Here is a 56,613-nt window from a genome sequence, read left to right as displayed (position 1 = left end):
GTGCTGATCGGCATGGACACCCCTCAGGTGGATCCGGCCGTGCTGCAGTCCGTGCTCGACGACGACGCGGCCGACGCCTGGTTCGGCCCCGCGGCGGACGGCGGCTGGTGGGCCCTCGGGCTCGACCCGACGCCGCGGCGCGGCGACCTGATCCGCGGGGTGCCGATGTCGAGCCCGCGGACCGGCACCGCCACGCTGGCGCGCCTGCACACGGCGGGCCTCCGGGTCCGTGCGCTGCCGGAGCTCGTCGACGTGGACCACGCCGCGGAGGCGCGGGCGGTCGCCGCCGCGGCCCCCGCCACGCGCTTCGCGGCGCTGCTCGCCCGGCTCGACCGGGCCGGGACGGCCGCCGCGTGAGCACCCCGGTCGTCGCCCGGTTCGGATCGGGCGGTGCGGAGCCGTGGGCGGACGCGCTGCGCGGGGCCGCGGTGTCGCTCGAGCTCGTGCCCACCGCCTCCGCCCAGCGCGGTGAGCGCCTGGACGTGCAACGCTGGACCACGGGGGCGGACGCCACCGACCGCGCGGTCCTGCACGGGCTGGCGTCGCCGCTGCTCGACATCGGCAGCGGGCCCGGCCGGATGATCCGCGCCGCGATCGCCGCCGGCCTCGACGCCTACGGGGTGGACGCGGACGCGGCGGCGGTCAGGGCCGCGAGGGCCGCAGGGCTGCCCGTGCTCGACGCCGACGTGTTCGACGCCCTGCCGCTGACCGGCGAGTGGTCGTCGCTCCTGCTGCTCGACGGCAACATCGGCATCGGCGGCGACGTGCCCGCGCTGCTCGCCCGCTGCGCCGAGCTGCTGCGCGACGGCGGCGCGCTCGTCGTGGAGACGGATCCGGATCCTGCGCGCGACGAGGTCGCCGAGTACCGGGTGCGCGCCTCCCACGGCGGCGAGAGCGACCCGTTCCCGTGGTCGCGGGTCGGCCGCCGCGCCCTGCTCCGCGCGGCGCGCGAGTTCGTCGTCGAGCGGGTGTGGGAGACGGAGGGCCGGTCGTTCGTCCGGCTCCGCATCACCCGGTCCGGCGGCGCCGCAGCCCGATGAGCACCACGACGAGCGCGGTCACCGCGCCGATCGCGGCCCAGGCGAGCGCGAGCTGCAGACCGTAGGGGAAGACGAGCACCGACGGGTTCCGCGCACCGAGCTGCTGCGACCGGATGCCCGGGAACGCCAGGAGCGTCAGGGCGGCGCCCACGACGAGCGCGACCTGCACCACGGCGACCTGCGCCCACCCGACGTGCGCCCCTGCCCTGCGGAGGAGCCGCGTGCCGACGAGCACGAGCGGGGCGAACACGGCGTCGTGCAGCACGACCGCCCCGGCCAGCCAGAGCAGCACGCCCGACCACTGCCGCGCGGGGACGCCGAGGACGAAGACGACCCCGGCGACCGCGGTCAGCGCTGCGCCCAGCCCGATCAGCGCGGCCCGCGCGATCCTCATCGCACCTCCAGCGACTGCAGCCACTTCGTCTGCAGCACCCCGGGTCGAGCGGGCGAGATGAGCCGCGCCGGGTACCCGTGGTCGATGTGGAGGACCTCCCCGTTCAGCTCGAGCGCGACGAGCGTGAGCGGATCCTCCGCGTACGCGCGCTCGAGGACCGTGCTGCGGTAGGCGCCCACCGCGAAGCTGTGGACGAGCCAGTCCCGGCCGCGCGCGCCTACGAGCTCGGCGAGGTCGACGACCCGCACCCCGCGCCACCGCGCCTGGGTGCTCCATCCCTCCACGCACGCGATGGGCAGCGCCGCGTCGGTCTGGGGCATGCGGCGCAGGTCGTCGAGCGACAGCGCGACCGCCCGCTCCTGGCCGCGCACGGTCAGCCGCCAGGAGGGGTTCAGCGCCGATCGCTGCACCCTCCCCTCCGCCGCGGTGCGGTTGACGGGCAGCCCCTGCGGTCCGTACCCGGGCCGGCGCGGTGCGAGCACGTCGAGGGGCGCGAGCGGCGGGAAGGTCTCGCCCGCGGTCGTGACCACGACCGCCGCGGACGCGAGCCCCGTCGCGGCGAGCACCGTCCGCCTGCTCACGGCGCCAGGCGGTGCCGGCGCCCGGTCGAGACGCCGCTGGAGGAACCCGGTGACGCCCTTCGCGGTCGGCTCCGGGCGCAGGTCCCCCTCGCCGTCGCCCACCGGGAGGAACGCGCCGTCGGCGTCGAGGCTGCGCGACGCGCGCCACCAGCGCACGATCACGGGCAGCTTCACGCCGACGTGGACGGCGAGCGCGCCCACGATCGCCCAGGCGAGCGCGAAGTGCGTCTGCCGGAAGAAGAACGGCCACGGGTACCACTGGAACGTGTTCGCGAGGCCGGTCGCGAGCTCCACCAGGGCGGCGGAGACGAGCAGCGCGATCATCGCGCGCTCGAGCACGCCGGCGACGCTCCTGGCGGGCGGCCAGCGGAACAGCAGCGGGTAGACGGTCCAGAGCTTCGCGAGCAGCAGCGGGATCAACGCCGTGCCGACGGCCACGTGGAGGCCCTGGGTGAGCCGGTAGAGCCACACCGGGCGGCTGAGGAGGACCATGCCCGGCAGCGGGTCCTGCAGCAGGTGGCTGAACAGGCCGGTGCCGAAGCAGACGAGGAACCCGGCGCCGAGCAGCCGGCCGAGCACCACGGCGGTCCGCGGATGGCGGGCGGGCGACGCCAGCGCACGGCGCGCCACGGACAGCGCCCCGCCGATCATCGACGGCACTCCGAACCCATGCAGTGATGTTCGGAGCCGACCGGCAGGATGGAGGGATGCGCGCCGCGATCGTCAGGATCGCGCCCGTCGCGGCGCTGCTCGCCGCGATCGCCGCCGTGACCGTCTGGCTCGTGGCCGGCGTCGGGATCCTGCACGGCCGAGGGCTCCCCCTGTACTTCGCGGTGGAGGGGGTCTGCTGGACGCTGTTCGCGGCCGCGGTGCTGCTCCTGACGCGCGTGCCGGCCCGGGCGGTGCCCGCGCTCGTGCTCGCGGGGACCCTGCTCGTCGGCGCGGCGGGAGCGACCGCGCAGCCGGCCATCAGCACCGACTCGGCCCGCTACAGCTGGGACGGCATCGTGCAGGACGCCGGGATCTCGCCGTACGCGTTCGTGCCGGCGGACGCCGCGCTCGCGCACCTCCGGCCGGAGTGGCTGTTCCCGCAGCCCGGCACGGCCGCGGACGGCACCACGACCTGCCCCGGCCCCCGCGCGCGGCCGACCGCCCACGTGGGTGCTCCCGGGACGATCTGCACCGCGATCAACCGGCCCCAGGTCCCCACGATCTACCCGCCCGTCGCGGAGGCGCTGTTCGCGGCGGCTCGGATCCTGGTGCCGCCAGGGGTGCAGTACCTGCCGATCCAGCTGCTCGGACTGCTCGCGGTGCTGGGGACGACGGGGCTGCTGCTCTGGACCCTCGCGCGCTCCGGTCGCGACCCGCGGCTCGCAGCCGTGTTCGGCTGGTGCCCGCTCGTGACGATCGAGGCTGTGAACAACGCCCACGTCGACGCGTGGTCCACGTTCCTCGCCGTGGCGGCGACCGTGCTCATCGCGCGCGGCAGGAGGGTCGGGGGCGGGGTCGTGCTGGGGCTCGCGATCGCGACGAAGTTCCTGCCCGCGCTCGTCGCGCCGCCGCTCGGCCGTCGGCGACCGTGGGTGATCGGCGCCGCCGCGCTCGGCACGGTGGCGCTCACGTACCTGCCTCACGTGCTCGCCGTCGGCCCCTCCGTGATCGGGTACCTGCCCGGCTACCTGAACGAGGAGGGCTACGACAACGGCACGCGGTCCGCGCTGGTGTCCGCCGTCCTGCCGGACAGCGTCTCCACCCCCGTCGCGGTGCTCGCCGTCGCCGTCCTCGCCGTGGTGCTGCTGATCCGATCGAACCCGGCCGACCCGTGGGCGGCCCAGACGACGATGATCGGTGGCGCCCTCCTGCTCCTCAGCCCGAGCTACGGCTGGTACACCCTGCTGCTCATCCCCTTCATCGTGATGAGCGAGCGGTGGGAGTGGTTCGGGGTCGTGATCGTGCTGTCGCTGATCGGCCTGCACCAGCACGTGTGGTGGTTCCGCAGCGCGCTGCTGGTCGCCGCCGTGCTGCCCGTCCTCGCCGCGATCGTCCGGCGCCGGGCTGCCGCCAACCTGACCATCGGCTGACCGCACCAAACCGGCATCCCCGCGGTCCCGAACCCTCGCCACCTGCACCACAGGAGCAGGGAGCCCACCGGGTGCGGACCGTCCGCACGTCGAGTGCTCCCCGAGAGGAATCCGTCCCATGCGTACCCCGACCAAGTCCCTCACCGCGTTCCTCGGCGCCGGGCTCGTCGTCGCCGCCCTGGCCGGCTGCGCCCAGTCGAACACCGGCAACTCGACCCAGCCGGGCGCGGGCACCTCCGCCTCCGCGACCCCGAAGCCGTCGCCCACGCCGGCCGCGGTGTTCACCACCGTCAACGGCAAGACCACGCAGATCACGCTCGACCCGGGCTTCGTGAGCGCGCTGCAGTCGCTGAAGCTGACGCCCGGCACGATCGGCACCGCGACGCTGTCGAAGGCCGGCGTGCTCACCTTCCCGATCACGGGCGGGAACATCACGTACTACGACCCGTCCACGGGCGTCCGCCCGTATGTGCAGGGCGAGCTCGACCACACCGGCTCCGGCCTGTCGCTCACCGCGGGCGGCACGAAGGTGGAGCTGAAGAACTTCGTGATCGACCCCGGCAACCACAGCCACGTGAACGGCGACGTGTACGTGAACGGCAAGGAGGCGGCGAAGGGCGCCGACCTCTTCCGGCTCGACGGCACCACGCTGAACCCGGTGACGAAGGAGGGTGACGCGTACGTGCTCCAGGGCACGACCGTCTACATCTCGAGCACGGCGGCCTCGCTGCTGAACTCGACCTTCAAGACCACGGCGGTCACGGGCAGCCTCAAGGTCGGCATCGCGAAGCTGACCGTCACCGGCAGCTGACGCAGCCGCACGCTCGACGAGGGGCCGTCCCGCCAAGGGGCGGCCCCTCGTCGCGTGTCGGGCAGCACTCAGCCGACGACCCGGGCGCCGGGCGCAGGGCCCGTCGCCCGCAGCACGGTGTGGCGCGCGGCGGACAGCGCGATCTGCAGGCTCAGCGCGGCGTCGAGATCGGCGGCCAGGAACGCGATCGTCGGACCCGAACCGGAGACCACGCCGGCGAGGGCGCCGTTGCGCTCCCCGAGCTCCAGCAGGTCGCCGAGCTCGGGCCGGAGGTGCAGGGCGGCCACCTGCAGGTCGTTGTGCAGCGCCTCCGCCAGCGCGACGGGGTCGCCGGAGCGCAGCGCCTGCAGCACCGCGGCGTCCACGTGCGGCGCCGCGACCGGCGGCAGGTCCGCCGCGTGCCGCGCACGGTGCTCGTCGAGCGTCGAGTAGACGAGCGGGGTCGACAGCCCCGGCTCGCTCAGCGCGATGACCCAGTGGAACGGGCCCTTGGCGAGCGCCGGGCTGAGCCGGTCGCCGCGGCCCGTGCCGATCGCGGTGCCGCCCGTGAGCGCGAACGGGACGTCGGCGCCGAGCTCGGCCCCCAGCGCGAGCAGCTCCTCCCGCCCGAGCCCGAGCCCCCATAGGGCGTCGAGCGCCACGAGCGCCGCCGCGGCGTCCGCCGAGCCGCCCCCCATCCCGCCGGCGATCGGCACCCGCTTCACGACGTGGATGCGTGCCCCGCCGCGGTACCCGGACCTGGCCTGCAGCAGGTGCGCGGCCCGCAGCACGAGGTTGGTCCGGTCCACCGGCAGCGAGCCGGTGGGCACGGGGCCGGAGAAGTCGAGCGAGAGCTCCTGGTCGCGTTCGGCGTGCAGCTCCTCGAACAGCGACACCGCCTGGTAGGCGGTCGCCACGTCGTGGTAACCGTCGGCCATCGCCGCCCCCACCCGCATGGAGACGTTGACCTTCCCCGGTGCCCGCACGTGCACCGAGCGCACAGCAGTGCCCATGCCTCAAGAACCTACCGACCCGGCGCCGGCCGGGACCGCGCTCAGACGGCGCGGGCGATCGCGACGAAGCGCTCGACGTCGAGCCGTTCGCCGCGCAGCCCGGGGTCGACGCCCGCGCGCTCCAGGATCTCGGCCGCGGCCTGCGCGCCGCCGAGCACCGGCGCGAGCGACTGCCGCAGCGTCTTCCTCCGCTGCACGAACGCCGCGTCGACGAGGCGGAACACCGCGGCCCGCAGCGCCTCGTCGCCGGGCGGCTCCGTGCACGCGAAGCGCACGAGCACCGAGTCCACGTTCGGGACGGGCCAGAAGACGCCGCGCGGCACGGTCCCCGCGAGCGCGAACGCGCCGTACCAGGCCGCCTTGACGCTCGGGGCGCCGTAGACCTTCGATCCGGGACTCGCGGCGAGCCGCTCCCCCACCTCCGCCTGCACCATCACGACGCCGGACACGAGCGAGGGCACGTCGGCGAGCAGCCGGAGGAGGATCGGCACGGCGACGTTGTACGGCAGGTTCGCGACCAGGCCGTGCGGCGACCCGGGGATCGGCACGCGGATCGCGTCGCCGGTCACGACGACGAGGCGGTCGGCCGCACTCGGCAGCCGGTCGGCCGCGGTCGCGGGCAGCGCGGCGGCGAGCCGCGCGTCGATCTCGACGGCGGTCACGGACGCGCCGGCCTCGCGGAGCCCGAGGGTCAGGGATCCGAGCCCCGGCCCGACCTCGAGCACGGGGTCCCCGCCGGCCACGCCGGCCATGCGCACGATCCGGCGCACGGTGTTCGCGTCGTGCACGAAGTTCTGGCCGAGCGACTTCGTCGGCGACACGTCGAGCGCGGCCGCGAGCCGCCGGATGTCGGCGGCGCCGAGCAGCCCCGCGCCGTCCCCGTCCATCCGCGCGAGCGTACCGCCCGCGCGCCCCTCCGTTCCGCGGGACCGCGCGGTCCGCGGAACCGAGGGGCGGCGATCAGACGCGGGCGAGCGAGGCGCCGTTGGGCTTCCGCGACAGCGCGTCGACGGTCGCGGCGAGCACCAGCACGCCACCGGTGATCAGCAGGTTCACGCCGCCGGGCAGCGCGAGCAGGCCGAGGCCGTTCGTGATCGCGGTGATGACGAGCGCACCCATGAGCCCCTGCACGAGCCGGCCGCGACCACCGAACAGGCTCACCCCGCCGACCACCGCGGCGGCGACGCCGTTCAGCACGTCGGTCTGGCCGAAGCTCGACCCGACGACGCCGACCTGGCTGGCCTGGAAGAGGCCGGACACGACGGCGAGCCCTGAGCAGAGCACGAACGCCGACATCCGCACCGCCGCGACGTTGATGCCGGCGCGGCGCGCCGCCTCCGGGTTGCCGCCGACCGCGTAGAGGTGGATGCCCCAGCGGGTGCGGTCGAGCACCTGGGTGCCGATCCAGAGCAGCGCGATCACGATCGGGACGACGATCGGGACACCCGCGATCGGGAAGAGCGCGTTCTGTCCCCGGTTGAGGTTGAGCAGGAACACGCCAGCGCCGCTCAGCACCGCGATGACGGCCACCCGCGCGATCAGCAGGCCGATCGAGCGCACGGGCACGCCGGCCCGGAGTCGCCGTCCGCGGTCGTAGAACGCGGTGGCGAGCGTCACGAGGACGGCGATCGCCCACAGGATCCAGCCGATGACGGGCGGGATGTTGCTGTTCTCGATCGCCGTGACGGCCGGCTCCGTGACCCGGTACGAGTTGCCGTCGCCGAGCAGGACGAGCTGCAGGCCCTGCAGGCCGAGGAACAGGCCCAGGGTGACGACGAACGACGGGATGCCGACCTTCGCCACGAAGTACCCGATGAACAGGCCGATCAGGATGCCGACCGCGAGCGCGATGACGAACGCGAGGATCCAGTTCACGTGCATGGCGTCGTTCAGCTGGATGAACACCGCCATGCCCACACCGGCGGTCACACCGGCCGACAGGTCGATCTCCGCGATCAGGATCACGAACACGAGCGCGACCGCCAGCACGCCGAGGAACGCGGTCTGCGTGAGCAGGTTCGCGATGTTCGGCAGGCTCAGGAAGTCGGAACTCAGGAACTGGAACAGGATGCAGAGCACGATGAAGCCGCCGAGGGCGGGCAGCATGCCCATCTCGCCCGCGCGGACGCGGGCGATGTAGGCGCGGAACTGGTCCGCCGCGGTGCCCTCGTAGCCCGTCGCGATGCCGGGAGGCGTCGCGCCGCTGCCCGGATCGACCTTCTGCTCGAGGCTCGTGTCGACGCCCTGCTGCTCGGTGGTCATCGAGCCGCTCCTTCGAGGTTCGGCGTGAACGACTTCGCGCCGGTGATGTAGCCCACGACGTCGTCGCGGTTCGTGTCACGCGTCTCGACCTCGGCGACCATCGTCCCGAGGTAGAGCACGTTGATGTGGTCGGCGACGGCGAACACGTCGGCGAGGTTGTGGCTGATGATCAGCACGCCCACGCCCTGCTCCGCGAGGCGCCGGACGAGCAGGAGCACCTGCTCGGTCTGCGCGACGCCGAGCGCGGCGGTCGGCTCGTCGAGGATGACGACCTTCGCCTGCTGCAGCACCGCCCGTGCGATCGCGACCGTCTGCCGCTGACCGCCGGAGAGCGACGAGACCTTCTGGCGCACGGACTTCATGGTCCGCACCGACAGGGAGCCGAGCGTCGCGGACGCCTGCTTCTCCATCTCGCCGTTGCTCAGCGTGCCCTGATGGATCTCCTCGCGGCCGAGGAACATGTTCTGGACGATGTCGAGGTTCTCGCACAGCGCGAGGTCCTGGTAGACGACCTCGATGCCGAGGCGCGACGCCTGCGTCGGGCTGGTCAGGTGCGCGGGCTGGCCGCCGATGAGCACCTCACCGGAGTCGTAGGGCTGCACGCCGGCGAGGCCTTTGATGAGGGTGGACTTGCCCGCGCCGTTGTCGCCGACGAGGGCGCTCACCTGGCCCGGGAAGACCTTGAGGTTGACCCCCTTCAGCACCTCGACGGGACCGAAGCCCTTCCGGATGTTCTTCAGTTCGATGTACGGGGCGACCATGCCCCCTCCTTCTTCGAGCGGGGGCCGCCGGGGGCCGGCGGCGGGAGAACAGCGGACGGGCCGACGGACCCGGCGCACGCGCCGGGCCCGTCGGCCTCATCGAGGAGCGATCAGCTGATGCCGGCCGCCGTGCACTTCGGCGCGACGTTGCCGGTGCAGACCGCGGAGGCCTGCGCGTTGCCGTCGTCGAAGACCTGCTTCATGTTGCTCGCCGTCACGAGGATCGGCGTCTCGAGGAAGGAGGGCACACCCGCCTGCGTCGTCGGCGCGGAGGGCTTGGTGCCCTTCAGGAGCGCGATGGCGACGTCGGAAGCCTGCTTCGCCTCGAGCTGGTACGGCTTGTACACGGTGCCGTACTGCTTGCCGAGCAGGATGTTCTGCAGACCGGCGACGGAGGCGTCCTGACCGGACGTCGGGACCGTCTTGTTGTACTTGTTCAGCACCGTGATGATGGCCGCGTTGTTCGCGTCGTTCGCCGTCCACACCGCGTCGATGTTCCCCTTCAGCGTCGTGTACGCCTGCTGGAACTCGGTGCCGGACTTCGTCGCGTCCCACGTGCCCGCGGGCGACAGGGCGCACTTGATGCCCGCAGCGCCCATGACCTTCAGCGCGCCGGCCTTGAAGTAGGCCGCGTTACCGTCCGTCGGGTCACCCGACATGCAGACGACGCTCGCCGTCTTCGGGTCCTTCTTCTCGGCCTTCAGCCCGTCGACGATCATCTGACCCTCGAGCTCGCCCACCTTCTCGTTGTCGAACGAGACGTAGTAGTCGGCGCCCTTGATCGGGCGGTCGTACGCGATGACCGGCACACCGGCGGTGTGGGCCTTCGCGAGGACGGTCGCGCCGACGCCGTTCAGGTCGACGAGGAGCATCACGCCGCAGCCCTTCGTGAGCTGGGCCTGGGCGATGGACGTGTACTTGGTCGTGCTGTTCTGCGCGTTCTGGATGTTCGCGTTGAACCCGGCCGCGGTGAGGGCCTTGTTCAGCGCCGGCCGGTCGCCGCTCTCCCAACGGGGCGACGACTCGGTGTCGGGCAGGATCACGCACGCGGTCTTCTTGGCCGCGGTCGTGGCCCCGCCGGACGAGCCGGAGCCGGAGCCGGAGGAGTTGGAGCAGCCCGTGAGGGCGAGGGTCGCGGCGGCGAGGACCGCGGCGACGCCCAGGATGGAGCTCTTCAAGGCTTCGTTACCTTTCTCAGACACGGGGGCCGGAGCCGCCGATCCCTCGACTGTGAGGAATTCGCAGACCATACCCAGGTCGACCCCAGCCGCATGTGACCAGTCACATAACGATGCGATAACAACAAATCTGGCGCGTCGCTGTGCCAGAGTGACGCCGTCGAGCGAGGGCGCCGTGCCCTGGGAAGCGGGGGGCGATGCGGTTCACCAACGGGTTCTGGCTGGCGCGTCCCGGCGTCCGGGCGCACTTCGCCCAGGAGGCCTACGAGCTCACCGCGGACGACGGCGCGCTCGTCGTCGTCGCCCCCACCAAGCGCATCGCGAGCCGGGGCGACACGTTGAACCTGCCGGTGCTGACCGTGACGGTCGCCCCGCACCTGCCGGGCGTCATCCGGGTCCGGATCGAGCACCACACCGGAGGCGGGGAGGCGACCCGGTTCGAGGTGGCCGAACCGGTTCCGGGCTCGGCCGAGATCGCCGAGGACGGTTCCGGCGTCGTCCGGAGCGGCCGCCTCACCGCCCGCGTCCGCCGGGGAGCGCCGTGGAGCCTCGAGTTCCTGGACGGCGATCGCCCGCTCACCGGCAGCGGGCACCGATCGGCGGCCTGGATCGATCTCGCACCCGATGCGGAGGTCGACGCGCCTCCGATCGGGCTCGCGCTCGGCCGGTCGTACATCCACGAGCAGCTCGAGCTCGGCGTCGGGACGCACGTGTACGGGCTCGGCGAGCGGTTCGGCCCGTTCGTGAAGAACGGCCAGACGGTCGAGATCTGGAACGCCGACGGCGGGACGTCGAGCGAGCAGGCCTACAAGAACGTGCCGTTCTACCTCACCGACGCCGGCTACGGCGTCTTCGTGAACGAACCGGGCCACGTCTCGTTCGAGGTCGGCTCCGAAGCCGTCGAGCGCGTGCAGTTCTCGGTGCAGGGCGAGTCGCTCGAGTACTTCGTGATCGCCGGTGACACGCCGGCGGCGATCCTCGAGCGGTACACCGCGCTCACCGGGAGGCCGTCCGACGTCCCGGTCTGGAGCTACGGCCCGTGGCTGTCCACGAGCTTCACCACCGCGTACGACGAGGCGACGGTCACCTCCTTCCTCGACGGGATGCGCGACCGCGGCCTGCCCGTGTCGGTCATCCACTTCGACTGCTTCTGGATGCACGAGTTCCAGTGGTCGGACTTCACCTGGGATCCGCGGGTGTTCCCGGATCCGGAGGGCATGCTCCGTCGCCTCCACGAGCGCGGGTTGAAGGTCTCGGTCTGGACCAACCCGTACATCGCCCAGCGGTCCCCCCTGTTCGCCGAGGCGATGGCCGCGGGCCACCTCCTGCGCCGTCCCGACGGATCCGTCTGGCAGTGGGACCTCTGGCAGGCGGGGATGGGCATCGTCGACTTCACGAGCGACGCCGCCGTCGCCTGGTTCCAGGACAAGCTCCGCGTGCTGCTGCGGCAGGGCGTCGACGCGCTGAAGACCGACTTCGGCGAGCGCATCCCCGTCGACGTCGTGCACGCGGACGGCACCGATCCGGAGCGCATGCACAACCTGTACACCGAGCGCTACAACGCGGCCGTGCACCGCGTGCTCGAGGAGGAGCGCCCGGGCGAGGCGGTGCTGTTCGCCCGCTCCGCGACCGCGGGCGGCCAGCGCCACCCGGTGCACTGGGGCGGCGACTCGACGTCGACGTTCGCGTCGATGGCGGAGACGCTGCGGGCCGGCCTCTCCCTTGCCCTGTCGGGGTTCGGGTTCTGGAGCCACGACATCGGCGGCTTCGAGGGGACACCGGACGCGGCCGTCTTCAAGCGCTGGGTGCCCTTCGGGCTGCTGTCGAGCCACAGCCGCTTCCACGGCTCGGACTCCTACCGGGTGCCGTGGCTCTTCGACGAGGACGAGTCCGCGCCCGACTCGGCGGTCGCCGTGACGCGTCGGTTCGCCGAGCTGAAGAACCGCCTGTCGCCGTACGTCGTCGCCGCCGGCCGCGAGGCGGCGGCCACCGGGATGCCGGTGCTGCGCCCGATGGTCCTCGGCTTCCCCGACGACCCGACGGCGCGGACGCTCGACCGGCAGTACCTCTTCGGACCGGATCTCCTGGTCGCACCGGTGTTCCGCGAGGACGGCGACGTCGAGTTCTACCTGCCGGCAGGCGGCTGGACGGGGCTGCTGACCGGCGAGCGGGTCGTCGGCCCGACCTGGCGCCGCGAGCGTCACGGCTTCGATTCGCTGCCGCTCTACGTCCGGGACGGCGCCGTGCTGCCGTTCGCCGAGCGGGCGGACCGTCCGGACACGGACCACCTCGACGGGCTCCTCCTCCGGGTGTTCCCGGGCGCGCCCGCCCGGCACGAGGTCCGGGTCGCCGACGCCGTGTTCGTCGTCGAGACGGACGCCGACGCGGTGACCGCGAGCGGACCCGCCGGCCGGTGGTCGCTGCAGGTCGGATCGCGCACCGAGGTCGCGCGCGACGGCCGCGCCGTGCTCGAGATCCCGCGCGCCGATCCATACTGAGCACCCCGACCCGCACGAACGAGGACGCGATGACGATCAAGGAAGGCGCAGCACGCGCCGCCTCGATCCGCGACGTCGCCCGGGTCGCCGGGGTCTCCCACCAGACGGTCTCGCGCGTCCTGAACAACCACATCAGCATCCGCGACGAGACCAGGGACCGGGTCCTGGCGGCGATGGCGGAGCTCCAGTACCGGCCGAACGCCGCGGCGCGCGCGCTCAGCACGAACCGCTCGAACACCATCGGCGTGCTCAACACCGTCCCCGACCAGTACGGAGCCATCCGCAGCATCCGCGCCATCGAGGACGCGGCCCGCGCCCGCGGTCGACGGGTCACCTCCGCCTCCGTCACCGGCCGGGACGAGCGGACCATCCGCGAGGCCGTCGAGCACCTCCTCGATCAAGACATCGAGGCGCTCGTGGTCGTGGCGCCGCAGGTGCGGGCCTTCGAGCTGATCGCCGAGCTCGCGCCCGAGGTGCCCTACGTGACCCTGCGGTCACGGGCGGAGGAGTCGGCGCCGGACGCCCTCGCGGTCGACGAGATCCAGGGCGCGCGGCTCGCCGTCGCGCACCTGGCGGACCTCGGGCACCGCGACATCCGGCACCTCGCCGGCCCGAAGGACTGGACCGAGGCGGACGCGCGGATGCAGGGCTTCCTGCTCGAGCTGCTCGAGCGGGAGCTGTCCGTGCTGCCGCCCGTGCTCGGCGACTGGACCGCGGACTTCGGGCACAGGGCGGGCCTCGAGCTCCTGCGGCGGCGCGACGCGACGGCGTACTTCTGCGCCAACGACCAGATGGCGCTCGGGCTCCTGCACGCGGCGCGCGACCTGGGGCTCGACGTGCCCGGCGACGTGAGCGTGGTCGGCTACGACGACATCCCCGAGGCGGCCCACCTCTCGCCGCCGCTGACCACGGTGCGCACGGACTTCGCGGACCTCGGCAGGCGCTGCCTCATCGCGCTGGTCGGCGACGACGGGTCGACCCTCGCGGAGCCGCCGGTGCCGCCCCGCCTCATCGTCCGGGAGTCCACCGGTGCACCGCGGCGGTAACGATCGCGCAACAGGGGGCCGCTCCCTCCCGGGACCGGGGTTCACCGGGGGTCTATAGTCCTCGAGGCGATGTGACCGGTCACATGATCGGAACCTGACCCTGACGGCCCGGTGCCCCGGCCGTCGCCGACACCGGCGTCATCGACCGCCCCCGGTGCGGCAGCGCTCTGCGCACACCGGCGAGGCGGCCGAAGGGAAGCGACGTGGCAGCAGCGACCACCCCGGCGATCCTCGAGATGCGCGACATCACGAAGGAGTTCCCCGGCGTCAAGGCGCTCTCCGATGTCAACCTGACCGTCCGGGCCGGCGAGATCCACGCGATCTGCGGCGAGAACGGCGCGGGCAAGTCGACCCTGATGAAGGTGCTCTCCGGCGTCTACCCCTTCGGCACGTACGGGGGCGACATCGTCTACCAGGGCGAGGTCGTGCGGTTCGGCGGCATCAAGCAGTCCGAGGCCGCCGGGATCGTGATCATCCATCAGGAGCTCGCGCTCATCCCCGAGCTCTCGATCACCGAGAACATCTTCCTGGGCAACGAGCCGAGCCGGTTCGGGGTCATCGACTGGACGAGCGCGCAGCTCACCGCGAGGGAGCTGCTCGGGCGGGTCGGGCTCACCGAGGACCCCGACACCCAGATCAAGGCGATCGGCGTCGGCAAGCAGCAGCTGGTCGAGATCGCGAAGGCGCTGAACAAGAACGTCAAGCTGCTGATCCTCGACGAGCCCACCGCGGCCCTGAACGAGGCGGAGTCCCAGCACCTGCTCGACCTCATCGTCGGGCTCAAGCAGCGCGGCGTGACCTCGATCATGATCAGCCACAAGCTGAACGAGATCGAGCAGATCGCCGACACCATCACGATCATCCGCGACGGGCGCACGATCGAGACGCTCGACGTGCGCGCGGGCGGGGTCGACGAGGACCGGATCATCCGCGGCATGGTCGGCCGGTCGCTCGAGAGCCGCTTCCCCGACCGGACCCCGCACATCGGCGACGTGTTCTTCGAGGTGAAGGACTGGACGGTCCAGCACCCGCTCGACCCGAACCGGCTCGTCTGCAAGGGCGAGAACTTCTTCGTCCGCCGCGGGGAGATCGTCGGCTTCGCGGGGCTGATGGGCGCGGGCCGCACGGAGCTCGCGATGAGCATCTTCGGCCACTCCTACGGGACCGTCCTCGACGGGCACGTGTACAAGGACGGCAAGGAGATCAGGACCAACACGGTCAAGCGGGCGATCGACGCCGGGCTCGGCTACGTCAGCGAGGACCGCAAGGCGCTCGGCCTGAACCTGCTCGACACCATCAAGCGCTCCACCGTGGCCGCGGACCTGCAGAAGATCTCCACCGCGGGCGTGGTCGATCCGGTGCAGGAGTACGACGTCGCCGAGCGCTTCCGCAAGCAGCTGCGCACGAAGGCCTCGACCGTCGAGGAGGGGGTGGGCAAGCTCTCGGGCGGCAACCAACAGAAGGTCGTCCTCGCGAAGTGGATGTTCACCGACCCGGACCTGCTGATCCTCGACGAGCCCACGCGCGGCATCGACGTCGGCGCCAAGTTCGAGATCTACGGGATCATCCAGCAGCTCGCCGCGCAGGGGAAGGGCATCATCCTCATCTCCTCCGAGCTGCCCGAGCTGCTCGGCATCTCCGACCGCATCTACACGATCTTCGAGGGCTCGATCACCAACGAGCTGCCCGTCGCCGAAGCGGACCCCGAGACCCTCATGCGCAGCATGACCGCCAACACCAGGAAGGCCTGAGCCACCCCATGAAGACAGTGCAGCGGCTGTTCGGCAGCGCCAACAGCTCCGGCGCCGGCCAGTTCGGGATGATCTTCGCGCTCGTCGCGATCCTCGTCATCTTCTCGATCTGGGACGGGGGGACGACGATCCTGCCGACGAACGTCATCAACGTCTTCCTGCAGTACTCCTACATCCTGATCCTCGCGATCGGCATGGTGCAGGTGATCGTCGCCGGCCACATCGACCTCTCGGTCGGCTCGATCGCGGCGTTCACGGGCATCGTCGTGGCCCAGGCGATGGCGGTCTGGCACTGGGCGCCGCCCGCCGCGATCCTGCTCGGCCTCGTCGTCGGCGCGGTCGCCGGCGCGTGGCAGGGCTTCTGGGTCGCGTTCGTCCGGGTCCCGGCCTTCATCGTGACCCTCGCGGGGCAGCTGATCTTCCGCGGGCTCAACCAGCTCGTCGGCAACTCGAACAGCGTGCCCGTGCCGAACAGCTACCAGTTCATCGGCGCGGGCTTCATCCCGGACTTCGGCCCGAACACCGGCTACAGCAACGGCACCCTGCTCATCGGGCTCGTCGTGATCGTGATCATCGTCTGGCGCGAGCTGCGGGCGCGCCGCCGCCGCGCGAAGATGCAGGCCGACGTGATCCCGGTGTGGGGCAGCGTCGTGCGCATCGTCACGTTCTCCGTGGTGACGGCGATCGTGATCTACGAGTTCGCGGCGGGCCCCGCCGGCACCTCGGTGCCGATCGTCGCCCTCATCCTCGGCGTCCTCGTCCTGCTGTACGGCTTCATCACCCAGAACACGATCCTCGGCCGCCAGATCTACGCGGTCGGCGGCAACTCGGCCGCGGCCGTCCTGTCCGGCGTCTCGGCCCGGCGCGTGAACTTCTTCGTGATGTTCAACATGGCGGTCCTCGCCGCCGTCGCCGGCATGACGTTCATCGCCTACGCGAACGCCTCCGGCCCGCAGGACGGCACGGGCTGGGAGCTCGACGCGATCGCCGCGGTGTTCGTCGGCGGTGCCGCCGTCTCGGGCGGCATCGGCACGGTCAACGCGTCGATCATCGGCGGCCTGGTGATGGCGTTCCTGCAGAACGGCCTGCTCCTGGTCGGCGCCGGCTCGAGCCAGCAGCAGATCATCCGCGGCCTCGTCCTGCTCGCGGCCGTCGGCTTCGACGTCTACTCGAAGACGCAGGGCCGACCCTCCCTGACCGGGCGCCTGCTCGGCGGCCTGCGCATCCCGAAGGAGCCGTCGAAGGCCGGCATGCCCGCCGAGGAGCCCCCGGCGTCGTACCAGGACCAGCCGAAGGTCACCCTCCCCTGAACGTCTGCACGCGTCATGTCCGCCGCGCGCAGCACCGGGACTCACGTCCCATCGATCACACAATCAAGTAAGGCAACTCAATGAAGAAGAAGCTCATCGTCGGCGCCACCGCCGTCGCGCTGACGGCGTTCGCCCTGACGGGCTGCTCGGCTCGCAACTCGTCGCCGGCCGCCTCGGGCTCCGCGGCCTCGATCCCGAAGGGCGCGTCCATCGGCGTCGCTCTGCCGGCCAAGACGAGCCAGAACTGGGTGCTCGCGGGTCAGGACTTCACCGACGCGATCACGAAGGCCGGCTACAAGGCCGACGTGCAGTACGCGCCGGCGTCGAACACGGTGCCCGGCCAGCAGCAGCAGGTCTCGGCCATGGTCACGAAGGGCGACAAGGTCATCGTCATCGGGGCGGCGGACGGCAGCCAGCTCGGCTCGCAGGTCGCGGCGGCCAAGAAGGCCGGCATCACGGTCATCGCCTGGGACCGCCTCATCACCAACACGCCGAACGTCGACTACTACGTCGCGTTCAACAACTACCACGTGGGTGAGCTGCAGGGTCAGGCGCTGCTCGACGGCCTGAAGGCCAAGGGCAAGGCCCCCTACAACGTGGAGCTCTTCGCCGGTTCGCCGGACGACTCCAACGCCAAGATCTTCTTCGACGGCGCGATGAGCGTCCTGCAGCCGAAGATCGACGACGGCACCCTGAAGGTCGTCTCCGGTCAGACCACGTTCGACAAGGTCGACACGCAGGGCTGGCTGCCGCAGAACGCGCAGGCCCGCGCGACCAACCTGCTGACGAAGTACTACTCGAAGACGAGCCTCGACGGCGTCCTCTCCCCGAACGACACCCTGGCGCGCGGCATCCTGACCGCCGTCAAGGCGGCGGGCAAGCCCAACCCGGTCATCACCGGTCAGGACTCGGAGACCGCGTCGATCCCGCTCATCATGAACGGCACGCAGTACTCGACCATCTACAAGGACACCAACGAGGAGGCCCAGGCGGCCGTCGACCTCGTCAAGGACCTCGCCGCGGGCAAGAAGCCGAACACGGTGAACGACCCGAAGCAGAACAACAACGGCCAGAAGGTCGTGCCCGCGATCGAGCTGACCCCGGTCCTCGTGACCAAGGCCAACGCGGTCCAGGCGTACGCCAACAACCCGACCCTCGAGGCGCTCGCCAAGAAGGGCTGAGCCGCAGGGCTCGCACCGAAGCAGGGCCGTCGCCGGATCATCCGGCGGCGGCCCTGCTCGCGTTCCTCGAGCGGTCAGACGGCCGCGATGGTCCAGGTCAGGGTGTGCGCGGCTCCCGGCTCGAGCACCACGAGGTCCGTGCCGGAGTTGAACGCGTCGGGCGGGCACGTCATCGGCTCGACCGCGAGGCCGGCGCGGTCGTACTCCGGTTCGGGCCGGTCGGCGGTGTGCACCTGCACCCACGGCGCGACCGCGTCCCACCGAAGCTCGGCGCCGTGGCCGTCCGCGGCCGTCACCCGCGCCCGGTGCGCCTGCAGTCCGGTGAAGGCGTGATCGATGAAGAGGTCCCCGATCCGCCGCGCCGCCGCGAAGTCGAACGGGCCGCCCTGGACGGGCGCGAGGCCCTGCGGCACGAGTCGTTCCGCGTCCACCTCGAGCACCTGCTCGGCCGCGAGCTCGAGCGTCCAGTCGTCGACGCGCCCGGGACCGCCGACGAGGTAGGGGTGCCCGGAGGCGCCGTACGGCGCACGGTCCGTGCCGATGTTCGTGGTCGTGACCCGCGTCTCGAGGCCGTCCTCGCCGAGCCGGTACTCCACCTCGACGCGCAGGGGGTGCGGGTAGCCGGCCTGGGCGACGATCTCGGTCTCGAGCACGACCGCGCCGCTGCTGCGCGCCACGACGCGGTAATCGTTCCAGCACGCGAGCCCGTGCAGCGCATGCCCCCGATCCGGCTCGGTGAGTGGCAGCTGCTGCGTCACCCCGTCGAAGGCGTAGCGCCCGTCGACGACGCGGTTCGGCCACGGCACGAGCACCGCCCCGCGGTACAGCGGCCGGACCTCGTCCTCCTGGAACGGGACGACGAGATCCCGCCCGTCGTGCCGGAGGGCCCGCAGCGATGCGCCGACCGACGCGATCTCGGCGGCGTACGCGCCGCGGCGGAGGGCGATCGGGGTGCCGCTGACGGGCAGGACCGCGCTCACGCCCCCGCCTCCAGCAGGCGGTCGACCGCCGGCCCGCGGAACTTGCCGCCCGGGTCGACGCGGTGCACCAGGGCGCGGAAGTCCGCGAAGCGCGGGTAGCGCGACGCGACGACCGCCTCCGGCATCGTGTGCACCTTGCCCCAGTGGGGCCGCACCGCGAACGGGTCGAGCGCCGCCTCGATCGCGGGGGTCAGCGCCACGACCGCGTCCGGCTCGTTGCGCCAGGTGAAGTGGATCGCGAGCGAGTCGCGGCCGGTCGCGGGGCTGAGCCACAGGTCGTCGGCCGCGATGGTCCGCAGCTCGGTGATCAGCAGGTGCGGGGCGATGTCGTGCGCGTGCTCCCGGACGGCGGCGAGCGCCGCCGCCGCGTCCTCCCTGGCGACGAAGTACTCGGTCTGGATCTCGTCGCCGTTGCTCGGCGTCGAGTCGATCCGGAAGTGCGGCAGGTGGGCGGACCAGGCGCCGACGATGCCCTGCTGGGTCGTGTTGTCGTCCTCGGACGGCAGGATCTGCGAGTCGTGGCGGGGGTCGCGGAGCGCACCGGCGAGCTCCTCCGGCACCTCCTGGTCCACGTCCGCGAGGCGTCGCTTCACCCACACCTGACCGATCGGGTCGGTCACCCAGTCGGTGAAGACGCTCACGCTGTACGCGGCCGAGGTGATGGCGGGCACGTCCGCGAGCAGGGTGGCCCACGGCAGGCCGCGGTACACGTCCTGCCGGATCAGGTACGAGGGCTCGACGGCGAGCTCGACGCGCACGATCACCCCGAGCAGCCCGAGCGCGACGACCGAGCCGGGGAAGTCCGCGTCGCCGTGGCGGACCCAGCGCAGCTCCCCGTCAGGACCGACGAACTGCAGGCCGCGGACCGCGGTCGACAGGTTCCCGTTCAGGTCGCCGGAGCCGTGCGTGCCGGTCGAGATCGCGCCCGCGACGGAGATGTGCGGCAGCGAGCCCATGTTGTGGAGGGCCCACCCCGCCTCCGTGAGGAACGTCGCGACGGCCGCGTAGCGGGTGCCTGCGCCGACCGTGGCGACGCGGCGTTCCTGGTCGAGCGCGAGGTCCGGGGCGATCTCGGTGGTGGTGACGAGCACGCCCTCGGTGTCCGCGATGTCGTTGAACGAGTGCCGGGTGCCGAGCGCCCGGATGCGCGGGGTGCGCGCGACGAGCCGCTGCACCTCGTCGATCGTCGACGGCGCCTCCACGGCGCTCGCTCCGTACTCGATGGTCCCCGACCAGTTCCGCACCCGAACCTCCTCGTCCGCACCCATCCTGCCCGACGCCGCCGGGGGTTACCGTTGCGCAGACGTCGGAAGGGAGCGCGATGGCCGCGAGCAGCGCAGGGGTCACGGACGACGTGGTCGACGAGGTGGCGCTGACCGGCCTGCTCGAGGAGCTCGACCGCGGCGCCGCGCGCTGGGCCGTCACCCCGCTCGCCGAGCGCGCCGCGCTGCTGCGCCGCACCCACACCGCCGTCGCGGAGCACGCCGCGGACTGGGCGACGACCGCGGCCCGGATCAAGGGACTCGACGCCGACTCGCCGCTCGTCGGCGAGGAGTGGCTGAGCGGGCCGTACGCGGTGCTCACCTCCCTCGCCAGGCTCGCGCGCACGCTCGACGTGCTCGCGGAGGGGCACAGCCCGCTGCGGGGGCTCGGCTTCCACGCGGCGCCCGGCGGCCGCCGCGCGGTCGACGTGATGCCCCTCGACACCACCGAGTCGCTGCTGCTGCACGGCTTCCGCGCCGAGGTCTGGTTCCCGCCGGGCACGACCGACCAGCGCGCGATGCTGACGGCGGGGCTCGGGGCGCTGCGCGTCGGGGAGTCCGGCGGGGTCGGGCTCGTGCTGGGCGCGGGGAACATCACCGCGATCCCGCCGCTCGACGTGCTGTACGGGCTCGTCGCCGGCAACCGGTCCGCGATCCTCAAGCTCAACCCGGTGCTCGCGGACATGGCCGGGCCGTTCGGGGCGGCGCTCGCGCCCCTCGTCGACGCCGGCCTGCTGCGGATCGTGCAGGGCGGGGCGGCGGTCGGCGGCCACCTCGCGCACCATCCGCTGGTCCGGCACGTGCACATCACCGGCAGCGCGGTCAGCCACGACGCGATCGTGTGGGGCGCGGGCGACGAGCCCGCCGAGCGCAAGCGGGCGGGCGCACCGCTGCTCCCGGTGCCGATCAGCAGCGAGCTCGGCGGGGCGTCGCCGATCATCGTGGTGCCGGGGACGTGGACGGAGGCGGAGCTCGCGTTCCAGGCCGAGCACGTCGCGACGATGCGGCTCCACAACGGCGGTTACAACTGCATCGCGGGTCAGGTGCTGCTCGTGTCGGCGGACTGGCCGCAGCGGGAGGCGTTCCTGGGCGCCGTCAGGGCCGCGATGGCCGCGGCACCCCCGCGGCCGGCCTGGTACCCGGGCAGCGCGGACCGGCGGGCCAAGGCGCTCGACACCTACCCGGGCGCCGAACGGCTCGGCCCGGAGGGCGGCCGCGTCCTCGTCGACGTCGGCGGCCCGGACGCCGGAGCCATGGGCTCGACCGAGTGGTTCGCGCCCGTGCTCGGGGTGGTCGACGTCGCGGGCACCGGGCAGGCCTTCCTCGACGAGGCGGTCCGCATCGCGAACGAGGAGCTGGTCGGCACCCCCGGCGCGAACGTCCTCGTCCGCCCGGAGGACCGCAGCGCGCTGGGCGCGGGGTTCGGCCGGGCGATCGCCGCGCTGCGCTACGGCACGATCGCGATCAACGCCTGGACCGGGCTCGGGTTCCTGCTCGCCGCGGCGCCGTGGGGCGCGTTCCCGGGCGGCAGCCTCGCGGACGTGGGCAGCGGCATCGGCGTCGTCCACAACGCGCTGCTCATCGACGGCGCCGAGCGCACCGTCGTGCACGGGCCGTTCCGGCCGTTCCCCGCCTCCGTGCTCGCCGGCGAGCGCGCGCTCTCCCCCAGGCCGCCGTGGTTCGTGACCGCGCGCACCGCGGCGACGACCGGCCGGCTCCTCACGGGCTTCGCCGGCGGCCGCGCGCCGTGGCTGCTCCCGGCGGCGCTCGCCTCCGCGTTCCGCGCCTAGCGTCGGCGGAGGTCCGCTACGCCGGGGAGTGGGCCGCCGGGTCGGCGAGGAGCGGGGCGAACGCGAGCTCCGCTGCGCCGATCAGCATGATCCGGTTGCCGAGCTCGCTCCGCCGGATCTCCACCCGCTCGCCGATGCCCGGCAGGGCGCGCTCCGCGACGAGCTGGTCGAGCCGCGGTCCCGCGACGGCCGCGAGCGCCGAGAGGAAGCCGCCGAGGACCACCCTGGCCGGGTTCAGCACGGTGACCGCGTTCGCGATCGCCGTCGCCAGCACGTCGACCTGCGCGTCGATCTCGCGGAGCACGACCGGGTCGCCGGACTCGATCAGCGCGGTCTCGAGGCCGTCCGCGTCCGCGCCGTCGAGACCGAGCGCGGCCAGGAGCGCCGCGCGCGACACGGCCGACTCGAACGTGCCGCGGACGCCGAGCGTGTCGAGCCGGCCCGCGGAGCTCACGATCAGGTGCCCCAGCTCCCCCGCGTGCCCGGTCGCGCCGACGAGCGGGACCCCGCCCGCCACGATGCCGCCGCCGATGCCGCTCGCGCCGCCGTTCAGGTAGACGAGGTCGCTCACCCGGCGGCCGGCGCCGATGAGCGCCTCCGCGCGCGCCCGGTGCGTGGCGTCGTTCGCGGCCGACAGGGGCACCCCGAGCAGGTCGGCGAACCGGCGCGCGAGCGGCACGTCCCGCCAGCCGAGATGCGGGGCGAGCCGCACGACCCCGTCGGCGGTGCTGACCACCCCGGGGACGGCCAGCCCCGCGCCCACGGGCGCGCGGCCCGGCTCCTGCGCGAGGAGCCGCCGTACCGCCGCCGCCGCTGCGTCCACGGTCTCCTCGACCGTCGGAGCGGCCGCGAACGGGGAGCGGTCGACCGCGAGCACCTCGCCGCCGAGCCGCACGAGCGCGACCGTGACCGCGTCCACCTCCGGGTTGATCGCGATCGCGACCGGCGCCTCCCCCGCGCGCACGACCGGGCTGGGGCGGCCGACCTGCCCCCCGGCGGCCGGCTCGTCCTCGACGACGAGCCCACGCGCGGCGAGGTCCGCCACGAGCGCGCCGACGGTCGAACGGTTCAGGCCGCTGACGCGGGTCAGCTCGCTCCGCGTCGCCGGACCGGCGTGCACGTGCTGGAGGATCAGCGCCAGGTTGCGCCGCCGCTCCGCCCCGCCCGCGCGCGTCGCGGGGTCGAGGGTCGTCACGCCGTCACTCTACGAGGGGCGTGCGGTCGCCCCGACTGCGACGGTCCGGTAACGGTTCATCGGCCACGTCGATCGCCTCTTGAAATCCGCCCGAAAGTTTCGGCACAATGTCCGAAAGTCCACCGGGCCGGTTCACCGTCGGAGCCGCCCACTCGGCCCGTCAAGCCGACCGGCCCGAGGAGCCCGCATGAGCACCACCACCAGCCCCGGCAGGCGGGAGCGCACGACGCTCTCGATGCTGGCCGAGGAGGCGGGCGTGTCGCTGTCCACCATCTCGAAGGTGCTGAACGGGCACGCGGACGTGGCGCCCGCGACGCGGCAGCGGGTCGAGGCCCTGCTCGACGCCCACGAGTACCGCAGGCGCGGCACCGCGGCGAAGGGCTCGACGCTGCTCGAGCTCGTCTTCTCGGACCTCGCGAACCCGTGGGGATCCGAGATCATGATGGGCGTCCAGGAGGTCGCCCATCACGCGGGTATGAGCCTCGTGCTCTCCCCGAGCAGCGAGCGGCACCAGCCCGGCCCAGGCTGGCTCGCGGGCGTGCTCAGACGCCGTCCCGCCGGCGTGCTGCTCGTCTCCACGGAGCCCACGCCGCAGCTCCGTGAGCGCCTCGCCTCGCGCAGCATCCCCTTCGCCGTCATCGATCCCGCCGGGGAGCTGCCGCCCGGCATCGCCTCGGTGGGCTCGACGAACTGGGCCGGCGGGTTCGCCGCGACGCGCCATCTCATCGAGCTCGGGCACACCCGCATCGCCGCCGTCAGCGGGCACGCGCACATGCTGTGCTCGTGGGCGCGGCTCGACGGCTTCCGCTCCGCGATGGGCTCCGCGGGCCTGCCCGTGCGGGAGGACTGGGTGCGGATGGGCGACTTCCTCGTGACCGGCGGCCGAGCGGCGGCCGAGCGGCTGCTCACCTCGGACGACCGCCCGACCGCCGTGTTCGCGGGCAACGACATGCAGGCCCTCGGCGTGATCGAGGTGGCGAGCGAGCTCGGCCTCCGGGTCCCGGAGGACCTCTCGATCGTGGGCTACGACGACACCCAGGTCGCGATGCTCTCGCGGCCGCGGCTCACCACCGTGCACCAGCCGATCCACCGCATGGCGGCGGAGGCGGCGCGCATCGTGCTGCGGCTCGCGGCGGGCGAGTCGGTCGAGCGGCAGCGGCTCGAGCTCGCCACGCATCTCGTCGTCCGCGACAGCACGGCCGCCCCCGCCTGACCACGGTCGACCGATTCGTGACCGAAACGAGATCACGAATCGCGGAAGTTTTCGTTGACATTGCCGTGCGGCACAACAAAACTGACCCCCGCTGCCGACGACGGTTCCGACCGCGGCGGCTGCATAATCGCAGCAGTTCAACGAGGAACGTCGACGCACCGGTCGAGGAAGCCGGGCGTCGGAGAGGACACCGAAGATGGCATCTCTACCGTCCGGATCCGGCTTCACGCGCCGCTCTCTGATCGGCGCCGGCGTCAGCGCCGCCGCAGTCGGCCTGCTGGCCGCCTGCAGCACGGGCGCAGGCAGCGGCGGCAGCGGAGGCAGCGGAGGCGGCAGCACGCTGAAGTTCTGGAACATGCCCTGGGGCCCCCAGGCGTTCCTCACCGAGGACAAGCGCATCGTCGGCGCCTACACCCCGCCCAAGGGCCAGGGCTCGGTCAGCTACCAGCAGATCCAGTGGGCGAACTTCACCCAGACCTTCTCGACCGCGGTCGCGGGCAACACGAACCCGGCCGTCAGCTCCGGCGGCGGCACCACGGCGTTCCTGTTCGAGAAGCAGGGCAAGATCCAGCACCTGGATTCCATGCTCAGCGGCTCCGACTGGACGAGCCTGAAGGCGGACTTCCTGCCGAACCTGCTCGACACCATGAAGACGCCCAACGGCTACGCCGCCGTGCCCTACAACCTGGACATGCGCCTCTTCTGGTACCGCAAGGACCTGCTCGACTCCGTCGGCGCCACGCCTCCGACCACCTGGGACGAGTTCGAGACCGCCTGCAAGAAGCTCAAGACCAAGGGCATCTACGGGTACGGCACGTACTCCGGCGCCGGTGCGTTCACGGGTGGTCACACGCTCGTCGCGCACATGATCAACAACGGTGGCGGCCTGTTCAACGCCAACCAGGAGGTCGACGCGGTCACGGACGCGAACGTCCAGGCGATCGAGTGGGTGCTCGGGCTGGTCCAGAGCGGCTACGTCGACCCGCGCAGCGCGGCCTACACCTCGGCCAACGCCTACACCCAGATGAACGCGAACAAGTTCGGCATGATCTGGGACGGCGCCGGCACCAAGGCGAACGTCAACAAGACCGTGGCCGACAACCTGTTCGTGGGCGACCCGCTGACGGGCCCGTCCGGTCAGAAGGGCGCGCTCTACTTCCCGAACAACATCTTCATCTTCAAGGCGAACAACCCGAGCATCACCGGCTCGGAGGACTTCCTGACCTACTACTACAAGAACATGAAGACGCTGTGGACGAAGCAGACGGGCATCGGCCTGCCGCCGCTCAAGTCCATCGCCACCGCTGCCTACGCGAACGACCCGGCCTCCACGAAGATCATCAACCAGTGGCAGCCGATCTCGAAGACGTGGGGCGCGCCCGGCCAGAACACGGTGTTCTACAACGTCACCAAGGTCGACGGCACGCAGCCGATGATCGCGTTCGCGCAGAGCGTGCTCGGTGGCAGCCTCAAGGGCAAGGCGGGCGCCGTGAAGGCGCTCACCACGCTGCAGAACGCGCTCAAGTCCGCGTGAGCCGCGCGGCTCGTCCGATTCGGATCCGACCCGGGAGGAACGCCTGATGGCGATCGACACCGTCACCGAGCGGGTGCAGCGGGCGAGACGCGGCGTGGGGGTGTCCGGCCGAGGGCCGGGCACCCCCGCACCACGTCGGCGTAGCACCCTCAGCCGTTCGTGGGGCACCCTGCTCGTCTTCGCGATCCCGTCGCTGGCGCTGCTGGTCCTGCTGAACCTGTTCCCCGTCGTCTACGCGTTCCTGCAGTCGCTGCAGGACGGGACGCCGTCCACGTTGCCGTGGGAGGCCGCGTTCGTCGGGCTGAGCAACTACGTCAACGTGCTCACGCAGCCGGGCTCGGGCTTCTGGCAGAGCGCCGGCTTCACGGTCGTGTTCACGATCAGCCGCGTGTTCGGCTCCTGGATCGTGGGCCTCCTGCTCGCGCTCCTGCTGCGCACGAGGATCCCCGGCAACGCCGTGTTCAAGGTGCTGCTGCTGCTGCCGTGGATCGTGCCGGTCGTGGTGTCGTCCACCGCGTGGAACTGGCTCATCGCGACGCCGCAGAGCCCGGTGCCGATCATCTTCTCCTGGATCGGCATCCAGAACGCGAACTTCCTGGTCGACCCGACCTTGGCGCAGATCGTCGTCTGCGTGTTCAAGGTCTGGATCAGCTTCCCGTTCATGATGATGATGATGTCCTCGGCGCTCGCGTCGGTGGACGTCAACGTCTACGAGGCGGCGAAGATGGACGGTGCGTCCTCGTGGCAGACGTTCACGGGCATCACGCTGCCGATCATCTCGAGGTCGACGTACATCAGCTGGATCCTGATGACGATCTTCTGCGTGAACGACTTCCCGACGATCTTCCTGCTGACCCAGGGCGGCCCGATCAACGCGACCACCTCGCTGATCGTGCTCGCGTACCAGGACGCGTTCCAGAACCTGCAGACCGGCCCGGGCACCGCGATCGCGTTCATCATGACGTTCGTGCTCGTGATCGTGTCCGTCGTGCTGTACCGGCAGATCAAGAAGGTGAACATCGAATGACCCAGACCATCGCCGCCGCGGGCGCCACCTCGGCGACCCTCGGCGAGGTCAAGCGCCGTACCGCACGGACGGACCCGAAGCGCGGCCAGTGGTGGCGCTTCCTGCTGATCGTCGTGATCACCGCCCTGGTGATCGCACCGATCATCGCCGTGCTGATCCTGTCCACGCAGCCCAGCCAGTCGACCCAGGGCGCGTCGTCGTTCACATTCGCGAACTTCAGCTACGTGTTCGCGCAGACCGGGGTGATCGGCTGGCTCGTGAACAGCCTGATCGTCGCGCTCGCGACGGTCATCGTCGCGGTCGCGGTCGCGGCACCGGCCGGCTACGTGCTGTCCCGGGTGCGGAACCGCCTCGTGTCCGGCTACTCGCTGATCCTGTTCGTGATCCAGTCGCTGCCGGTGGTGACGTCGGTCATCCCGCTGTTCATCACCTTCTCGGTGCTGGGGCTGAACAACTCGCTCGTCGCCGTCGCGATCATCTACATCGGGTCGACCATGTCGGTCGCGATCTGGATGATGGCGGCGTACTTCGACTCCATCCCGATCTCCCTCGAGGAGGCGGCGTGGATGGACGGCGCGAGCGTCTTCGGCAGCTTCCGGAGGATCGTCCTCCGGAACTCCCTGCCGGGCATCCTGTCGACCGCGATCTTCTCGTTCCTGCTCGCCTGGAACGATTACCTGATCGCGCTCATCTTCCTGCAGGACGAGCGGGTCTACACCCTGCCGAAGGGTCTCGAGACCTTCTTCCAGCAGAACGCGGTGGACTGGGGTCCGGTCATGGCGGTCGCCGTCGTGATGATGATCCCGCCGGTGATCGTGTTCGCCTTCCTGAACCGGTACTTCAGCGTCGGCGGCATCGGCGGTTCGCTCGCCGGCCGCTAGGACCGCGGATCCGGAACACCCTCGCGGATCCGGAGATACCCGACGACACGCCGGCCAGGACACGGTCCCAGCGGGGTGTCGCCCAGGATCTCCGGATCCGCGCACGTGTGAGAGGCAGAAGATGAGCACGCTCAGCGCTGCGGTCGACCGGATCCTGCCGGCCGTCGACGGCGTCCCCGCCGGCTGGGCCGGCGGCGTGGCCCAGTACCTCGAGACCGCCGGTCGCGATCTCGACTGGGCGCGGGACGCCCTGGACCGTCTGGTGTCGCGACTCGGGTCCGGGTTCGAGTCCCTCCAGGACCGCGAGCAGGACGCCGCGCTCCTCGCGCTCTCCGACGAGGCGCCGGAGGAGGTCGCCGCGCTCGTCCGCGTCGCGTTCGAGGGCTACTACGCGGCTCGCCCCGGCGCGCAGCCGGCAGGGCTCGCGGCGGTCGGCTTCCAGACGGTGCCGGAGGGCGTCGTGCCCGTCGAGCCGGAGCCGCTGCCCCGGATCCGCAGCGCGGACGTCGCGCGCTCCTACGACGCGGTCGTCGTCGGGTCGGGCCCTGGCGGCGGGGTCGCCGCGGCGCTGCTGGCGGAGGCGGGCAAGCACGTGCTGCTCGTGGAGCGCGCACCGGCCCGCTCGAACACCGACCTGCGCGGCGACCACCTGCACGGCAAGCGCAATGCGGTCTACGACCCGTCCGCCGGCCCTGGCCCCGGCCACCCGCGCGAGCTGCGCCTCCAGGACGGCGGCCGCCTCTCGATCGACGGCACGGGCGACGCGTGGCTGTACGGCCTGAACGCGATGACGCTCGGCGGCGGCACCCGGCTCTGGCAGGGCATGGCGTGGCGCTTCCTGCCGGAGGACTTCCGGATGCGCACGCTGCACGGGCAGCCGGAGGACGCGAGCCTGCCCGACTGGCCCGTCGACTACGACGACATGGAGCCCTACTACTCCCGCGCGGAGCAGGAGCTCGGCGTCGCAGGCGAGGAGGGCGCGCTCACCGCGCGGACCCGTCGCACCGCGCGCTACCCGATGCCGGCGATGGGCTCGGAGCCGGCTCGCGAGCTGCTCGGCCGGGCCGCGGACGCGCTCGGCTGGGGCTGGGGGCCGATCCCCCTCGCGATCAACAGCGTGCCCCACGCCGGCCGGGCCGCCTGCGTGCGCTGCCCCCAGTGCTGCGGCCACGCGTGCCCCGTCGACGCGAAGAACGGCTCGCACAACACGTTCGTGCCCCGGGCGCTCGCGACCGGGCGGTGCGACCTGCTGCAGGACGCGGAGGTGATCGAGGTCCGGGACGGCGCCGACCGCGCCGGGGTCACGATCATGGCCGACGCCTCCGGCGACCCGGTCGAGCTCACCGTGGACGCGGAGGTGGTCGTGGTCTCGGCCGGTGCGGTCGAGACCCCTCGCCTGCTGCTCGCGTCCGGGATCGGCAACGGATCGATGGGCCGCTGGCTGCACGACCACCGCTTCGTGACGGTGCTCGGGCGGGTCGACTCCCCCGTGAAGCCCTACATCGGGCCGGGGCACTCCGTCGCGACGCTCGACCACGTGCACGGCGACACGATCCCGTGGGGCGGCGGCGTGCTCGTCGACCTGATGAGCCTCCTGCCGCTCACCTCCGCGATGCACCCCGAGCCGGGCGTCCCCGCCTGGGGCGCCGGGCACTCCCGCTGGATGCGGGACGGCCGCCGGTTCGGGTTCGGCGTGTTCGGGATGGGGCAGGAGATCCCCCACGCGGGCTCCGGGGTCCGGCTCGAGCGCCGGCTCAAGGACCGCTGGGGCAAGCCCGTCGCCTCCCTCGCCAAGTTCGCGCATCCCGCTTCCCTCGAGATCGAGGAGGGGATGGCCGTGCAGGGCGCGCGATGGCTGGAGGCGGCGGGTGCCAGGAACGTGCACCGGCAGCTCGGCACCGCGACCGCCTCCGCCGCCGGCGAGCACTCGTGCGGCACCGCGCGGATGGGCGTCGACCCGGCCGAGAGCGCGACGGACCCGTACGGCCGCCCGTGGGGCAGCAGGCGGATCGTGGTGTGCGACTCGTCGCTGCACCCGACCAACGGCAGCGTCAACCCGACGCTGACGATCGTGGCGAACGCCCTGCGCGTCGCCGAGCACCTGGTGGCGTCGTGGCCGGCGACCACCGCAGGAAGGACCGCATGACCACCCGATCGGCCCTCATCGTCCGCGGCGGCTGGGACGGGCACATGCCCGTCGAGACCACCGACTCGTTCGTCCCGTTCCTCGAGCAGCACGGCTTCTCCGTGCGGATCGAGGAGTCCAACGACGTCTACGCGGACGCCGACACCATGGCGGCGACCGACCTCGTCGTGCAGGTCGTGACGATGTCCACCATCGAGAAGGAGCCGCTCGCGGGCCTCATCGCGGCCGTGCGCGCCGGCACCGGGATGGTCGGCTGGCACGGCGGCATCGCGGACTCGTACCGGAACAGCGCCGACTACCTCCAGCTCATCGGCGGCCAGTTCGCGCACCACGCCTCCGTCAACCCGCCGGAGCAGGCGACCGGCGAGCAGGCCGACAACTACGAGCACTACACGGTGAACATCACCGACCTGGGCCGCAGCCACCCCATCACCGAGGGGATCGAGGACTTCGAGCTCACGACCGAGCAGTACTGGGTGCTGTCGGACGAGTACAACCAGGTCCTCGCGACCACCACGCAGGCGAAGCGCGACTGGGACGCCTGGGACCGCCCGGTCACCTTCCCCGCCGTGTGGACGCGGCAGTGGGGCGAGGGCCGCATCGTCGTCTCGACACCGGGCCACCGGCTCGAGATCGTCCAGGACCCGAACGTCCGTCGGATCATCGAACGCGGGCTGCTGTGGGCGGCGCGGAGGCCGTTAGGCCTCCGCGGACAAGAAGAGGAAGGAGACGCGCGATGACGCGCCCTGTCACCCTGTTCACCGGCCAGTGGGCCGATCTGCCGTTCGAGGAGGTGGCGCGGATGGCGGGCGAGTGGGGCTACGACGGCCTCGAGATCGCCTGCTGGGGCGACCACCTCGACGTCGTCCGCGCGGCCGAGGACCCCGCCTACGTCGCGGAGAAGAAGGCGGTCCTCGAGAAGAACGGCCTGCAGTGCTGGACGATCTCGAACCACCTGCTCGGGCAGGCGGTGTGCGACTCCCCCATCGACGAGCGGCACCGCGACATCCTGTCCGACCGCGTGTGGGGCGACGGGGACCCGGAGGGCGTGCGGCAGCGCGCGCAGGCCGAGATGATCACGACCGCGAAGGCCGCGAAGGCGATGGGCGTCACGACGGTCACCGGCTTCACCGGTTCCTCCATCTGGCACGCGGTCGCGATGTTCCCGCCCGCCTCCGACGCGTTCGTGCAGCGCGGGTTCGACGACTTCGTCACGCGGTGGACGCCGATCCTCGACGCCTTCCAGGAGCAGGGTGTGCGCTTCGCGCTCGAGCCGCACCCCTCCGAGATCGCCTACGACTACTGGACCTGCAAGCGGGCGCTGGAGGCGATCGACCACCCGGCGTTCGGCTTCAACTTCGACCCGTCGCACTTCGTGTGGCAGCAGCTCGACCCGTCGATGTTCCTCCAGGACTTCGCGGAGCGGATCTTCCACGTGCACTGCAAGGAGTCGGTCACGCACCTCGACGGGCGCAACGGGCGCCTCTCCTCCCACCTCCCGTGGGCCGACCCGCGGCGCGGCTGGGACTTCGTCTCGGTCGGGCACGGCGAGGTGCCGTGGGAGCGGATCTTCCGCACCCTGAACGCGATCGGCTACGCCGGCCCGACCTCGGTCGAGTGGGAGGACGCCGGCATGGAGCGCACGCAGGGCGCACCGGAGGCGCTCGAGATCGTGCGGAAGCTCAACGCCATCCAGCCGCCCGCGGCCGCCTTCGACGCCGCCTTCTCCACGAAGCAGGAGTCATGACCGAGACGCTGAACGTGGCCGTCGCCGGCTACGCCTTCATGGGCCGCATCCACACGGCGGGCTGGGCGCAGGCCGCCAAGTTCTTCGGCACCCCCGCGCGCGTGACCCACGTGATCGGACGGAACCGCGCCAAGACGCAGGAGTTCGCGGACGCGTTCGGGATCCCGAACGTGCTCACCGACTGGCGGGACGCGGTCACCGACCCGGACATCCACATCGTGGACGTCTGCACGCCCGGCGACAGCCACGTGGACATCGCGATCGGTGCGCTCGAGGCGGGCAAGCACGTGCTCTGCGAGAAGCCGCTGGCGAACTCCGTCGAGGGCGCCGAGCGCATGGTCGCCGCCGCCGAGGCGGCGGCGCGACGCGGCGTCCGGTCGATGGTCGGGTTCTCCTACCGTCGTACGCCTGCGCTCGCCTACGCCCGGCAGCTCGTGCAGGAGGGCCGGATCGGCGACATCCGGCACATCCGCGCGAACTACCTGCAGGACTGGATCGCGGATCCCGAGTTCCCGCTCGTGTGGCGGCTCGACAAGGACGCGGCGGGATCCGGTGCGCTCGGCGACATCGGGGCGCACATCATCGATCTCGCGACGTTCCTGACCGGACACCGCCTCACGGGGCTGACCGGGCTCACCGAGACCTTCGTGAAGACGCGGCCGAAGCTCGCCGAGCTGACGGGCGGCCTGACCGCGAAGGCGTCGGAGGAGCGCGGCGAGGTGACCGTGGACGACGCGGCGGTCTGGGTCGGCCGGACCGACGGCGGCGCGCTCGCGACGCTCGAGGCGACCCGGTTCGCGGTCGGCAGGAAGAACGCGCTCCGGATCGAGCTGAACGGTTCGAAGGGCTCGCTCGCGTTCGACTTCGAGCGGATGAACGAGCTCGAGTTCCTCGACGCCTCGCTGCCCGCGACGGAGAACGGCTTCCGCCGCATCCTCGTCACCGAGCCCGAGCACCCGTATGCGGGCGCCTGGTGGCCGGCAGGGCACGGCCTCGGCTACGAGCACGCCTTCACCCACGAGGTGAAGGACTTCGTCGACGACGTCGTCGCGGGCCGCGACCCCGAGCCCTCCTTCGCGGACGGCCTCGCGGTGCAGCGCGTCCTCGCAGCCGTCGAGGCCTCAGGAGGCAACTGGGTCGACCTCCGACCCTGACTGCATTTCGAAGGGGTTTCTGCGGGCCTCCGGCCGGCAGAAACCCCTTCGAAATGCACGCCGCGAGGGTCTGCGGCTACCAGGAGTCGGGGGTCGCGCCCTCCGGGACCGCCTCAGGGCGCTCCACCGTAGTCGTCAGCGTGATCACCGCGTGCTCGGCCGAGCTGCGCGGGATCGCGTCCATGATCTCGAGCACGTGCTGCGCGAGGTCGCCGGAGGCGCGGTGCGGCCGCCCGGTCGCGATCGCGTGCGCCATGTCCGCGAGGCCGTAGCCACGGCCGGCGCCGGCGTAGCCGGCGTTCGGCGCGACCGTGCGCCACTCCCCGTCGTCGACCAGCCACGCCTCGACCGGGTCGTCGAACCGGTTGGGGTCCGGCACCGCGATCGTGCCCGCGGTGCCGTGCACCTCGAACAGCGGCGCGCGGGTCGCCCAGGTGTCGAAGGAGAAGGACACGCGCGAGACCGCCCCGCTCGCGTGCTCGAGGATGCCGCTCACCCCGGTGTCGACGGCGACCTCGATCGCCTCCCCCGCCTTCGGCCCGGTCGCGACGGACCGCTCCCGCGGGGACCGGATGCTCACACCGGAGACCCGGACGACCGGCCCGAGCATCGTCACGAGCGCGGTCAGGTAGTACGGCCCCATGTCGAGCAGCGGCCCACCGCCCGGCTGGTAGTAGAACGCGGGGTTCGGGTGCCAGCGCTCGTGTCCAGGAGCGCTCCAGTGCGCGTCGGCGGTCAGCACCTGCCCGATCGCGCCGTCGTCGATCAGCCGGCGGGCGGTCTGGATGCCGGTGCCGAGCACGGTGTCCGGCGCGCTGCCGACCCGCAGGCCGCGCTCGGCGGCGAGCGCGAGCATCGGGACCGCGTCCGAGGGGCGCAGCGCGAGCGGCTTCTCGGCGTACACGTGCTTGCCGGACTCGAGCACCCGCATCCCGACCTCGACGTGCGCGGCCGGGATCGTGAGGTTGAGCACCGCGTCGATGTCGTCCGAAGCGAGCAGCTCGTCGACCGTGCGGGCGACGACGCCCTGCTCGGCCGCGACCTCACCCGCTCTGGCCATGTCGAGGTCGGCGACGGCCACCAGCCGCAGGTTCGGCAGAGACGGGAGGCTCGCGAAGTACTGCGCGCTGATGTTCCCGACCCCGATGATGCCCAGTCGCATCGGTTCCTCGCTCATGCCAGCGTCCTCGCCTTCGGGTCCCAGTCCGCCGGCAGCGGCTCCGGTGCGAGCACCCGGCTCGTCACCTCGACACTCGCGCCGGTCTCCGCCGCCCGCGTCGCCGCGAGCATGATGTCGAGCACGTGCGCGGCGAGGGCACCGGAGGCCCGTTCGGGCACGCCGGCCGCGATCGCCCGTGCGAGCTCGAGCACGCCGAGCCCGCGACCGTCGGCCGGCCCCGTCGCCTCGATCGTCTCGGGCGTCGGCTGCTCCGGACCGGTCAGGCCCTTCCAGGCGGCCATCGTCCAGAGCTGCGACTGCCCGTCGAACATGTTCGGGTCGGGCAGCACGATCGCGCCGTCGGTGCCGGTGATCTCGAAGAAGCCGGCCCGCGGGATCGCGGACTGGAACGAGAAGGTGGCCTGCGCGGACGTGCCGTGCTCGAACTCGAGCAGCAGCGCCGAGTGCGTCGGCACGGTGACGTCGAACTCGGTGCCGGCCCGCGGCCCGGACTCGACGGTCCGCACGGGCCGGGCGATCGAGCCGACCGCCGAGACGCGGACGACCGAGCCGAACACGCTGACGAGGGTCGTCAGGTAGTACGGCCCCAGGTCGAGCAGGGGGCCGCCACCGGCCTGGAACAGGAACTCGGGCGCCGGGTGCCAGCGGTCCGGTCCGGGGTTCAGCACCATCGTCGTCGCGGTCTGCGGGGCGCCGATCCGGCCGTCGGCGATCGCCCGGAACGCGCTCTGCAGCCCGGCGCCGAGCACGGTGTCGGGCGCGACGGCGACCCGGAGGCCTGCGGCCTCCGCGGCGTCGAGCACCTTCCTCGCGTCGGCCGCGTTCGTCGCGATCGGCTTCTCGCTCCAGACGTGCTTGCCCGCGGCGAGGATCGCGAGATCCACCTCCGCGTGCACGGCGGGGAGCGTCAGGTTGACGACGATCTCGATGCCGTCGTCGGCGAGCAGCTCCTCCGTCGTCCCCGAGGCGGGGATGCCGAACTCCTCCGCGCGCGCCCTGGCGCGCTCGAGGTCGATGTCGGCGACGAACCGCACCTCGAGGTCCGGGAACGTCGTCAGGTTGGCCAGGTACTGGGCGCTGATCACCCCGGCGCCGATGACGCCCACACCGACGGTCATTCGGCTCCCTCCAGGTGGGTCACGTAGGCGAGAGAGGCGGCGAGGCCGTCCATCGTGTCCCCCGCGTAGTCGTCGAACTCGAGCACCCGCATCGCCGTCGGTGCGGCGGCGAGCACGGCGGGCACGTCCATCGCACCCTCGCCCGCGGGCAGCTGGGCCTTCGTGTCGCGGGACTTGTCGCCGTCCTTCACGTGCAGGAAGCGGACGCGGTCGCCGAGTCGGCCGAGGAGGTCCGGCGCGCTCTCGCCGCCGACCTCGACCCAGTACGTGTCGACCTCGAGGACCACCTGGTCGTCGAGGCGGGCGGCGAGCTGCTCGAGCGCCGGCGTGCCGTTCGGCCGCGCCTCCAGCTCCCACCAGTGGTTGTGGTACCCGAACACGAGGTCGTACTCGCGCGCCCGCTCCGCCACGCGGTTCATGCGCTCGGCGATGCGTGCGATGCCGTCGACCGACTCCCAGTCGTCCGTGCGGTGGGCCGGGTCGATGACCGTGCGCACGCCGAGCGCGGCCGCGGCCTCGAACGCCGGCGCGGGGTCGCTCAGCTCGAGCACGCTCGCGTGCGCGGACGGCGCCGCCAGCCCGGTCGCCGCGAGCGCGGCCGCGTACCGGTCCGACCCCGCGACGAACACGCCGTAGGGCTCGACGTTCGTGAAGCCGAGCTCGGCGAGGCGCTCGAGCGTGCCCTCGAGGTCGTCGGCGAGCCGGTCCCGGACGGAGTAGAGCTGGACGGAAACGGGACCTCGGGCCATGCGGCGCTCCTTCGCACTCGCGCACCCGCCCGATCCGCGAGTCGCGCGTGCTCCATCCAACCACGCTCCATGTTGTGGTCCGCAACATTCACCGGCCGTCGGCGGCGCGTCGGGCCGTCGTCCTCCGCTCCACGAGGCGGGTGGCGAGCGTCACGTGGGGGCGGCGCAGCTCGTGCTGCGCGAGCAGCGACAGCATCATCGCCACCGCCTCGTTGCCGAGCTGCTGCATCGGCTGCCGCACCGTGGTGAGCGGCGGATCGGCACGCGCCGCTTCCGGGACGTCGTCGAATCCGACCACGGAGAGCTGCTCGGGCACGGACAGCCCGCGGGCCTGCGCGACCTGCACGGTGGCGATCGCGGAGAGGTCGTTGGCCCCGAACACGGCGGTCGGCGGGTCGGCGAGGTCGAGCAGCGCGGCCGCCGCTTCGCGGCTGAGGCGGAGCTCGTAGTTGCCCGCCCGGACGAGCGCGGGGTCGAACGGGATGCCGGCGTCCTCGAGCGCGCTGCGGTAGCCGGCCTCGCGGAGGAGCGCGGACCGGAGGTCCTGGCGACCGGAGACGAATCCGATGCGCCGGTGCCCGAGGCCGATCAGGTGCTGCATGGCGAGTCGCGCGCCGCCGTAGCCGTCGGAGTCGACCGTCGGCAGCCCGGCAGGCCCGGTGTGCGGGTCGATGGCGACGAGCGGGATCGGCCCGGGGAGGTCGACGACCGTCGGAGCGACGAGGATCGCGCCGTCGAGCGTGCCGGCGAGCCGGGCGAGGGACCGCCGCTCCCATCCGTCGTGCTCGTTGCCGGTCAGGCTGCTGTACGCGAGCAGGTCGTTGCCGCTGTCGCCCAGCGCGACGCCGATGCCCTTCATCACCTCGGTCGAGAAGGGCTCGAAGGCGGCGATGAACACCCCGACCACGCCGGTCCGAGACGACCGCATGCTGCTCGCGCCGAGGCTCGAGGCGTAGCCCAGCTCGTTCGCGACCCGCAGCACGCGGGCCGCCGTCTCGCTGCCGACCCCGTACCGGCCGTTGATCGCCTTCGACACCGTGGCGACCGAGACCCCGGCCGCGGCGGCCACGTCGGTGATGGTCGGGCGGCGCTGCACGGGTCGATCGTAACGACACGCAAACGGTTTCGAAAACGTTTGACTCCGTCCTCGGGTCTGACTGATCCTCGACGCGCCTCGCTCCAGCAGGCACCCCCTCGAAGAAGAGAAGACAGGTGCATCCGTGAGACCTTCACGCCTCCTCGCCGCCACCGCGGTCCTGCTCGCGGGCGCTGCGGCGCTCACCGGCTGCAGCGGCCAGAGCGGCTCGTCGTCCGGCGGCTCGACCCTGACCGTCTGGCAGAACGCCACGACCGGCCCCGGGCTGCAGTTCTGGAAGGACGCGGCCGCCGCGTTCGAGAAGTCGCACAAGGGCGTCACCGTCAAGATCGTGACCGTCCAGAACGAGGACTTCGACGGCAAGCTGCAGACCGCGATGAACTCGGGCGCGGCGCCGGACGTCTTCCTCCAGCGCGGCGGCGGCAAGATGCAGGCGATGGTCGACGCCGGCCAGGTGAAGGACATCACCTCCGGCATCAGCTCGTCGGTCAAGAGCCTCATCCCGAAGGCGTCCTTCGGCGCCGAGTCGATCGGCGGCAAGGTCTACGCCATGCCCCTCTCGGTCCTCCCGAGCGGCATCTGGTACTCGAAGGACCTGTTCGCGAAGGCCGGCATCTCCGGCGTCCCCGGCACGATGGACGAGCTGAACGCGGACATCGCGAAGCTCAAGGCGAAGGGGATCACCCCGGTCGCGCTCGGCGCGAAGGACGCGTGGCCGGCCGCGCACTGGTACTACAACTTCGCGCTGCGCGAGTGCTCGCCCTCGGCCATCGAGGCCGCCGCGAAGTCGAAGACCTTCGACGACCCCTGCTGGCTGAAGGCCGGCCAGGACCTCGCCGCGTTCAACGCCACGAAGCCCTTCAACGACGGCTTCCTCACCACCGCAGCCCAGCAGGGCGCCGGCAGCTCGGCCGGGCTCGTCGCCAACCACAAGGCGGCGATGGAGGACATGGGCGCGTGGGATCCGGGCGTGATCGCCTCCCTCACGCCGAACCAGAAGCCGCTGCCCGACCTCGGCTGGTTCCCCTTCCCGGAGATCTCGGGCGGTCAGGGGAAGCCGGGTTCGATCCTCGGCGGCGTCGACGGCTACTCCTGCTCGCAGAACGCGCCGGCGATCTGCGTCGACTTCCTGAACTCCCTCGCATCCACGTCGGAGCAGACGGCCTACTACAAGGCCTTCGACGCGCCGCCCGTGAACCTCGAGGCGCAGAAGTCGGTCACCGAGCCCTATCTGAAGGACGTCCTCGCCGCCTACAACAAGGCGCCGTTCGTCTCGCAGTGGCTCGACACGGTGTACGGCCAGAACGTGGGCAACGCGCTGAACGTGAGCGTCGTGAACCTCCTCGCCGGCAAGTCGAACGCCGCGGGCATCGTGTCCACGGTGGACCAGGCCGCGAAGAAGGGCTGAGCGGCAGCCATGACCATCCACGAGCCGCTCTCCGCGAGCCGCTCGTCGGGACCGGGATCGACCACGGGGGGCGGCGTCGTCACGCCGCCCCCCGTGGCGCGCCGCCGCACCACGGGATCGTGGCGCGGCCGGCTCGAGATCGCCGTCCTGACGGGGCCCGCCCTCGCCGTCTTCGTCCTCTTCGTGATCTTCCCGGTCGTCGCGGCCGCCTACTACGGCTTCTTCCGCTGGGCCGGGTACGGCGTGCCGACCCAGTTCGTCGGCCTGCAGAACTACCTCACGATCCTCCAGGACCCCACCTTCATCGCCGCGCTCGGCCACAACGCGACCATCGTCGTGCTGTCGCTCGTGCTGCAGGGACCGATCGCGATCCTGCTCGCGCTCCTCCTCAACCGGAAGATGCGGGGGCAGACCCTCATCCGCGTCCTGATCTTCGTGCCGTACGTGATCTCCGAGGTCGTCGTGGGCACCGGGTGGTCCCTGATCCTGCAGACGAGCGGCGCGCTGAACGACCTGCTGCGGTCAGCAGGTCTCGGCTTCCTCGCCACGGACTGGCTGGCCGATCCGAACGTCGCGATCTGGACGCTGATGGGGATCATCACCTGGAAGTACGTCGGGTTCGCGGTGATCCTCTTCCTCGCCGGCCTCCAGGGCATCCCCGAGGAGCTGACGGAGGCGGCGTCGATCGACGGCGCGTCCTTCTGGCAGATCCAGCGGCGCATCACCCTGCCGCTGCTCGGCCCGACGATCCGGATCTGGGTCTTCCTGTCGATCATCGGCGCGCTGCAGCTGTTCGACCTCGTCTACATCATCTGGGGCCAGTACGTGGCTTCGACGGCCGGCACCTCGACGATGGCGACCTACCTCGTGGTCAACGGCCGCGACGCCGGCAGCTACGGGTACGGCAACGCCGTCGCCGTCGTGCTCTTCCTCGTCTCCCTGATCGTCGCCCTCCTGTACCAGCGCTTCGTGCTGCGCCGGGACACCGAGGGCGCCCTGACCGGAAAGGGCCGCTGATGGCGCTCGAAGCCCTCCCCTCCTCCGCCCTGCGGCGTCCCCGCAAGGCCCGGCCGACCACGCGCAGCACCGCGTCGACCGCGGCGGTCTACGTCGTCGCCGCCGTCGTGATCCTGCTGATGCTCGCTCCCGTCGCGTACATCGTGATCGGGGGGTTCCGCACGAACTCGCAGATCACCACCTCCCCCGCCGGCTTCCCCACGACCTGGGTGGTCTCCAACTACCTCGACGTCCTCACCGGCGGGGTGTTCTGGCAGCTCGTCGGCAACTCGCTGATCGTGGGCCTCGCGACGACCGCCGGGGTCGTGGTGCTCGGCCTGATGGCGAGCTTCGCGATCGCCCGGTACGAGTACCGGCTGCGCGGGGCGATGTACGCGCTCTTCGCCGCGGGCCTGATGTTCCCCGTCACCGTGGCGATCACGCCGCTCTACATCGTCGTGAAGGACCTCGGGCTCGCGAACACGCTGGCCGGCGTGATCCTGCCGCAGATCGCGTTCGGCCTGCCGACGACGATCATCATCCTGGTGCCGTTCCTCCGGGCGATCCCGGCGGAGATCCAGGAGGCCGCGGAGATCGACGGCGCGAGCCGGCTCGGCTTCTTCTGGCGGATGGTGATCCCGCTGTCGCTGCCCGGCGTCGTGACGGTCGGCATCCTCGCGTTCATCGGTAGCTGGAACGGCTACCTGCTGCCGCTGTTCATCCTGAACGACCCGTCGACGTTCACGCTGCCGCTCGGCGTCCAGCAGTTCTCGTCCCAGTACTCGGTCGACACGGCGCGGGTGCTCGCCTTCACCTCGCTGTCGATGCTGCCGGCGCTCGTGTTCTTCTCGATCTTCCAGCGCCGCATCGTCGGAGGCCTCACGGGGGCGGTGAAAGGATGACGGACGTGATCGAACGGCCCGGCACCCCGACATCCGCCTTCTCGGACCGGGTGGTCGAGCTCCTCGGGCGGATGACGCTCGAGGAGAAGCTCGCGCAGCTCGTCGGGTTCTGGGTCGACCAGGGCGGCGAGGCGGTCGCGCCCATGCAGGGCGAGATGGCGCCGTCGCCGGCGTACGAGGAGGCCACCCGGCACGGGCTGGGCCAGCTCACGCGCGTCTACGGCACGCGGCCGGTCGACCCGCTGGAGCGCGCGCGATGGCTCCGTTCGGAGCAGCGGCGCCTGAAGGCCGCGACGCGGCTCGGCATCCCGGCGCTCGTGCACGAGGAGTGTCTGACCGGGCTCGCCGCCTGGCAGGCCGCCACCTTCCCGACGCCGCTCGCCTGGGGCGCGGCGTTCGACCCGGCGCTCGTCGAGCGGATGGCCGCTCTGATCGGCGAATCGATGCGGACCATCGGCGTCCACCAGGGCCTCGCCCCGGTGCTCGACGTCATCCGCGACCCGCGCTGGGGTCGCGTGGACGAGTGCATCGCGGAGGACCCGTACGTCGTCGGCACGATCGGCACCGCGTACGTGCGCGGGCTGCAGTCGGCCGGGATCCACGCGACCCTGAAGCACTTCGTCGGGTACTCGGCGTCCCGCGCAGGGCGCAACCACGCCCCCGTGTCGATCGGGCAGCGCGAACTGCAGGACGTGTTCCTGCCGCCGTTCGAGATGGCCGTGCGGGACGGCGGGGCGCGGTCCGTCATGAACTCCTACACGGAGCTCGACGGCGAACCGGTCGCGACCGCGCGCCGGCTGTTCACGGACCTGCTCCGCGACGCGTGGGGCTTCGACGGCGTCGTCGTCTCGGACTACTTCGCCGTGGCCTTCCTCGCGGTGATGCACCGGGTCGCCGCGGATCGCGGCGAGGCCGCCGCCCTCGCCCTCGAGGCCGGCATCGACGTCGAGCTGCCGACCGGGGACGCGTTCCTCGCCCCGCTGGCGGAGCGCATCGCAGCGGGCGACGCGGACGAGGGGATCGTCGACCTCGCGGTGCTGCGCGTGCTCGCGCAGAAGGAGTCGCTCGGCCTGCTCGACGAGACGTTCGACGCGGAGCCGGAACCCGTCGACCTCGACTCCCCCGCCCACCGCGACGCGGCGCTGCGGCTCGCGGAGGAGTCGCTCGTGCTCCTCGCGAACGACGGCGTCCTGCCGCTCGCGGGCGCCGCGCGGTCCCGCATCGCGGTGATCGGGCCGAACGCGGACCGGTCCGAGGCGCTCATGGGCTGCTACTCGTTCGCGAACCACGTGCTCGCGCACCACCCGGGCGTGCCGCTCGGGTTCGCGATCCCGACGGTGCTCGAGTCCCTCCGGGCCGAGCTGCCCGACGCGACCGTGACCTCGGCGCTCGGCGCCGAGGTGGAGGGCGACGACCGCTCCGGCTTCGCCGCGGCGGTCGAGGCGGCGTCCGCGGCCGAGGTCGCCGTCGTCGTCGCAGGCGACCAGGCCGGCCTCTTCGGCCGCGGCACGGTCGGCGAGGGCAACGACGCGGAGTCGCTCGAGCTCCCCGGGGTGCAGCGCGAGCTCGTCGAGGCGGTCGTGAAGACCGGCACCCCGACCGTGCTCGTGCTGCTCACGGGCCGCCCATACGCGATCGAGTGGGCGCTCACCGGCCCCGGCGCGCCCGCCGCGGTCGTGCAGGCGTTCTTCCCCGGCGAGGAGGGCGGGACCGCGATCGCCCGGGTGCTGAGCGGCCGGACGGCGCCGTCCGGCCGGCTGCCGGTCTCCCTCCCCCGCAGCGCGGGCGCGCAGCCGTACTCGTACCTGCACCCGGTGCTCGGCGGCCCGTCCGAGGTCACCGCGGTCGACCCGACGCCCGTGCTGCCGTTCGGCCACGGCCTCACGTACACGACGTTCGAGCGCTCCGGCCTCGAGGTCGACGAGACGGTCGAGGCCGGGCACACGTTCACCGCGACCGTCCGCGTGCGGAACACGGGCGGCCGGGCGGGCACGGACGTGGTCCAGCTCTACGCCGCCGACCTCGTCGCGTCCGTCACGCGACCGGTCGCGCAGCTGCTCGCGTACGAGCGGGTCAGCCTCGAACCGGGCGAGGAGGCGGTCGTCCGCTTCGCCGTGCCGACGACGCGTCTCGCGTTCAGCGACCGCCGGATGGTGCGGATCGTCGAGCCGGGCGAGGTCCGGCTCTGGGTCGGGCCCTCCTGCTCGGTCGAGGAGACCGTCGCGTCGCTCACGATCACCGGGCCGGTCCACGACGTGGTCTCGACCGACGCCCGCGCGGCGACCGCGACCGTGCAGCGCGTCCCCGCCCGGTGCTCAGAACGGGAAGGTGCCCGGCGTCCTCCGCACGGTGATCCACCGCGTCTCGGTGAACGCCTCGATGTTCGCCTCCGCGCCGCCCAGCCGGCCGCCGGTGCCCGACGAGCCGGTGCCGCCGAACGGGGTGTTCGCCTCGTCGTTCACGGTCTGGTCGTTCACGTGCACGATCCCGGTCGGGATGCGCTGCGCGAGCTCGAGCCCCCGCATCGCGTCCGCGGTCACGATGCCGAGCGACAGGCCGTACTCGCTCGCGGTGGCGATCTCGATCGCCTCGTCGTCGGTGCGGAAGCTCGTGACGGACGCGACCGGGCCGAAGACCTCCTCGGTGAACGCGGGCGCGTCGATCGGCGAGTTCGCGAGCACCGTCGGGCGGTAGAAGAGGCCGTCGAACGTGCCGCCGGCCCGCAACTCGGCGCCCATCGCGATCGAGCCCTCGACCAGCTCGGCGATGTGGTCGCGCTGCCGCTCGTCGATGATCGGGCCGAGGTGCACATGGTCGGTCGCCGGGTTCCCGACCGCCATCGAGTCCGCCTTCGCGGCGAGCTTCTCGACGTACTCGTCGTACAGGGACTCGTGCACGATGTGCCTGCCGACCGTCATGCAGATCTGGCCCTGGTGCAGGTAGGAGCCCCACGCGGCGAGGTTCACGGCCTGGTCGACGTCGGCGTCCTCGAGGATCAGGAACGCCGAGTTCCCGCCGAGCTCGAGGTGCGCGCGCTTCAGATGCCTGCCCGCGAGCTCCCCGACGATCCGGCCGGCGCGCGTCGAGCCGGTGAACGCCACGACCCGGACGTGCGGGTCCTCCACGAGCGCCTGCCCGACGTCCGCGCCACCGGTGACGAGCTGCAGCACGCCCGCGGGCAGCCCCGCCTCCTCGAAGATGCGCACCATCGTCACGCCGCCGGTCACGGCCGTGCGGGGGTCGGGCTTCAGCAGCACGGCGTTGCCGAGCGCGAGGGCCGGCGCCACGGCGCGGATGCCCAGGATGATCGGCACGTTGAACGGCGAGATCACGCCGACGACGCCCGCCGGGACGCGCTGCGCGAGGGACAGCCTGGGCTCCTCGCTCGAGAGGATCGAGCCGAGCGGGTGCGAGGGCAGCGCCGCGGCCTCGTAGCACTCGGCGGCGCCGACGTGCAGCGCGAACCCGGCGAGCGCGGGCACGGCGCCGACCTCGCGGATGTTCCAGCCCATCACCTCGTCGGCGTGCTGCTCGTACAGCTGCGCGGCCTTCCGCAGCACCGCGGCCCGCACGGGGTGCGGCGTCGCGGCCCAGGCCTTCTGCGCCTCGGCGGCGGAGGCCGCTGCCCGGGCGACGTCCTCAGGAGCCGCGATGCCGACCCGGCCGAGCTCGGCACCGGTCGCCGGCTCGATCACGGGCACGTCCCCGCCGTGCCCGACGGTCCACCGCCCGTCCAGGAAGAGCTTCCCGGACCAATCCGCACCGTCGAGCAGACCCGTGGTGGCCGTCGACCCGTCGATCATCGTCATCGTCACAACTCCTTCGTCGCGCTCCATCGACCGGGCTCCGCGCACCGGCACGACTCCTCGGGCGCCATTCTGCCTCCGGTCACCCCGGCAGGTGCACCGAGGTCGCACCGTCGCCGGCGGACAGGGCGAATCCCGCCTCGCGGCCGTCGGCCCTGACGACGTAGTCCCCGGCGAAGCCCGTCACCCGCACCGCGCCGTCCCTGTCGGTGCGCAGCACGGTCGCCGGCATCCACCACTCGCCGCGGATGAGCCGCTCGAGCGCGGCGTAGCCCGGCTTCCGCGAGCCGTCCTTCCGCAGCAGCCCGACCGGCGCGCCCAGCCACGCACCGGCGTCCGTGAGGCCCCAGTAGTTCACGACCTCGACCGCGGGGTGCCCCACGAGCGTGCGGTAGTGCCGGACCAGCTCGTCCGCCTGCCGCGCCTCCCCCTCCTCGGTGCTCGGCCACTCCGGGATCCGGTAGTCGTTCAGGTCCTCGATCCCTGGCGGCATCAGGTGCCCGCTGACGAGGCTCGTCTCCGTCATGTGGAGCGGCAGGCCGAACCGGGCGAAGCGGTCGAGCACGGCGGTCGTCGCCTCCTCGCCCCGGTACCCCTGGTGCATGTGGGTCTGGAGGCCGATCGCGTCGACGGCGACGCCCGCCTCCAGCACCTGCTCGATGAGCCGCTCGTATGCGGGCGACAGATCGAAGTCGTTGATGAGCAGCGTCGCGCCCGGGTTGCCCGCGCGCGCCTCCTCGAACGCGAGCCGGACCGTCTCGAGCCGCCCCTTCTCGGCCGCGAGGTCCGTGATCCGGTTCGCGCCGTTGGCGAAGACCGGCATGATCACGGCCTCGTTGATCGCGTCCCACACGTCGATGAGCCCGGCGAACGCGGCGGGGAGCGCCCGGCTGCGCTCGCGCTGCAGCCGCTCCACCTCGTCGAGCGGCAGTGCCGCCTGCCAGGCGGGCGTGACCGTGTGCCACAGCAGCGGGTGCCCCTTCACCGTCACGCCCCGGTCGACGAACCACTGCGCCGTGCGCCGGAGGCGCTCCTCGTCGGTGACGCCGCGCTCGGGCTCGTAGCGACCCCAGTAGAACGGCAGCGTCGCCTGGTTGAACAGGCCGAGGTAGGCCGGCTCGAGGACCTCGAGCGGCAGCCCCTCCGCGGTGCCGAACGCCTCCACGTCCTCCGCGCCGCGGGGCGCCGGGCCGCCGACGAGCGGCAGCAGGTCGAAGCCGATGGTGCCGAAACCGAACGCCTGACGGCGCTGCTCGACGAGCACGTCGGCGTCCCGCAGCGGCTCACCGTGCGCGTCGAGGACGCGCACGGTCGCGTCGGCGCGGTGGTGGGCGGGAATGCCGCCCGTCACCGCCGGAGCTCCGCGGCGAACAGGCGCAGCGCCGCCGCGATGTCCTCCGCGCCGCCGCCCTCGTGCCCGTTGTAGGGGTGGACGAGGATCTCCTTCCGCTCAGAGGGCGCGGCGTTGAACGCCGCGAACGGACCGGACGGCGGCACGATCGCGTCCATCAGCGCGGCCGAGATAACGAGCGGCGCGGTGATGCGGGACGCGAGCACCGCGCCGTCGATCCTGGCCAGGACGCCGAGCACGTGGTCGGCCCGGTCGCGGTGGACCGCGAGGTAGTCGACGAGCTCGTGGAACGGCCGGGCGTCCGTGATCGTCATCGACCGCGGGATGTCGCAGAGGAACGGCACGCGCGCGGCGACGGCGCGCACGTCCTCCGCGAGCGCACCGGCGGCGAGCGCGCCGGCGCCTCCCTGGCTGCCGCCCGTCACCCCGACGCGGGAGCCGTCGACGCCCGGCAGCGCGCGGACGGCGTCGACCGCGAGCACCGCATCCGTGAAGAACCGCGTGTAGTAGTACTGCGCCGGGTCGTCGATGCCCCTGGTCATCACGCCCGGCACCTCCGGACCGGTCCCTCCGGAGTCGGGGGTGATGCCGGCGCTCCACCCGGAGCCCTGCCCGCGCGTGTCCATCATCAGGTGCGCGTAGCCGGCCGCGGCGAAGGCGAGGTTGTCGAGGGCAGCGCCGCGGCCGCCGCCGTAGCCCACGTACTCGACGATCGCAGGCAGCGGTTCCTCCGCTGCCGCGGGCGCACGGAGCCAGCCCGCGATGCGCTGCCCGCCCCAGCCGGAGAACCGCACGTCCCAGGTGCGGATCGCGGTGAGGCCGGTGTCCACCTCGGTCGCCTCCGGCGGCTCCGCCAGGGCGCGGGCCTCGGTGAGCCGAGCGGACCAGAAGTCGTCGAGATCCTCCGGCACCTCCACGGAGGTGCGGTGCTTCCGGAGCAGTTCGACAGGAAGATCGGTGAACATCGGATCCCTTCGCGCATCGATGTGCCGCTGCCGACATCCGGCCCGGCGACCTTGCCGAAGGCCAGCCTACGACCTATGTTGTGTGCTGCAACATTTTCGCTTCGACGAGGAAACGGACCCTCTCATGGCACTGACGCCGACCCGCGACGACAAGTTCTCCTTCGGCCTCTGGACGGTCGGCTACAACGGTGCGGACCCGTTCGGCGGCCCCACGCGCGCACCGCTCGACGTGGTGCACGTGGTCGAGAAGCTGTCCGAGCTGGGCGCGTACGGCCTCACCTTCCACGACGACGACCTGTTCGCCTTCGGATCGACCGACGCCGAGCGCCAGAAGCAGATCGACCGCCTGAAGGGCGCGCTGTCCGACACCGGGCTGATCGTGCCCATGGTGACGACGAACCTGTTCAGCGCCCCGGTGTTCAAGGACGGCGGCTTCACCTCGAACGACCGCGCCGTGCGCCGGTTCGCCCTGCGCAAGGTGCTCCGCAACCTCGACCTCGCCGCGGAGCTCGGCGCGAAGACGTTCGTCATGTGGGGTGGCCGCGAGGGCGCCGAGTACGACACGTCGAAGGACATCCAGCAGGCGCTGCACCGCTACCGCGAGGCCGTGAACCTGCTCTCCGACTACGTGCTCAGCAAGGGCTACGACATCCGGTTCGCGATCGAGCCGAAGCCGAACGAGCCCCGCGGCGACATCCTCCTGCCGACCGTCGGCCACGCGCTCGCGTTCATCGACACGCTCGAGCACCCGGAGCTGGCCGGCGTCAACCCCGAGGTCGGCCACGAGACGATGGCGGGCCTCAACTTCACCGCCGGCATCCAGCAGGCGATGTACCACGGCAAGCTCTTCCACATCGACCTGAACGGCCAGCGGTCGATCAAGTACGACCAGGACCTGGTGTTCGGTCACGGCGACCTGCACGTCGCGTTCTCCCTCGTCGACCTGCTCGAGCACGGCGGCCTCGCCGGCGGCCCGGGTTACGACGGCCCGCGCCACTTCGACTACAAGCCGTCCCGCACCGAGGACGAGACCGGCGTCTGGGACTCCGCCGCGGCGAACATGCGCATGTACCTGCTGCTCAAGGAGCGCGCGCAGTCCTTCCGCGCCGACCCGGAGGTGCAGGAGCTGCTGAAGAGCGCCAAGGTGCTGGAGCTCGCGACCCCGACGCTGTCCGAGGGCGAGTCGTTCGACGACCTGCTCGCCGACCGCGCCTCGTACGAGGACTTCGACGCCGAGGCGTACTTCAACGGGCACGGCTTCGGCTTCGTGCGGCTGCAGCAGCTGGCGATCGACCACCTGCTCGGCGCCCGCTGAGCCCGGCCGCGGGAGGAACGCCGGCATGACCCTCGTCGCCGGTGTCGATTCGTCGACGCAGAGCTGCAAGGTGGTCGTCCGCGACCTCGACACCGGCGCCGTCGTGCGCACGGGCCGGGCGTCGCACCCGGACGGCACGGAGGTGGATCCCCGTCACTGGTGGGACGCGCTGCGCTCGGCGATCGCCGACGCGGGCGGCCTCGACGACGTCGCCGCGATCTCGATCGCGGGCCAGCAGCACGGGATGGTCGCCCTCGACGCGGAGGGGGAGGTCGTCCGCGACGCCCTCCTCTGGAACGACACGCGCTCGGCGCCCGCCGCGCTCGCGCTGATCGACGAGGTCGGCGCCCAGGCGCTCGCCGAGGGGACCGGCACCGTGCCGGTCGCCTCCATCACGGCGACGAAGCTGCGCTGGCTGCGCGACGCCGAGCCGGACAACGCCCGCCGGGTCGCGGCCGTCGCCCTGCCGCACGACTGGCTGACGTGGCGTCTGCTCGGGTACGGGCCGGAGGAGGACTCCCCCTCCGGCCCCGTGCTCGAGGCGCTCGCGACCGACCGCTCCGACGCCTCCGGCACCGGCTACTTCGACCCGGTCCGCTCGCGGTACGACCGAGGGATGCTCGAGCTGGCGCTCGGGCACGACGTGGTGCTGCCCCGGGTCCTCGGCCCGTCGGAGGCCGCGGGCCGCACGGTCGCCGGCATCGAGGGGATCCCGGCGGGCATCGTCGTCGGCCCCGGCGCCGGCGACAACGCCGGCGCCGCGCTCGGACTCGGCGCGAGCTCGGGCGACGTGGTCGTCTCGATCGGCACCTCGGGCACCGTGTTCGCCGTCAGCCCCACACCCACCCACGACGCCTCCGGCACCGTGGCCGGGTTCGCGTCGGCGTCGGGCGAGTACCTGCCGCTCATCGCGACGCTCAACGCGGCGCGGATCCTCGACGTGACGGCCCGGCTGCTCGGCGTCGACCACGACGAGCTGGGCCGGCTCGCGCTCGCCGCGTCGCCCGGCGCGGGCGGCCTCGTGCTCGTGCCCTACTTCGCAGGCGAGCGCACGCCGAACCTGCCGGACGCGACGGCGTCGCTCGTCGGGATGACGCTCGGCAACACGACGCGGGAGGGCCTCGCCCGCGCCGCGGTCGAGGGCCTGCTCTGCGCGCTCGCGGACGGGCTCGCGGCCGTGCAGGCGCAGGGCGTCGTCGCCGAACGGCTGCTGCTCATCGGCGGCGCCGCGCTGAACCCCGCCGTGCAGGCGGTCGCGGCGCAGGTCTTCGCGGAACCCGTGGTCGTACCCGAGCCGGGCGAGTACGTCGCGCTCGGCGGGTCGGTCCAGGCCGCGTGGGCGCTCACGGGGAAGCGGCCGTCGTGGCCCGTGCCGGAGGTCGCCTCCCCCGCCCCGGACCACCGCCCGGAGATCCTCGACGCCTACCGGTCGGCGGCAGCCCGCGCCCGCTGACCGCTCCGGGGGCCCTCCGCGGCGATCAAGGTCGAGCTCGTGGAGGGGCGGGGCCGCTACTGGTGGCCTCGTCCGGGTCGGGTGTTCGCGGCCTCCCGCACGCACACCTTCGCGCAGCTCGCCCGCTCGATCGACGAGGCGTTCGGCCGCTGGGACTTCGGGCACCTGCACGGCTTCACGCTCGGTGACGGCACCTCCGTCGGCATCCCCGACCCGGACTGGCCGGAGCGGGAGGCGCTGGACGAGGAGACGACGCGGCTCGGCCGCCTCCAGTCAGGCGAGGCGTTCGCGTACGAGTTCGACTTCGGCGACGGGTGGACGCACATCTGCCGCGTGGAGGAGCAGCGGATCGACCCGCTCGACCTGCTCGGCGTCGTGCCGGAGGTCCCCGTCGCGTACTTCGGCGCGGGCGACCTGCCCGACCAGTACGGCCGCCGCTGGCTCGACGACGAGGGCGGGGCGCCCGGGAAGGACCCGCAGGCGCGCGACCTCCCGCCGATCCATCCGGGCTGGGGCGCGGGCGTCCGCTGATCCGCCTTCCGCGCCCCGTGAGTCACCAGGGGCGGAGGACGAGCGTTCCCGTCACCTCCCGCGGGTCCAGACGGTACTGCGGCAGGACGCCGGGGCCGCAGGAGGCGGTGCCGATCCCGTGCTCGGCGAGGTCGAGCACGAGCCGGCACCGGTCGCCGGCTGCGGGCAGGTCCGTGGGGTGCGCGGCGGCCGCGAGCTCGGCCGATGTCCACGGGCTCGCCGTGAACGCGAACCCGTCGCCCGTCACCGTGAACCCGGCGCCCGCACGGCCGAGGGACAGGGCGACCACGCCCGAGCGCGACCCGTTCTCCTGCGGCTTGACGTAGTCGGTGTGCAGGTCCGCCGCGTCCTCGACGGCCCAGCTGCCGAGCCGCTGCGACTGACCCGTGTCGGGGTAGCGCTGCCCGGGCCCGTACCCGTCCCAGCGGATCGTGTCCGGCGCCCACGGCAGCGACAGCTCGAGCCCGAACCGCGCCCAGCCCGACGGCCACCCGCCGAACGGCGTCGCGGTCGCGTCGAGCCGCACCGCCGTCCCGTCGGAGGACCAGCGGAGCGCGACCCGCACCCGCCCGTCGTGCCCCGCGGCCCCGACCACGGTCGTCACGACGACGGCGTCGGCGCCGACCTCGACCGACTCGACCCTGGCGTGCAGCCGGTCGAGCCCGGCGGCGGCCCAGGCCTGCGCATCGCTCGGCAGGCCGGCCCGCTCGTTCCCGACCCCGCGGTCGTTGTCGGTCGGTGCGCGCCAGAGCGCCACCTCCGGCCCGGGCACCGGCGTCCCGGCGAGCGTCCGGAGGCGCCCGGTCACGCCGTCGAGCACGGCGGGACCGAGCCGGAGCGCATCGCCCTCGCGCACCGGCGGGACGCCGCCGACGATCGGCTCCTGCACCGGCAGGGCCCCCGTCTGCGTCCACGCGATCTCGTGGCCCTCCTGCGCCCAGGCCGTGTCGGCGGCGAGCACCGCGCGCACCGTCCGCACGCCTCCGGCGGACGGCAGCGGCACGGTGACGGTCGCGCCCGGCGCGACCGTCGGCACCGCGAGCGGCTCCCCGTCGACCTCGAAGCGCAGCCCGTCCAGCGTCACGAAGTCGTACCGGTTCGTGATCGACAGCAGCTCGCCGTCGACGGTCAGCTCGACGGGTTCGATCACCTTCTTGTAGTCGAGCAGCCCGGGCCGCGGGTTGCGGTCGGCGTCGACGAGCCCGTCCGCGACGAAGTTGCCGTCGTGCAGCTCCTCGCCGAAGTCGCCGCCGTAGGCGAAGAACTCGCGTCCGTCGTCCGTGGTGCGGCGGATGCCGTGCTCGAGCCACTCCCACACGAAGCCGCCCTGCGTGCGCGGGTAGCGGCGGAAGCTCGTCTCGTACTCGGACATGCCGCCGGGGCCGTTGCCCATCGCGTGCACGTACTCGCACTGGAGGAACGGCAGCGCACGCCGGTGCGCGTCCGCAGCGGCGTCGGGCAGCGGCTCCTCCGCCTGCCTCCCGATCGCGTCGACCTCGTCCTGGTGCGCGTACATGCGGGAGTACACGTCGACGTAGGTGCTCGACCAGTCGCCCTCGTAGTGCACCGGCCTCGACGGGTCGAGCTCGTGCGAGAGGCGCGCGGACGCCTCCAGGTTGCGCCCGGTGCCCGCCTCGTTGCCGAGCGACCAGATGATCACCGACGGGTGGTTCCGGTCCCGGGCGACGGTCCGGCGCATGCGGTCGAGGTAGGCGGGCTCCCACGCCGCGTCGTCGCTCGGGTTGTCGCGCCAGCCGACGTGGAAGAACCCGTGCGTCTCGAGGTCGCACTCGTCGATCAGGTAGAAGCCGAGCTCGTCCGCCAGGCCGGGCAGATCGGGGTGCGGCGGGTAGTGGGACGTGCGGATCGCGTTCACGTTGTGCTGCTTCATGAGCAGCAGCTCGCGCTGCACGACCGCGGTCGGCACGACCCGGCCGAGGTCGGGGTGGTGCTCGTGCCGGTTCACGCCGCGGATGCGGATGCGGCGCCCGTTCACCTTCAGCTGGGCGTCCTCGATCGTGATGGTGCGGAACCCGACGCGGAGGGAGGCGCGTTCGGCCTCGGTGCGCACCACCACGTCGACGAGCTCGGGCGTCTCCGCCGTCCAGCCCGGCACCGGGCCGACCTCGTGCGCCTCGCCGACGGCGAGACCGGTCAGCCCGAGCGACGGGACGTCGACCACGGCGACCGCGCCGTCGCGGGTGTCCGCGTCGACGAGCAGGACGCCGCGACCGTCTGCCCAGTGCGCCTCCACGCGCACGTCCTGCAGCCCGCCGGCGGGCGTCGCCTGCACGGCGACGTCGCGGAACACGCCGGGCAGCCACCACATGTCCTGGTCCTCGAGGTAGCTCGTCGCCGCCCACTGGGTCACGCGGAGCGCGACCGTGTTCGTGCCGGCGACGACGACGCCGCTGAGGTCGAACTCGTGCACGAGCCGGCTGCCGGCCGTCGAGCCGAGGCGCACGCCGTTCACCCACACCTCGCCGCGGGCGTCCACCCCGTCGAGGCGCAGCACCGCCGGTCCGCCGGACCAGTCGAAGGTCCGCACGAAGTCGCCCACCGGGTTGGCGTCGGGCACGTGCGGCGGGTCGACCGGGAACGGGAACCGCGTGTTCGTGTACCAGGGCGAGCCGTGCCCCTGCATGGGCCAGCTCGACGGGACCGGGATGCGCTCCCAACCGCTGCCGTCCGTCTCGGCGAGGTCGTCCGGCGCCGCGGCGAGGCCCGGCGACAGCCGGAACGCCCACTCGCCGTTCAGGGATAGGAGGGCGGCGTCGGTGGCGAAGCGCGCCCGCGGCGGGATCCAGCCGGAGCCGACGAGCGCGTCGTCGGTGAGCGCCCCGGTCACGCGACGGCCTCCACCCGCAGCACGATCGCGTGCTCCGGGTTCAGGACGGGCATCGGCAGGCCGAGCACGGCGAGCGCCGTGCCGGAGAGCTCGACGCCGGTCGCGAGCCACGGCGGCCCGCTGCGGTCGAGCGTCGCGTGCGCCGGGACGGGCAGCGCGGCCGTCACCCGGTACCTCCGCTCGGGGTCGAGGCCGGGGAGGCGCACCGGCGCCGGCCACTCGTTCGCGCTGGTGGTGAGCTGCGCGAACGCGAAGAGCGCGCTGGCGCCGTCCTGGGCGACCGCGCCCGTGACCTGCACGGCCGGGTCCGGCACGTCGCCGCGGACGGCGACGCCGGTGTGGAGCACGTCGCGCCACTCCTTGTAGAGCGCGATCGCGGCCCGGAGCCCCTCGCGCTCCTCCTCGGTCGCGGTCGTGATGTCCCACTCGATGCCGAAGTGGCCGAACAGCGCCGTCGCCGTGCGGAAGTCGATGTCGTGCGTGCGGCGGGTCGAGTGCGACGTGGTCGGCCCGACGTGCGCCCCGACCAGCTCCGGAGGCACGACCAGCTGCGTCCAGCGCTGGATCGTCTGGCGCTCGAGCGCGTCGTTCGTGTCGGAGGTCCAGACCCGGTCCGTCAGCTGCAGCACCCCGAGGTCGACCCGGGCGCCTCCGGAGGAGCAGGACTCGATCTCGACGTCCGGGTGGCGGGCCTTCAGCTCGTCGAAGAGCCGGTACGCCGCGAGCGTCTGCTCGTGCGTCGACGCGAACCCGTCGTGCCCCAGCTCGAGCTGGTCGCGGTTCTGGTCCCACTTCAGGTAGGCGATCGGGTACTCGGTGAGCAGCGCGTCGATGCGGTCGAGGATCGCGGCGAACGCCTCCGGGTTCGCGAGGTCGAGCACCTGCTGGAACCGCCAGTCGATCGAGGTCCGGCCTGCCGGCCCCGCGATCCAGTCGGGATGCGCGCGGATGAGGTCGGAGTCCTCGTTCACCATCTCCGGCTCGACCCACAGCCCGAACTGCATGCCGAGGCCCCGGACGTGGTCGATGAGCGGCCCGAGCCCGTCGGGCCACACCGCGGGATCGACCCACCAGTCGCCGAGCCCGGCCCGGTCGTTCCTCCGGTGGCCGAACCAGCCGTCGTCGAGCACGAACCGCTCGACGCCCAGGTCGGCGGCCGCGTCCGCGAGCGCACGCAGCGTGCCGAGGTCGTGGTCGAAGTAGACGGCCTCCCACGTGTTCAGCACGACCGGTCGCGGCGTCCTCGGGTGCTGGTCCCTGGCGCGCAGCCAGGCGTGGAAGCGGGCGCTGACGCCGTCGAGCCCGTCCGCGGAGTACGCGGCGAAGAGCCGCGGGGTCCGGTAGGACTGCCCGGGTTCCAGCCGCAGCTCCCCGGGCTCGAGGAGCTCGCCCGCCCCGACCTGGGTCTGCCCGCTGCCGATGCGGTCGACGAAGGCCTCGTGGTTGCCGCTCCAGCCGAGGTGCAGCGCCCAGACCTCCCCGGACCGCCAACCGAACCCGCTCGTCCCCGCCGCGATGACCGCGGTCGCGTCGTGCCCGGTCCGGCCGTGCCGCCCGCTGCGCACCCAGGTGCCCTGGTCGATCCGGCGGCGCTGCGGGTGCTTCTCGCGCGCCCACCGGCCGGTGGTGTCGAGCGACTCCGCCGCGTGGGCCGGCACGGGCAGCGCGAGATCGAACCGGTCGAGCGTGTACACGTCGGTGCCGGTGTTCGTGAGCTCGCCGTCGAGCAGGAGGAGACCGGAGGGGGTGAGCTCGAGCGACACCGCGACGTCGATCCCGGTGGACGGATCCGCGAGCCGCAGGGTCAGGGACGAGCGCCCCTCCTCCACCCCGGTGAGCGCGAGGAGCGGCGAGAACGCCGCGCCCCCGCGGCTGCCGCGGACGGCCGGGCGACCGCGCCAGCCCCGGGAGAGCTGCGGCAGCAGCGACGGCCGGATGGGACCGTCGAAGTTCGAGTGCGGGACGGCCGCGGTGAGCGCTCCCGCGTCGGGCACCTGCGAGCCGAGCGGCGCGCCCCAGTGCACGACGACCGGGTCGCGGTCCGTGAGGTCGACGAGGAGGCCGACACCTGCGGCCTCGAGGTAGTGCTGTTCGGGCATGCGGAAGCAGTCCTTTCTTCGTCGTTCAGGAGATTCGCGCGCTTCGCGTCCGGATCTCCTGAACGACGAAGGGCGCGGGTCAGCCCTTGCTGGCGCCGAGGGTCAGGCCGGCGACGAACTGCCGCTGGAGGGCGAGGTAGATGACGAGGGTCGGGATGACGGTGATGATCGCGCCCGCCGAGAGCAGGTTGTAGTTCGACAGGAACTGCCCCTGCAGGTTGTTGATGGCGGTGGTGATCGGGAGGCGGTCGCCGCTCTGGATCAGGATCAACGGCCAGAAGTAGTCGTTGTAGATGAAGATCACCTCGAGCGTGCCGAGCGCGGCCAGCGCGGGACGCGTGAGCGGCATGATCACGCGCCAGTACTGGGTCCAGACGCCGGCGCCGTCGACGCGCGCCGCCTCGCCGAGCTCCTGCGGGATCGCCTTCATGAAGTTCGACAGCACGAAGGTGCAGAAGCCGATCTGGAAGCCGGTGTTCGCGAACACGACACCGATCAGCTGGTTGAGCAGCGAGCCGGAGTCCGAGATCGAGTACGGCAGCTGGAGCAGCTTGAACAGCTCGAAGATCGGGGTCGCCAGCACCTGCGGCGGCAGCAGGTTGCCGGCCGTGAACATGATCAGCAGCGTCACGTTGAAGCGCCAGGAGAACCGGCTCACCGCGAACGCCATCATCGACGCGAAGAACAGCGTGAGGATCACGGTCAGGATCGTGATGAACACCGAGTTGCCGAAGTAGGTCAGGAAGCCGCCCTGCGTCCACGCCTGGACGAAGTTCGAGAACCCGTAGCTGCCGCCGATCGAGAAGTACCCGAGCCGGTCGGTGTCCGCCTTCGGCCGGAGGGAGGTGTAGACCGCCCACAGCAGCGGGATCAGCCACAGGATCGCGGCGACCGTGAGGAAGACGTACGCGCCCCAGATGGCGGGGCCGTTCTTGATCTTCGTACGCGTCGAGGCGGTCACGCGCGTCGCGCGCGCGGCCGTCGAAGCCGTGGTGGTCGTCATCGGCCCATCACTCCTTCGTCCGGAACGTCCGGGACAGGTAGATCACGATCGGCACGAGCGAGATGACGAGCAGCACCACCGCGAACGCGCTGCCGATGCCGATCACCTGCGTCTCCCCGACCAGGTACTGCACGACGAGCACGGAGAGCAGCTCGAGCCCGTTCGAGCCCTTGTTGATCACGTAGACGATGTCGAACGCGCGCAGCGACTCGATCACCGTGATGACCACGATGATCACGTTCGTCGCCGCCATCGCCGGGAACACGATGCGGAAGAACGTCTGCCGACCGTTGGCGCCGTCGAGCGACGCCGCCTCCTTGATGCTCGGGTCGACGCCCTTCAGCCCCGCCAGGTACAGCACCATGATGTAGCCGGCGTGCCGCCAGGTCGCGGCGACGAGTGCCGCCCAGAGGTTGACGCTCGAGTTGCCGAACCAGTCGACCGCCGACGAGGTGCCCGCGGTGCCGAGCACGTTGTTGATGAGCCCGTTGTCCTGCGAGTACATCAGCTGCCAGATGATGCCGATCAGGGCGAGCGACAGCATGACCGGCATGAAGAACACGGTCTGGTAGATCCGGCTCCCCCGGATCTTCGAGTCGAGCAGCACCGCGAACAGCAGGCCCAGCGGCGTGCCGATCACGCCGAGGAAGAGCAGCCAGACGATGTTGTGGAGCAGCGCCGGCCAGAACTGCGGCGCCTGGTTGAAGACGAAGTTGTAGTTCGTCAGCCCTTCGAAGTGGAAGCCCGACAGGCCGAGCCCGTCCCACTTGAAGAACGACAGCACGATCGACGCCAGCATCGGGATCCAGACGAGGATCGCCTGGATCAGCGTCGGGATGCCGATCATCACCCCGAGCACGATGCGGTCGCGTGTGGTGAGCGCACGCAGGTGGCGCCGCGGGGGGGGGGGGGGGGGGGGGGGGGCCCGCCGCGGCGGGGGGGGGGGGGGCGCGCGCGCGCGGGCCGGCGAGGGGGGGG

At 72.3% G+C, this 56,613-nt stretch carries 45 protein-coding genes and 1 pseudogene (1 of these 46 only partly in view); 25 read left to right on the top strand and 21 right to left on the bottom strand.

Annotated elements, in window-relative coordinates; all coding sequences use genetic code 11:
* Both ACTHLI_RS06630 and ACTHLI_RS06625 read left to right on the top strand, forming a co-directional pair.
* Positions 1 to 357 carry the 3' portion of a TIGR04282 family arsenosugar biosynthesis glycosyltransferase gene (locus tag ACTHLI_RS06630; RefSeq protein WP_440182354.1) on the top strand. 273 nt of this gene lie to the left of the window's left edge, so 357 of the gene's 630 nt are visible here — the last part of the coding sequence; its start codon lies off the left edge, out of view; the stop codon is at positions 355 to 357.
* On the top strand, positions 354 to 1,040 hold the full coding sequence (locus tag ACTHLI_RS06625) for a methyltransferase domain-containing protein (RefSeq protein ID WP_440182353.1): 687 nt from the start codon (positions 354 to 356) through the stop codon (positions 1,038 to 1,040). The genes ACTHLI_RS06630 and ACTHLI_RS06625 overlap by 4 nt, the downstream gene beginning before the upstream one ends.
* Here the strand turns inward: ACTHLI_RS06625 and ACTHLI_RS06620 are convergent.
* A complete protein-coding gene (locus tag ACTHLI_RS06620) occupies positions 1,009 to 1,434 on the bottom strand; it encodes a hypothetical protein (RefSeq protein WP_440182352.1) in 426 nt (141 codons plus the stop codon). The genes ACTHLI_RS06625 and ACTHLI_RS06620 overlap by 32 nt on opposite strands.
* Complete coding sequence (locus ACTHLI_RS06615; RefSeq protein ID WP_440182351.1) at positions 1,431 to 2,666, bottom strand: molybdopterin-dependent oxidoreductase; 1,236 nt, start codon at positions 2,664 to 2,666, stop codon at positions 1,431 to 1,433. The genes ACTHLI_RS06620 and ACTHLI_RS06615 overlap by 4 nt, the downstream gene beginning before the upstream one ends.
* A 56-nt stretch (positions 2,667 to 2,722) precedes the next feature.
* Here ACTHLI_RS06615 and ACTHLI_RS06610 point away from each other — a divergent pair, with 56 nt between their 5' ends.
* Positions 2,723 to 4,096 carry a glycosyltransferase 87 family protein gene (locus tag ACTHLI_RS06610; RefSeq protein WP_440182350.1) on the top strand — a complete coding sequence of 458 codons (1,374 nt, stop codon included), beginning with the start codon at positions 2,723 to 2,725 and terminating at the stop codon, positions 4,094 to 4,096.
* 118 nt (positions 4,097 to 4,214) lie between these two features.
* Positions 4,215 to 4,907: a hypothetical protein gene (locus tag ACTHLI_RS06605; protein ID WP_440182349.1), complete on the top strand. Its 693-nt coding sequence runs from the start codon at positions 4,215 to 4,217 to the stop codon at positions 4,905 to 4,907.
* Positions 4,908 to 4,975: 68 nt separating this feature from the next.
* Here the strand turns inward: ACTHLI_RS06605 and ACTHLI_RS06600 are convergent, their stop codons facing one another.
* The 5 genes from ACTHLI_RS06600 to ACTHLI_RS06580 form a co-directional block, all read right to left on the bottom strand.
* Positions 4,976 to 5,899 carry a 4-(cytidine 5'-diphospho)-2-C-methyl-D-erythritol kinase gene (locus tag ACTHLI_RS06600; RefSeq protein ID WP_440182348.1) on the bottom strand — a complete coding sequence of 308 codons (924 nt, stop codon included), beginning with the start codon at positions 5,897 to 5,899 and terminating at the stop codon, positions 4,976 to 4,978.
* Between the two features lie 41 nt (positions 5,900 to 5,940).
* A complete protein-coding gene (rsmA, locus tag ACTHLI_RS06595; RefSeq protein WP_440182347.1) occupies positions 5,941 to 6,786 on the bottom strand; it encodes a 16S rRNA (adenine(1518)-N(6)/adenine(1519)-N(6))-dimethyltransferase RsmA in 846 nt (281 codons plus the stop codon).
* 73 nt (positions 6,787 to 6,859) lie between these two features.
* Positions 6,860 to 8,161, bottom strand: a complete 1,302-nt coding sequence (locus ACTHLI_RS06590; RefSeq protein ID WP_440182346.1) for a sugar ABC transporter permease — start codon at positions 8,159 to 8,161, stop codon at positions 6,860 to 6,862.
* Complete coding sequence (locus ACTHLI_RS06585) at positions 8,158 to 8,922, bottom strand: ATP-binding cassette domain-containing protein (RefSeq protein ID WP_440182345.1); 765 nt, start codon at positions 8,920 to 8,922, stop codon at positions 8,158 to 8,160. The genes ACTHLI_RS06590 and ACTHLI_RS06585 overlap by 4 nt, the downstream gene beginning before the upstream one ends.
* 110 nt (positions 8,923 to 9,032) lie before the next feature.
* Complete coding sequence (locus tag ACTHLI_RS06580; RefSeq protein WP_440182344.1) at positions 9,033 to 10,100, bottom strand: sugar ABC transporter substrate-binding protein; 1,068 nt, start codon at positions 10,098 to 10,100, stop codon at positions 9,033 to 9,035.
* Between the two features lie 197 nt (positions 10,101 to 10,297).
* On the opposite strand from ACTHLI_RS06580, the gene yicI reads away from it, so the two are divergent.
* The 5 genes from yicI to ACTHLI_RS06555 all read left to right on the top strand — a co-directional run bounded on the left by yicI (position 10,298) and on the right by ACTHLI_RS06555 (position 17,886).
* Complete coding sequence (yicI, locus tag ACTHLI_RS06575; RefSeq protein ID WP_440182343.1) at positions 10,298 to 12,598, top strand: alpha-xylosidase; 2,301 nt, start codon at positions 10,298 to 10,300, stop codon at positions 12,596 to 12,598.
* 29 nt (positions 12,599 to 12,627) lie between these two features.
* The gene (locus ACTHLI_RS06570; protein WP_440182342.1) at positions 12,628 to 13,644 is read left to right on the top strand and encodes a LacI family DNA-binding transcriptional regulator; all 1,017 of its coding nucleotides are present in this window, start codon (positions 12,628 to 12,630) and stop codon (positions 13,642 to 13,644) included.
* Positions 13,645 to 13,880: 236 nt separating this feature from the next.
* Positions 13,881 to 15,395, top strand: coding sequence for a multiple monosaccharide ABC transporter ATP-binding protein (gene mmsA / locus ACTHLI_RS06565; protein ID WP_440182396.1), 1,515 nt, complete (start codon positions 13,881 to 13,883; stop codon positions 15,393 to 15,395).
* Positions 15,396 to 15,403: 8 nt separating this feature from the next.
* A complete protein-coding gene (locus tag ACTHLI_RS06560) occupies positions 15,404 to 16,705 on the top strand; it encodes an ABC transporter permease subunit (RefSeq protein ID WP_440182341.1) in 1,302 nt (433 codons plus the stop codon).
* Between the two features lie 80 nt (positions 16,706 to 16,785).
* Positions 16,786 to 17,886, top strand: a complete 1,101-nt coding sequence (locus ACTHLI_RS06555; RefSeq protein ID WP_440182340.1) for a substrate-binding domain-containing protein — start codon at positions 16,786 to 16,788, stop codon at positions 17,884 to 17,886.
* Between the two features lie 74 nt (positions 17,887 to 17,960).
* On the opposite strand, the gene ACTHLI_RS06550 is transcribed toward ACTHLI_RS06555, so the two are convergent.
* Positions 17,961 to 18,866: an aldose 1-epimerase family protein gene (locus ACTHLI_RS06550; protein ID WP_440182339.1), complete on the bottom strand. Its 906-nt coding sequence runs from the start codon at positions 18,864 to 18,866 to the stop codon at positions 17,961 to 17,963.
* Complete coding sequence (locus ACTHLI_RS06545) at positions 18,863 to 20,110, bottom strand: FAD-binding protein (RefSeq protein WP_440182338.1); 1,248 nt, start codon at positions 20,108 to 20,110, stop codon at positions 18,863 to 18,865. The genes ACTHLI_RS06550 and ACTHLI_RS06545 overlap by 4 nt, the downstream gene beginning before the upstream one ends.
* Before the next feature lie 77 nt (positions 20,111 to 20,187).
* On the opposite strand from ACTHLI_RS06545, the gene ACTHLI_RS06540 reads away from it, so the two are divergent.
* Positions 20,188 to 21,918 (top strand): aldehyde dehydrogenase family protein, encoded by a 1,731-nt coding sequence (locus ACTHLI_RS06540; protein WP_440182337.1) that lies wholly within the window; start codon positions 20,188 to 20,190, stop codon positions 21,916 to 21,918.
* A 16-nt stretch (positions 21,919 to 21,934) separates the two neighbouring features.
* Here the strand turns inward: ACTHLI_RS06540 and ACTHLI_RS06535 are convergent, their stop codons facing one another.
* The gene (locus ACTHLI_RS06535; protein ID WP_440182336.1) at positions 21,935 to 23,113 is read right to left on the bottom strand and encodes an ROK family protein; all 1,179 of its coding nucleotides are present in this window, start codon (positions 23,111 to 23,113) and stop codon (positions 21,935 to 21,937) included.
* 187 nt (positions 23,114 to 23,300) lie between these two features.
* Between ACTHLI_RS06535 and ACTHLI_RS06530 the strand changes: the two genes are divergently transcribed.
* The 8 genes from ACTHLI_RS06530 (at position 23,301) to ACTHLI_RS06495 (ending at position 32,815) form a co-directional block, all read left to right on the top strand.
* Positions 23,301 to 24,326: a LacI family DNA-binding transcriptional regulator gene (locus ACTHLI_RS06530; protein ID WP_440182335.1), complete on the top strand. Its 1,026-nt coding sequence runs from the start codon at positions 23,301 to 23,303 to the stop codon at positions 24,324 to 24,326.
* Positions 24,327 to 24,522: 196 nt separating this feature from the next.
* Positions 24,523 to 25,860 (top strand): ABC transporter substrate-binding protein, encoded by a 1,338-nt coding sequence (locus tag ACTHLI_RS06525; RefSeq protein WP_440182334.1) that lies wholly within the window; start codon positions 24,523 to 24,525, stop codon positions 25,858 to 25,860.
* 46 nt (positions 25,861 to 25,906) lie between these two features.
* The gene (locus tag ACTHLI_RS06520; protein WP_440182333.1) at positions 25,907 to 26,887 is read left to right on the top strand and encodes a carbohydrate ABC transporter permease; all 981 of its coding nucleotides are present in this window, start codon (positions 25,907 to 25,909) and stop codon (positions 26,885 to 26,887) included.
* Positions 26,884 to 27,768 (top strand): carbohydrate ABC transporter permease, encoded by an 885-nt coding sequence (locus tag ACTHLI_RS06515; RefSeq protein ID WP_440182332.1) that lies wholly within the window; start codon positions 26,884 to 26,886, stop codon positions 27,766 to 27,768. The genes ACTHLI_RS06520 and ACTHLI_RS06515 overlap by 4 nt, the downstream gene beginning before the upstream one ends.
* Before the next feature lie 121 nt (positions 27,769 to 27,889).
* Positions 27,890 to 29,914 (top strand): GMC oxidoreductase, encoded by a 2,025-nt coding sequence (locus ACTHLI_RS06510; protein WP_440182331.1) that lies wholly within the window; start codon positions 27,890 to 27,892, stop codon positions 29,912 to 29,914.
* Positions 29,911 to 30,654: a ThuA domain-containing protein gene (locus tag ACTHLI_RS06505; RefSeq protein WP_440182330.1), complete on the top strand. Its 744-nt coding sequence runs from the start codon at positions 29,911 to 29,913 to the stop codon at positions 30,652 to 30,654. The genes ACTHLI_RS06510 and ACTHLI_RS06505 overlap by 4 nt, the downstream gene beginning before the upstream one ends.
* Positions 30,651 to 31,661 carry a sugar phosphate isomerase/epimerase family protein gene (locus ACTHLI_RS06500; RefSeq protein ID WP_440182329.1) on the top strand — a complete coding sequence of 337 codons (1,011 nt, stop codon included), beginning with the start codon at positions 30,651 to 30,653 and terminating at the stop codon, positions 31,659 to 31,661. The genes ACTHLI_RS06505 and ACTHLI_RS06500 overlap by 4 nt, the downstream gene beginning before the upstream one ends.
* Positions 31,658 to 32,815: a Gfo/Idh/MocA family protein gene (locus ACTHLI_RS06495; protein WP_440182328.1), complete on the top strand. Its 1,158-nt coding sequence runs from the start codon at positions 31,658 to 31,660 to the stop codon at positions 32,813 to 32,815. The genes ACTHLI_RS06500 and ACTHLI_RS06495 overlap by 4 nt, the downstream gene beginning before the upstream one ends.
* Positions 32,816 to 32,891: 76 nt before the next feature.
* On the opposite strand, the gene ACTHLI_RS06490 is transcribed toward ACTHLI_RS06495, so the two are convergent.
* The 4 genes from ACTHLI_RS06490 to ACTHLI_RS06475 form a co-directional block, all read right to left on the bottom strand.
* Complete coding sequence (locus tag ACTHLI_RS06490; RefSeq protein WP_440182327.1) at positions 32,892 to 33,992, bottom strand: Gfo/Idh/MocA family protein; 1,101 nt, start codon at positions 33,990 to 33,992, stop codon at positions 32,892 to 32,894.
* Positions 33,989 to 35,113, bottom strand: coding sequence for a Gfo/Idh/MocA family protein (locus ACTHLI_RS06485; RefSeq protein ID WP_440182326.1), 1,125 nt, complete (start codon positions 35,111 to 35,113; stop codon positions 33,989 to 33,991). The genes ACTHLI_RS06490 and ACTHLI_RS06485 overlap by 4 nt, the downstream gene beginning before the upstream one ends.
* Complete coding sequence (locus ACTHLI_RS06480; RefSeq protein WP_440182325.1) at positions 35,110 to 35,862, bottom strand: sugar phosphate isomerase/epimerase family protein; 753 nt, start codon at positions 35,860 to 35,862, stop codon at positions 35,110 to 35,112. Before ACTHLI_RS06480 ends, ACTHLI_RS06485 begins: the two co-directional genes overlap by 4 nt.
* Positions 35,863 to 35,950: 88 nt before the next feature.
* The gene (locus ACTHLI_RS06475) at positions 35,951 to 36,958 is read right to left on the bottom strand and encodes a LacI family DNA-binding transcriptional regulator (RefSeq protein WP_440182324.1); all 1,008 of its coding nucleotides are present in this window, start codon (positions 36,956 to 36,958) and stop codon (positions 35,951 to 35,953) included.
* Between the two features lie 124 nt (positions 36,959 to 37,082).
* Between ACTHLI_RS06475 and ACTHLI_RS06470 the strand changes: the two genes are divergently transcribed.
* From ACTHLI_RS06470 to ACTHLI_RS06455, 4 genes and pseudogenes are all read left to right on the top strand, one after another.
* Positions 37,083 to 38,366, top strand: coding sequence for an ABC transporter substrate-binding protein (locus tag ACTHLI_RS06470; RefSeq protein ID WP_440182323.1), 1,284 nt, complete (start codon positions 37,083 to 37,085; stop codon positions 38,364 to 38,366).
* A 9-nt stretch (positions 38,367 to 38,375) separates the two neighbouring features.
* Positions 38,376 to 39,383: a carbohydrate ABC transporter permease gene (locus tag ACTHLI_RS06465; protein WP_440182322.1), complete on the top strand. Its 1,008-nt coding sequence runs from the start codon at positions 38,376 to 38,378 to the stop codon at positions 39,381 to 39,383.
* Positions 39,383 to 40,264: a carbohydrate ABC transporter permease gene (locus tag ACTHLI_RS06460; RefSeq protein ID WP_440182321.1), complete on the top strand. Its 882-nt coding sequence runs from the start codon at positions 39,383 to 39,385 to the stop codon at positions 40,262 to 40,264. The genes ACTHLI_RS06465 and ACTHLI_RS06460 overlap by 1 nt, the downstream gene beginning before the upstream one ends.
* Positions 40,261 to 42,561, top strand: a pseudogene (locus ACTHLI_RS06455) (glycoside hydrolase family 3 N-terminal domain-containing protein); the annotation flags it as partial. The gene ACTHLI_RS06460 and the pseudogene ACTHLI_RS06455, both read left to right, overlap by 4 nt.
* Positions 42,562 to 42,579: 18 nt before the next feature.
* On the opposite strand, the gene ACTHLI_RS06450 reads toward ACTHLI_RS06455, so the two are convergent.
* From ACTHLI_RS06450 to ACTHLI_RS06440, 3 genes are all read right to left on the bottom strand, one after another.
* Positions 42,580 to 44,073: an aldehyde dehydrogenase family protein gene (locus ACTHLI_RS06450; protein ID WP_440182320.1), complete on the bottom strand. Its 1,494-nt coding sequence runs from the start codon at positions 44,071 to 44,073 to the stop codon at positions 42,580 to 42,582.
* A 79-nt stretch (positions 44,074 to 44,152) separates the two neighbouring features.
* Positions 44,153 to 45,421, bottom strand: coding sequence for an endo-1,4-beta-xylanase (locus tag ACTHLI_RS06445; RefSeq protein ID WP_440182319.1), 1,269 nt, complete (start codon positions 45,419 to 45,421; stop codon positions 44,153 to 44,155).
* On the bottom strand, positions 45,418 to 46,386 hold the full coding sequence (locus ACTHLI_RS06440; protein WP_440182318.1) for an acetylxylan esterase: 969 nt from the start codon (positions 46,384 to 46,386) through the stop codon (positions 45,418 to 45,420). Before ACTHLI_RS06440 ends, ACTHLI_RS06445 begins: the two co-directional genes overlap by 4 nt.
* A gap of 124 nt (positions 46,387 to 46,510) precedes the next feature.
* Here ACTHLI_RS06440 and xylA point away from each other — a divergent pair, with 124 nt between their 5' ends.
* The 3 genes from xylA to ACTHLI_RS06425 are packed head-to-tail and all read left to right on the top strand — an operon-like array spanning position 46,511 to position 49,685.
* Positions 46,511 to 47,701, top strand: coding sequence for a xylose isomerase (gene xylA / locus ACTHLI_RS06435; RefSeq protein ID WP_440182317.1), 1,191 nt, complete (start codon positions 46,511 to 46,513; stop codon positions 47,699 to 47,701).
* A 25-nt stretch (positions 47,702 to 47,726) separates the two neighbouring features.
* A complete protein-coding gene (gene xylB / locus ACTHLI_RS06430) occupies positions 47,727 to 49,154 on the top strand; it encodes a xylulokinase (RefSeq protein ID WP_440182316.1) in 1,428 nt (475 codons plus the stop codon).
* A 39-nt stretch (positions 49,155 to 49,193) separates the two neighbouring features.
* On the top strand, positions 49,194 to 49,685 hold the full coding sequence (locus ACTHLI_RS06425; RefSeq protein WP_440182315.1) for an IS1096 element passenger TnpR family protein: 492 nt from the start codon (positions 49,194 to 49,196) through the stop codon (positions 49,683 to 49,685).
* Positions 49,686 to 49,707: 22 nt separating this feature from the next.
* Here the strand turns inward: ACTHLI_RS06425 and ACTHLI_RS06420 are convergent, their stop codons facing one another.
* From ACTHLI_RS06420 to ACTHLI_RS06405, 4 genes are all read right to left on the bottom strand, one after another.
* A complete protein-coding gene (locus ACTHLI_RS06420) occupies positions 49,708 to 52,533 on the bottom strand; it encodes a glycoside hydrolase family 2 TIM barrel-domain containing protein (RefSeq protein WP_440182314.1) in 2,826 nt (941 codons plus the stop codon).
* Positions 52,530 to 54,632, bottom strand: a complete 2,103-nt coding sequence (locus ACTHLI_RS06415; protein ID WP_440182313.1) for an alpha-galactosidase — start codon at positions 54,630 to 54,632, stop codon at positions 52,530 to 52,532. The genes ACTHLI_RS06420 and ACTHLI_RS06415 overlap by 4 nt, the downstream gene beginning before the upstream one ends.
* Positions 54,633 to 54,711: 79 nt before the next feature.
* Positions 54,712 to 55,635, bottom strand: coding sequence for a carbohydrate ABC transporter permease (locus ACTHLI_RS06410; RefSeq protein ID WP_440182312.1), 924 nt, complete (start codon positions 55,633 to 55,635; stop codon positions 54,712 to 54,714).
* A gap of 7 nt (positions 55,636 to 55,642) precedes the next feature.
* Positions 55,643 to 56,482 (bottom strand): carbohydrate ABC transporter permease, encoded by an 840-nt coding sequence (locus tag ACTHLI_RS06405; protein ID WP_440182395.1) that lies wholly within the window; start codon positions 56,480 to 56,482, stop codon positions 55,643 to 55,645.
* Positions 56,483 to 56,613 lie beyond the last annotated feature (131 nt).

The sequence above is a fragment of the Amnibacterium sp. genome, from assembly GCF_051956055.1.
Lineage (GTDB): Bacteria > Actinomycetota > Actinomycetes > Actinomycetales > Microbacteriaceae > Amnibacterium.
This window is presented reverse-complemented; position numbering and strand designations above follow the sequence as displayed.

What these genes read in the sequence shown, in the direction of transcription:
- ACTHLI_RS06620 (WP_440182352.1), bottom strand. Translation starts at nt 1,434, where the DNA reads ATGAGGATCGCGCGGGCCGCGCTGATCGGGCTGGGCGCAGCGCTGACC.
- ACTHLI_RS06555 (WP_440182340.1), top strand. Translation starts at nt 16,786, where the DNA reads ATGAAGAAGAAGCTCATCGTCGGCGCCACCGCCGTCGCGCTGACGGCG.
- mmsA (WP_440182396.1), top strand. Translation starts at nt 13,881, where the DNA reads ATGCGCGACATCACGAAGGAGTTCCCCGGCGTCAAGGCGCTCTCCGAT.
- ACTHLI_RS06460 (WP_440182321.1), top strand. Translation starts at nt 39,383, where the DNA reads ATGGCGCTCGAAGCCCTCCCCTCCTCCGCCCTGCGGCGTCCCCGCAAG.
- ACTHLI_RS06510 (WP_440182331.1), top strand. Translation starts at nt 27,890, where the DNA reads ATGAGCACGCTCAGCGCTGCGGTCGACCGGATCCTGCCGGCCGTCGAC.
- ACTHLI_RS06590 (WP_440182346.1), bottom strand. Translation starts at nt 8,161, where the DNA reads ATGACCACCGAGCAGCAGGGCGTCGACACGAGCCTCGAGCAGAAGGTC.
- ACTHLI_RS06480 (WP_440182325.1), bottom strand. Translation starts at nt 35,862, where the DNA reads ATGGCCCGAGGTCCCGTTTCCGTCCAGCTCTACTCCGTCCGGGACCGG.
- ACTHLI_RS06490 (WP_440182327.1), bottom strand. Translation starts at nt 33,992, where the DNA reads ATGAGCGAGGAACCGATGCGACTGGGCATCATCGGGGTCGGGAACATC.
- ACTHLI_RS06440 (WP_440182318.1), bottom strand. Translation starts at nt 46,386, where the DNA reads ATGTTCACCGATCTTCCTGTCGAACTGCTCCGGAAGCACCGCACCTCC.
- ACTHLI_RS06570 (WP_440182342.1), top strand. Translation starts at nt 12,628, where the DNA reads ATGACGATCAAGGAAGGCGCAGCACGCGCCGCCTCGATCCGCGACGTC.
- rsmA (WP_440182347.1), bottom strand. Translation starts at nt 6,786, where the DNA reads ATGGACGGGGACGGCGCGGGGCTGCTCGGCGCCGCCGACATCCGGCGG.
- ACTHLI_RS06405 (WP_440182395.1), bottom strand. Translation starts at nt 56,482, where the DNA reads ATGATCGGCATCCCGACGCTGATCCAGGCGATCCTCGTCTGGATCCCG.
- xylB (WP_440182316.1), top strand. Translation starts at nt 47,727, where the DNA reads ATGACCCTCGTCGCCGGTGTCGATTCGTCGACGCAGAGCTGCAAGGTG.
- ACTHLI_RS06410 (WP_440182312.1), bottom strand. Translation starts at nt 55,635, where the DNA reads ATGACGACCACCACGGCTTCGACGGCCGCGCGCGCGACGCGCGTGACC.
- ACTHLI_RS06450 (WP_440182320.1), bottom strand. Translation starts at nt 44,073, where the DNA reads ATGACGATGATCGACGGGTCGACGGCCACCACGGGTCTGCTCGACGGT.
- ACTHLI_RS06415 (WP_440182313.1), bottom strand. Translation starts at nt 54,632, where the DNA reads ATGCCCGAACAGCACTACCTCGAGGCCGCAGGTGTCGGCCTCCTCGTC.
- ACTHLI_RS06525 (WP_440182334.1), top strand. Translation starts at nt 24,523, where the DNA reads ATGGCATCTCTACCGTCCGGATCCGGCTTCACGCGCCGCTCTCTGATC.
- yicI (WP_440182343.1), top strand. Translation starts at nt 10,298, where the DNA reads ATGCGGTTCACCAACGGGTTCTGGCTGGCGCGTCCCGGCGTCCGGGCG.
- ACTHLI_RS06485 (WP_440182326.1), bottom strand. Translation starts at nt 35,113, where the DNA reads ATGACCGTCGGTGTGGGCGTCATCGGCGCCGGGGTGATCAGCGCCCAG.
- ACTHLI_RS06465 (WP_440182322.1), top strand. Translation starts at nt 38,376, where the DNA reads ATGACCATCCACGAGCCGCTCTCCGCGAGCCGCTCGTCGGGACCGGGA.
- ACTHLI_RS06495 (WP_440182328.1), top strand. Translation starts at nt 31,658, where the DNA reads ATGACCGAGACGCTGAACGTGGCCGTCGCCGGCTACGCCTTCATGGGC.
- ACTHLI_RS06520 (WP_440182333.1), top strand. Translation starts at nt 25,907, where the DNA reads ATGGCGATCGACACCGTCACCGAGCGGGTGCAGCGGGCGAGACGCGGC.
- ACTHLI_RS06505 (WP_440182330.1), top strand. Translation starts at nt 29,911, where the DNA reads ATGACCACCCGATCGGCCCTCATCGTCCGCGGCGGCTGGGACGGGCAC.
- xylA (WP_440182317.1), top strand. Translation starts at nt 46,511, where the DNA reads ATGGCACTGACGCCGACCCGCGACGACAAGTTCTCCTTCGGCCTCTGG.
- ACTHLI_RS06600 (WP_440182348.1), bottom strand. Translation starts at nt 5,899, where the DNA reads ATGGGCACTGCTGTGCGCTCGGTGCACGTGCGGGCACCGGGGAAGGTC.
- ACTHLI_RS06540 (WP_440182337.1), top strand. Translation starts at nt 20,188, where the DNA reads ATGGCCGCGAGCAGCGCAGGGGTCACGGACGACGTGGTCGACGAGGTG.
- ACTHLI_RS06530 (WP_440182335.1), top strand. Translation starts at nt 23,301, where the DNA reads ATGAGCACCACCACCAGCCCCGGCAGGCGGGAGCGCACGACGCTCTCG.
- ACTHLI_RS06605 (WP_440182349.1), top strand. Translation starts at nt 4,215, where the DNA reads ATGCGTACCCCGACCAAGTCCCTCACCGCGTTCCTCGGCGCCGGGCTC.
- ACTHLI_RS06615 (WP_440182351.1), bottom strand. Translation starts at nt 2,666, where the DNA reads ATGATCGGCGGGGCGCTGTCCGTGGCGCGCCGTGCGCTGGCGTCGCCC.
- ACTHLI_RS06610 (WP_440182350.1), top strand. Translation starts at nt 2,723, where the DNA reads ATGCGCGCCGCGATCGTCAGGATCGCGCCCGTCGCGGCGCTGCTCGCC.
- ACTHLI_RS06515 (WP_440182332.1), top strand. Translation starts at nt 26,884, where the DNA reads ATGACCCAGACCATCGCCGCCGCGGGCGCCACCTCGGCGACCCTCGGC.
- ACTHLI_RS06585 (WP_440182345.1), bottom strand. Translation starts at nt 8,922, where the DNA reads ATGGTCGCCCCGTACATCGAACTGAAGAACATCCGGAAGGGCTTCGGT.
- ACTHLI_RS06500 (WP_440182329.1), top strand. Translation starts at nt 30,651, where the DNA reads ATGACGCGCCCTGTCACCCTGTTCACCGGCCAGTGGGCCGATCTGCCG.
- ACTHLI_RS06560 (WP_440182341.1), top strand. Translation starts at nt 15,404, where the DNA reads ATGAAGACAGTGCAGCGGCTGTTCGGCAGCGCCAACAGCTCCGGCGCC.